At 61.1% G+C, this 55,351-nt stretch carries 52 protein-coding genes, 6 tRNA genes and 1 other RNA gene; 26 read left to right on the plus strand and 33 right to left on the minus strand.

Annotated elements, in window-relative coordinates; translation table 11 throughout:
- The first annotated feature begins 96 nt into the window (after positions 1 to 96).
- A complete protein-coding gene (locus ACSBQS_RS13610) occupies positions 97 to 1,284 on the plus strand; it encodes a NupC/NupG family nucleoside CNT transporter (protein WP_004936373.1) in 1,188 nt (395 codons plus the stop codon).
- A gap of 118 nt (positions 1,285 to 1,402) precedes the next feature.
- Here the strand turns inward: ACSBQS_RS13610 and ACSBQS_RS13615 are convergent.
- Positions 1,403 to 1,478: transfer RNA gene (locus tag ACSBQS_RS13615), tRNA-Ala, on the minus strand.
- Positions 1,479 to 1,538: 60 nt separating this feature from the next.
- Positions 1,539 to 1,614: transfer RNA gene (locus ACSBQS_RS13620), tRNA-Ala, on the minus strand.
- Between the two features lie 308 nt (positions 1,615 to 1,922).
- Here ACSBQS_RS13620 and ACSBQS_RS13625 point away from each other — a divergent pair.
- Positions 1,923 to 2,708 carry a formate/nitrite transporter family protein gene (locus ACSBQS_RS13625; protein ID WP_047025272.1) on the plus strand — a complete coding sequence of 262 codons (786 nt, stop codon included), beginning with the start codon at positions 1,923 to 1,925 and terminating at the stop codon, positions 2,706 to 2,708.
- A 67-nt stretch (positions 2,709 to 2,775) separates the two neighbouring features.
- Here the strand turns inward: ACSBQS_RS13625 and gltX are convergent, their stop codons facing one another.
- A complete protein-coding gene (gltX, locus tag ACSBQS_RS13630; protein ID WP_016926803.1) occupies positions 2,776 to 4,191 on the minus strand; it encodes a glutamate--tRNA ligase in 1,416 nt (471 codons plus the stop codon).
- A 294-nt stretch (positions 4,192 to 4,485) separates the two neighbouring features.
- On the opposite strand from gltX, the gene ACSBQS_RS13635 reads away from it, so the two are divergent.
- From ACSBQS_RS13635 to ACSBQS_RS13655, 5 genes are all read left to right on the plus strand, one after another.
- Positions 4,486 to 4,561, plus strand: a tRNA-Val gene (locus tag ACSBQS_RS13635).
- 28 nt (positions 4,562 to 4,589) lie between these two features.
- Positions 4,590 to 4,665: transfer RNA gene (locus ACSBQS_RS13640), tRNA-Val, on the plus strand.
- A gap of 38 nt (positions 4,666 to 4,703) precedes the next feature.
- Positions 4,704 to 4,779: transfer RNA gene (locus ACSBQS_RS13645), tRNA-Val, on the plus strand.
- A 7-nt stretch (positions 4,780 to 4,786) separates the two neighbouring features.
- Positions 4,787 to 4,862 (plus strand) — tRNA-Lys (locus ACSBQS_RS13650).
- Between the two features lie 74 nt (positions 4,863 to 4,936).
- A non-coding RNA gene (locus ACSBQS_RS13655) (RtT sRNA) lies at positions 4,937 to 5,078 on the plus strand.
- 84 nt (positions 5,079 to 5,162) lie between these two features.
- Here ACSBQS_RS13655 and ACSBQS_RS13660 read toward each other — a convergent pair.
- Positions 5,163 to 5,573 (minus strand): GNAT family N-acetyltransferase, encoded by a 411-nt coding sequence (locus ACSBQS_RS13660; RefSeq protein WP_071883572.1) that lies wholly within the window; start codon positions 5,571 to 5,573, stop codon positions 5,163 to 5,165.
- Between the two features lie 216 nt (positions 5,574 to 5,789).
- Here ACSBQS_RS13660 and fepB point away from each other — a divergent pair, with 216 nt between their 5' ends.
- The 4 genes from fepB (at position 5,790) to ACSBQS_RS13680 (ending at position 9,939) form a co-directional block, all read left to right on the plus strand.
- A complete protein-coding gene (fepB, locus tag ACSBQS_RS13665) occupies positions 5,790 to 6,797 on the plus strand; it encodes a Fe2+-enterobactin ABC transporter substrate-binding protein (protein WP_042785145.1) in 1,008 nt (335 codons plus the stop codon).
- Between the two features lie 221 nt (positions 6,798 to 7,018).
- On the plus strand, positions 7,019 to 8,074 hold the full coding sequence (fepD, locus tag ACSBQS_RS13670) for a Fe(3+)-siderophore ABC transporter permease (protein ID WP_089195036.1): 1,056 nt from the start codon (positions 7,019 to 7,021) through the stop codon (positions 8,072 to 8,074).
- Entirely contained in the window at positions 8,074 to 9,111 is a 1,038-nt protein-coding gene (gene fepG, locus ACSBQS_RS13675; protein ID WP_033652548.1) for an iron-enterobactin ABC transporter permease, read from the plus strand. Before fepD ends, fepG begins: the two co-directional genes overlap by 1 nt.
- A gap of 21 nt (positions 9,112 to 9,132) precedes the next feature.
- Complete coding sequence (locus ACSBQS_RS13680; RefSeq protein ID WP_004936408.1) at positions 9,133 to 9,939, plus strand: ABC transporter ATP-binding protein; 807 nt, start codon at positions 9,133 to 9,135, stop codon at positions 9,937 to 9,939.
- Positions 9,940 to 9,967: 28 nt separating this feature from the next.
- On the opposite strand, the gene ACSBQS_RS13685 is transcribed toward ACSBQS_RS13680, so the two are convergent.
- From ACSBQS_RS13685 to budA, 3 genes are all read right to left on the minus strand, one after another.
- Positions 9,968 to 11,554 carry an ABC transporter substrate-binding protein gene (locus tag ACSBQS_RS13685; protein WP_033644333.1) on the minus strand — a complete coding sequence of 529 codons (1,587 nt, stop codon included), beginning with the start codon at positions 11,552 to 11,554 and terminating at the stop codon, positions 9,968 to 9,970.
- Between the two features lie 143 nt (positions 11,555 to 11,697).
- Positions 11,698 to 13,383 carry an acetolactate synthase AlsS gene (alsS, locus tag ACSBQS_RS13690; protein ID WP_033643950.1) on the minus strand — a complete coding sequence of 562 codons (1,686 nt, stop codon included), beginning with the start codon at positions 13,381 to 13,383 and terminating at the stop codon, positions 11,698 to 11,700.
- A 32-nt stretch (positions 13,384 to 13,415) separates the two neighbouring features.
- Positions 13,416 to 14,195, minus strand: a complete 780-nt coding sequence (gene budA, locus ACSBQS_RS13695) for an acetolactate decarboxylase (RefSeq protein WP_033643951.1) — start codon at positions 14,193 to 14,195, stop codon at positions 13,416 to 13,418.
- 450 nt (positions 14,196 to 14,645) lie between these two features.
- Between budA and ACSBQS_RS13700 the strand changes: the two genes are divergently transcribed.
- A complete protein-coding gene (locus ACSBQS_RS13700; protein WP_197665925.1) occupies positions 14,646 to 15,548 on the plus strand; it encodes a LysR family transcriptional regulator in 903 nt (300 codons plus the stop codon).
- On the opposite strand, the gene eutC is transcribed toward ACSBQS_RS13700, so the two are convergent.
- Positions 15,527 to 16,318, minus strand: a complete 792-nt coding sequence (gene eutC / locus ACSBQS_RS13705; protein WP_047025269.1) for an ethanolamine ammonia-lyase subunit EutC — start codon at positions 16,316 to 16,318, stop codon at positions 15,527 to 15,529. The two genes, ACSBQS_RS13700 and eutC, sit on opposite strands and share 22 nt — an antisense overlap.
- A complete protein-coding gene (locus ACSBQS_RS13710; protein ID WP_042785150.1) occupies positions 16,315 to 17,700 on the minus strand; it encodes an ethanolamine ammonia-lyase subunit EutB in 1,386 nt (461 codons plus the stop codon). Before ACSBQS_RS13710 ends, eutC begins: the two co-directional genes overlap by 4 nt.
- Before the next feature lie 159 nt (positions 17,701 to 17,859).
- Between ACSBQS_RS13710 and ACSBQS_RS13715 the strand changes: the two genes are divergently transcribed.
- Together ACSBQS_RS13715 and ACSBQS_RS13720 are read left to right on the plus strand one after the other, a co-directional pair.
- Positions 17,860 to 18,408 carry a nucleotidyltransferase family protein gene (locus ACSBQS_RS13715; protein WP_033652553.1) on the plus strand — a complete coding sequence of 183 codons (549 nt, stop codon included), beginning with the start codon at positions 17,860 to 17,862 and terminating at the stop codon, positions 18,406 to 18,408.
- Between the two features lie 52 nt (positions 18,409 to 18,460).
- The gene (locus ACSBQS_RS13720; RefSeq protein ID WP_021505617.1) at positions 18,461 to 18,928 is read left to right on the plus strand and encodes a FlxA-like family protein; all 468 of its coding nucleotides are present in this window, start codon (positions 18,461 to 18,463) and stop codon (positions 18,926 to 18,928) included.
- A gap of 1 nt (position 18,929) precedes the next feature.
- Here ACSBQS_RS13720 and ACSBQS_RS13725 read toward each other — a convergent pair whose 3' ends face one another.
- The gene (locus ACSBQS_RS13725; RefSeq protein ID WP_033643957.1) at positions 18,930 to 19,850 is read right to left on the minus strand and encodes a LysR family transcriptional regulator; all 921 of its coding nucleotides are present in this window, start codon (positions 19,848 to 19,850) and stop codon (positions 18,930 to 18,932) included.
- A 97-nt stretch (positions 19,851 to 19,947) separates the two neighbouring features.
- Here ACSBQS_RS13725 and ACSBQS_RS13730 point away from each other — a divergent pair, with 97 nt between their 5' ends.
- On the plus strand, positions 19,948 to 20,940 hold the full coding sequence (locus ACSBQS_RS13730) for a bile acid:sodium symporter family protein (RefSeq protein ID WP_033643958.1): 993 nt from the start codon (positions 19,948 to 19,950) through the stop codon (positions 20,938 to 20,940).
- A 27-nt stretch (positions 20,941 to 20,967) separates the two neighbouring features.
- On the opposite strand, the gene ACSBQS_RS13735 is transcribed toward ACSBQS_RS13730, so the two are convergent.
- The 3 genes from ACSBQS_RS13735 to zipA form a co-directional block, all read right to left on the minus strand.
- Positions 20,968 to 21,183 carry a DUF3820 family protein gene (locus tag ACSBQS_RS13735; RefSeq protein WP_172755763.1) on the minus strand — a complete coding sequence of 72 codons (216 nt, stop codon included), beginning with the start codon at positions 21,181 to 21,183 and terminating at the stop codon, positions 20,968 to 20,970.
- Positions 21,183 to 23,204, minus strand: a complete 2,022-nt coding sequence (ligA, locus tag ACSBQS_RS13740; RefSeq protein ID WP_197665923.1) for an NAD-dependent DNA ligase LigA — start codon at positions 23,202 to 23,204, stop codon at positions 21,183 to 21,185. The genes ACSBQS_RS13735 and ligA overlap by 1 nt, the downstream gene beginning before the upstream one ends.
- 79 nt (positions 23,205 to 23,283) lie before the next feature.
- Positions 23,284 to 24,309, minus strand: a complete 1,026-nt coding sequence (gene zipA / locus ACSBQS_RS13745) for a cell division protein ZipA (RefSeq protein WP_434990808.1) — start codon at positions 24,307 to 24,309, stop codon at positions 23,284 to 23,286.
- Between the two features lie 221 nt (positions 24,310 to 24,530).
- Here zipA and cysZ point away from each other — a divergent pair, with 221 nt between their 5' ends.
- The 5 genes from cysZ to crr all read left to right on the plus strand — a co-directional run bounded on the left by cysZ (position 24,531) and on the right by crr (position 29,433).
- Positions 24,531 to 25,289: a sulfate transporter CysZ gene (gene cysZ, locus ACSBQS_RS13750; protein ID WP_033643961.1), complete on the plus strand. Its 759-nt coding sequence runs from the start codon at positions 24,531 to 24,533 to the stop codon at positions 25,287 to 25,289.
- A gap of 185 nt (positions 25,290 to 25,474) precedes the next feature.
- Positions 25,475 to 26,443, plus strand: a complete 969-nt coding sequence (gene cysK, locus ACSBQS_RS13755) for a cysteine synthase A (protein WP_016926786.1) — start codon at positions 25,475 to 25,477, stop codon at positions 26,441 to 26,443.
- A 399-nt stretch (positions 26,444 to 26,842) separates the two neighbouring features.
- Positions 26,843 to 27,100, plus strand: a complete 258-nt coding sequence (gene ptsH / locus ACSBQS_RS13760; protein WP_004936458.1) for a phosphocarrier protein Hpr — start codon at positions 26,843 to 26,845, stop codon at positions 27,098 to 27,100.
- A 46-nt stretch (positions 27,101 to 27,146) separates the two neighbouring features.
- Entirely contained in the window at positions 27,147 to 28,874 is a 1,728-nt protein-coding gene (gene ptsI, locus ACSBQS_RS13765; RefSeq protein WP_004936461.1) for a phosphoenolpyruvate-protein phosphotransferase PtsI, read from the plus strand.
- A gap of 49 nt (positions 28,875 to 28,923) precedes the next feature.
- Entirely contained in the window at positions 28,924 to 29,433 is a 510-nt protein-coding gene (crr, locus tag ACSBQS_RS13770; protein WP_004936467.1) for a PTS glucose transporter subunit IIA, read from the plus strand.
- 75 nt (positions 29,434 to 29,508) lie between these two features.
- On the opposite strand, the gene ACSBQS_RS13775 is transcribed toward crr, so the two are convergent.
- The 10 genes from ACSBQS_RS13775 to ACSBQS_RS13820 form a co-directional block, all read right to left on the minus strand.
- Complete coding sequence (locus ACSBQS_RS13775) at positions 29,509 to 30,834, minus strand: ATP-binding protein (RefSeq protein ID WP_047025263.1); 1,326 nt, start codon at positions 30,832 to 30,834, stop codon at positions 29,509 to 29,511.
- A 6-nt stretch (positions 30,835 to 30,840) separates the two neighbouring features.
- Positions 30,841 to 31,521, minus strand: coding sequence for a response regulator transcription factor (locus tag ACSBQS_RS13780; protein WP_033652557.1), 681 nt, complete (start codon positions 31,519 to 31,521; stop codon positions 30,841 to 30,843).
- 250 nt (positions 31,522 to 31,771) lie between these two features.
- Complete coding sequence (gene cysM / locus ACSBQS_RS13785; RefSeq protein ID WP_197665921.1) at positions 31,772 to 32,653, minus strand: cysteine synthase CysM; 882 nt, start codon at positions 32,651 to 32,653, stop codon at positions 31,772 to 31,774.
- Positions 32,654 to 32,733: 80 nt separating this feature from the next.
- Positions 32,734 to 33,822: a sulfate/thiosulfate ABC transporter ATP-binding protein CysA gene (cysA, locus tag ACSBQS_RS13790; protein WP_033643965.1), complete on the minus strand. Its 1,089-nt coding sequence runs from the start codon at positions 33,820 to 33,822 to the stop codon at positions 32,734 to 32,736.
- A complete protein-coding gene (gene cysW, locus ACSBQS_RS13795; RefSeq protein WP_342164064.1) occupies positions 33,812 to 34,687 on the minus strand; it encodes a sulfate/thiosulfate ABC transporter permease CysW in 876 nt (291 codons plus the stop codon). Before cysW ends, cysA begins: the two co-directional genes overlap by 11 nt.
- Complete coding sequence (gene cysT / locus ACSBQS_RS13800; RefSeq protein ID WP_164107351.1) at positions 34,687 to 35,526, minus strand: sulfate/thiosulfate ABC transporter permease CysT; 840 nt, start codon at positions 35,524 to 35,526, stop codon at positions 34,687 to 34,689. The genes cysW and cysT overlap by 1 nt, the downstream gene beginning before the upstream one ends.
- Complete coding sequence (locus ACSBQS_RS13805; RefSeq protein ID WP_197665920.1) at positions 35,527 to 36,549, minus strand: sulfate ABC transporter substrate-binding protein; 1,023 nt, start codon at positions 36,547 to 36,549, stop codon at positions 35,527 to 35,529.
- 200 nt (positions 36,550 to 36,749) lie between these two features.
- Positions 36,750 to 37,649: a Dyp-type peroxidase gene (locus ACSBQS_RS13810; RefSeq protein ID WP_089195044.1), complete on the minus strand. Its 900-nt coding sequence runs from the start codon at positions 37,647 to 37,649 to the stop codon at positions 36,750 to 36,752.
- 182 nt (positions 37,650 to 37,831) lie between these two features.
- The gene (locus ACSBQS_RS13815; protein ID WP_004936494.1) at positions 37,832 to 38,419 is read right to left on the minus strand and encodes an RpoE-regulated lipoprotein; all 588 of its coding nucleotides are present in this window, start codon (positions 38,417 to 38,419) and stop codon (positions 37,832 to 37,834) included.
- Between the two features lie 157 nt (positions 38,420 to 38,576).
- Complete coding sequence (locus ACSBQS_RS13820) at positions 38,577 to 39,041, minus strand: DUF2919 domain-containing protein (RefSeq protein WP_033652563.1); 465 nt, start codon at positions 39,039 to 39,041, stop codon at positions 38,577 to 38,579.
- A gap of 174 nt (positions 39,042 to 39,215) precedes the next feature.
- On the opposite strand from ACSBQS_RS13820, the gene ACSBQS_RS13825 reads away from it, so the two are divergent.
- Entirely contained in the window at positions 39,216 to 39,614 is a 399-nt protein-coding gene (locus ACSBQS_RS13825) for a YgiW/YdeI family stress tolerance OB fold protein (RefSeq protein ID WP_016926776.1), read from the plus strand.
- A 42-nt stretch (positions 39,615 to 39,656) separates the two neighbouring features.
- Here the strand turns inward: ACSBQS_RS13825 and ACSBQS_RS13830 are convergent, their stop codons facing one another.
- Entirely contained in the window at positions 39,657 to 40,082 is a 426-nt protein-coding gene (locus ACSBQS_RS13830; protein ID WP_004936504.1) for a GNAT family acetyltransferase, read from the minus strand.
- A gap of 204 nt (positions 40,083 to 40,286) precedes the next feature.
- Between ACSBQS_RS13830 and amiA the strand changes: the two genes are divergently transcribed.
- The 3 genes from amiA (at position 40,287) to ACSBQS_RS13845 (ending at position 42,609) form a co-directional block, all read left to right on the plus strand.
- The gene (gene amiA, locus ACSBQS_RS13835; protein ID WP_033652564.1) at positions 40,287 to 41,168 is read left to right on the plus strand and encodes an N-acetylmuramoyl-L-alanine amidase AmiA; all 882 of its coding nucleotides are present in this window, start codon (positions 40,287 to 40,289) and stop codon (positions 41,166 to 41,168) included.
- A 65-nt stretch (positions 41,169 to 41,233) separates the two neighbouring features.
- Positions 41,234 to 42,154 (plus strand): oxygen-dependent coproporphyrinogen oxidase, encoded by a 921-nt coding sequence (gene hemF, locus ACSBQS_RS13840; protein ID WP_434990821.1) that lies wholly within the window; start codon positions 41,234 to 41,236, stop codon positions 42,152 to 42,154.
- Positions 42,154 to 42,609: a YaiI/YqxD family protein gene (locus tag ACSBQS_RS13845; protein ID WP_004936514.1), complete on the plus strand. Its 456-nt coding sequence runs from the start codon at positions 42,154 to 42,156 to the stop codon at positions 42,607 to 42,609. Before hemF ends, ACSBQS_RS13845 begins: the two co-directional genes overlap by 1 nt.
- A gap of 22 nt (positions 42,610 to 42,631) precedes the next feature.
- Here ACSBQS_RS13845 and ACSBQS_RS13850 read toward each other — a convergent pair whose 3' ends face one another.
- From ACSBQS_RS13850 to ACSBQS_RS13865, 4 genes are all read right to left on the minus strand, one after another.
- Positions 42,632 to 44,872 carry a TonB-dependent receptor domain-containing protein gene (locus ACSBQS_RS13850; protein WP_434990823.1) on the minus strand — a complete coding sequence of 747 codons (2,241 nt, stop codon included), beginning with the start codon at positions 44,870 to 44,872 and terminating at the stop codon, positions 42,632 to 42,634.
- A gap of 122 nt (positions 44,873 to 44,994) precedes the next feature.
- Positions 44,995 to 47,121, minus strand: a complete 2,127-nt coding sequence (locus tag ACSBQS_RS13855; protein WP_084587972.1) for a S9 family peptidase — start codon at positions 47,119 to 47,121, stop codon at positions 44,995 to 44,997.
- Positions 47,122 to 47,175: 54 nt separating this feature from the next.
- Positions 47,176 to 47,973 carry an energy transducer TonB family protein gene (locus ACSBQS_RS13860; protein ID WP_033652568.1) on the minus strand — a complete coding sequence of 266 codons (798 nt, stop codon included), beginning with the start codon at positions 47,971 to 47,973 and terminating at the stop codon, positions 47,176 to 47,178.
- Between the two features lie 102 nt (positions 47,974 to 48,075).
- Positions 48,076 to 48,915 (minus strand): ChaN family lipoprotein, encoded by an 840-nt coding sequence (locus ACSBQS_RS13865; RefSeq protein ID WP_213588111.1) that lies wholly within the window; start codon positions 48,913 to 48,915, stop codon positions 48,076 to 48,078.
- Positions 48,916 to 49,092: 177 nt separating this feature from the next.
- Between ACSBQS_RS13865 and mmuP the strand changes: the two genes are divergently transcribed.
- Positions 49,093 to 50,502 carry an S-methylmethionine permease gene (gene mmuP, locus ACSBQS_RS13870; protein ID WP_033643976.1) on the plus strand — a complete coding sequence of 470 codons (1,410 nt, stop codon included), beginning with the start codon at positions 49,093 to 49,095 and terminating at the stop codon, positions 50,500 to 50,502.
- Positions 50,492 to 51,430, plus strand: a complete 939-nt coding sequence (gene mmuM, locus ACSBQS_RS13875; RefSeq protein ID WP_434990826.1) for a homocysteine S-methyltransferase — start codon at positions 50,492 to 50,494, stop codon at positions 51,428 to 51,430. Before mmuP ends, mmuM begins: the two co-directional genes overlap by 11 nt.
- 49 nt (positions 51,431 to 51,479) lie before the next feature.
- Here the strand turns inward: mmuM and maeB are convergent, their stop codons facing one another.
- The 5 genes from maeB to ACSBQS_RS13900 all read right to left on the minus strand — a co-directional run bounded on the left by maeB (position 51,480) and on the right by ACSBQS_RS13900 (position 55,223).
- The gene (gene maeB / locus ACSBQS_RS13880) at positions 51,480 to 53,759 is read right to left on the minus strand and encodes an NADP-dependent oxaloacetate-decarboxylating malate dehydrogenase (RefSeq protein WP_016926766.1); all 2,280 of its coding nucleotides are present in this window, start codon (positions 53,757 to 53,759) and stop codon (positions 51,480 to 51,482) included.
- A 215-nt stretch (positions 53,760 to 53,974) separates the two neighbouring features.
- The gene (gene lysC, locus ACSBQS_RS13885; protein ID WP_434990829.1) at positions 53,975 to 54,148 is read right to left on the minus strand and encodes an Rz1-like lysis system protein LysC; all 174 of its coding nucleotides are present in this window, start codon (positions 54,146 to 54,148) and stop codon (positions 53,975 to 53,977) included.
- On the minus strand, positions 54,129 to 54,509 hold the full coding sequence (locus ACSBQS_RS13890) for a DUF2570 family protein (protein WP_197778117.1): 381 nt from the start codon (positions 54,507 to 54,509) through the stop codon (positions 54,129 to 54,131). Before ACSBQS_RS13890 ends, lysC begins: the two co-directional genes overlap by 20 nt.
- Positions 54,506 to 54,907 (minus strand): M15 family metallopeptidase, encoded by a 402-nt coding sequence (locus ACSBQS_RS13895; RefSeq protein WP_033643981.1) that lies wholly within the window; start codon positions 54,905 to 54,907, stop codon positions 54,506 to 54,508. Before ACSBQS_RS13895 ends, ACSBQS_RS13890 begins: the two co-directional genes overlap by 4 nt.
- The gene (locus tag ACSBQS_RS13900; protein ID WP_434990833.1) at positions 54,897 to 55,223 is read right to left on the minus strand and encodes a phage holin, lambda family; all 327 of its coding nucleotides are present in this window, start codon (positions 55,221 to 55,223) and stop codon (positions 54,897 to 54,899) included. Before ACSBQS_RS13900 ends, ACSBQS_RS13895 begins: the two co-directional genes overlap by 11 nt.
- Positions 55,224 to 55,351 lie beyond the last annotated feature (128 nt).

Below are 55,351 nucleotides of genomic sequence, written 5' to 3' on the forward strand. Positions count from 1 at the left end.
ATGATTTTCCATATTTGCAATAGAAGTCTCGTTTTTAAACGTAGCGTTACATAAAATGACAGCCGAAATTCAGCCTGCCTCAAATTTGGAGCAAACATGTCCCATATTGCGCACTTTGCGTTGGCGATAGTGGTGGTGGCGATCCTGGCCCTGTTGGTGTGCCGCGATCGCAAAAGCATCCGCATTCGCTATGTTATTCAATTATTGGTTATCGAAGTACTGCTGGCCTACTTTTTCCTGCATTCGGAAGCGGGTTTGGGCTTCGTAAAAGGATTCGCCGCGCTGTTTGACAAACTGCTCGGGTTTGCGGGACAAGGGACTGATTTCGTGTTCGGCGGCATGGGCGACAAAGGCCTGGCGTTCTTCTTCCTGAAGGTGCTGTGCCCGATCGTCTTCATTTCGGCGCTGATCGGTATTCTGCAGTACATCAAAGTGCTGCCTTTCATCATCCGCATTATCGGTACCGTGCTGTCGAAAGTGAACGGCATGGGCAAGCTGGAGTCGTTCAACGCCGTCAGCTCGCTGATCCTGGGCCAATCCGAAAACTTCATCGCCTACAAGGATATCCTGGGCAAGATGTCGGAAAAGCGCATGTACACCATGGCGGCGACCGCGATGTCTACGGTGTCCATGTCCATCGTCGGCGCCTACATGACCATGCTGGACGCCAAGTTCGTGGTGGCGGCGCTGGTACTGAACATGTTCAGCACCTTTATCGTGCTGTCGTTGGTCAACCCGTACGACACCAATAAAGAAGAAGAGCTGCACCTCGGCAACCTGCACGAAGGCCAGAGCTTCTTTGAAATGCTGGGCGAATACATCCTGGCCGGCTTCAAAGTAGCGATAATCGTCGCCGCGATGCTGATTGGTTTCATCGCCCTGATCGCCGCGCTTAACGGCGTGTTCAGCGCCATCTTCGGCCTGAGCTTCCAGGAAATCCTCGGCTATTTCTTCTATCCGTTCGCCTGGATCATGGGTATTCCTAAGCACGAAGCCCTGCAGGTCGGCAGCATCATGGCCACCAAGCTGGTTTCCAACGAATTCGTGGCAATGATGGAACTGCAGAAAGTCTCTGCCGAGCTGTCGCCGCGCAGCCTGGGGATCCTGTCGGTGTTCCTGGTGTCCTTCGCCAACTTCTCTTCCATCGGCATCGTGGCCGGTGCGATCAAGGGCCTGAACGAACACCAGGGCAACGTAGTGTCCCGCTTCGGTCTGAAGCTGGTCTACGGCTCTACGCTGGTCAGCATCCTGTCCGCTTCCATCGCGGGTCTGGTGCTGGGCTAAGCCTGAAATTTACAGCAATGATAAGGCGCCTGCGGGCGCCTTTTTTATTGGCTGGCCTTCGGCGAAGGTGAAATAACGCAAAGCAAAAAGCCGACCCTAAGGTCGGCTTTTCAAATGGTGGTGGAGCTAGACGGGATCGAACCGTCGACCTCTTGCATGCCATGCAAGCGCTCTCCCAGCTGAGCTATAGCCCCACAAAAGTGGTACGCGTTGACCGGCGTTACGGTATTCCCCAACCTCTCTGAGAAGAAGGTTGGTGGAGCTAGACGGGATCGAACCGTCGACCTCTTGCATGCCATGCAAGCGCTCTCCCAGCTGAGCTATAGCCCCGTTCCACAATCACTTTGTGCTGTGAACGGGGCGCATAATATGAAACCCGCTCAAAGCTGTCAACGGCTAAATTGAATTACTGAATCAAGCGTTGAAAAAGCCGCCAAATCAGCATCTTTGGCGCCAAAAAATCATCACTTTGCGCAGAGTTCATCCATTTTGCGCGCTACTTCTCAAAATGGCAAAAGACCCTGCATATCACGTTGATTTTTAATTAACGGAATGTTAGCGAAATGCGCTTGAGTCGGGCTCCCGAGCGGCATAGACTGCCCGCGCCATAAACTTTATTACTATAAACCGAGTCCGTCATGTCTTTGCATTCACCAAAAGAAATCGCCGCCCTCGCCGTTCAGGCCGGGGTAAACAAAAGCCGCGCCCCTCTCGCTAATCTGCTGATTCTGGGCTTTCTCGCCGGCGCCTTTATCGCCACCGGCTTCCTGCTGGATATTCACGTCATCGGCACCCTGCCGGCCGAATGGGGCTCTTTCGGCGCGCTGTTGGGCGCCGCGGTCTTCCCTATCGGTTTGATCCTGACCCTTCTGGCCGGCGGCGAACTGCTGACCGGCAACATGATGACCTTGCCAATGGCCTGGTTCGCCCGTGAAATTCCCGCCATCGCCGTGCTGCGCAACTGGTTTTGGGTCACCCTGGCCAACTTCGCCGGCAGCGTGGCCGTCGCCTACTTCTTCGGCCACCTGCTGGGCCTGACCGAAGGCGCGTTTTTACATAAGACGCTGGCGATCGCGCAGGCCAAAGTGGATGCGGACTTCCTGCACGCCTTCATTTCCGGCGTCGGCTGCAACTGGCTGGTATGCCTGGCGGTGTGGTTAGCCTTCGCCAGCAAAGATGTGCCGGGCAAAGTGATCGGCATGTGGTTCCCGGTCATGGCTTTTGTCGCCATCGGCTTCCAGCACGTGGTGGCGAATATGTTCATCATCCCGGCGGCCATCTTTGCCGGCGGCATGGGCTGGGAGCAGTATCTGCCTAATTTCGTCGCGGTATTTCTCGGCAATGCGCTGGGCGGCGCCGGCTTTGTCGGGTTGATGTATTTCCTCGCCTACCGTCCGGGTTTGCCGGCTAGCGAACAAGCCTGACAAAGCGCAATAAAAAAGCCCCGGGATCGCTCCACGGGGCTTTTTCATTTATGGCGTATCAGCCTAATCAGGCTTGCGCTTCGCGCTCGGCGATGTAAGCCAGCGCCATATCGATACGCTGCAGCGAACGCTTCTGGCCGATCGCATGCACGGTCACGTCCATGCCCGGTGACTGGCCGGCGCCGGTCACCGCGACGCGCAGCGGCATGCCGACTTTACCCATGCCGACACCCAGCTCATCCGCCGTGCCCTGAATGGCGTCGTGCACATTTTCCGGCGTCCAGACGGTGATGGCGGCCAGCTTGGCCCGCACCGCTTCCAGCGGCTGACGCGCGACCGGGCGCAGGTGCTTCTTGGCGGCGTCGGCGTCGAACTCGCTGAAATCTGCGTAGAAGTAACGGCAAGACTCCGCCATCTCTTTCAGCGTCTTGCAACGCTCGCCCAGCAGCTTGACGATGTCTTTCAGTTCCGGGCCGTTGCGGGTTTCAATGCCCAGTTGCTCAACGTGCCATGCCAGATGCACCGCCACTTCTTCCGCCGGCATATGGTTGATGTAGTGGTGGTTCAGCCACTGCAGCTTCTCGGTGTTGAACGCGCTGGCGGATTTGTTGATCGCTTCCAGCGTGAAGAACTCTTTCATCTCATCGATGGAGAAGATCTCCTGATCGCCGTGGGACCAGCCCAGACGCACCAGGTAGTTCAGCAGCGCCTGCGGCAGATAGCCGTCGTCGCGGTACTGCATGACACCCACGGCGCCGTGGCGTTTGGACAGCTTTTTACCGTCGTCGCCGAGGATCATCGACACGTGCGCGTATTCCGGCACCGGCGCGCCCAGCGCTTTGAGAATGTTGATCTGGCGCGGGGTGTTGTTGATGTGGTCTTCGCCGCGGATCACGTGGGTGATTTCCATGTCCCAGTCATCGACGACGACGCAGAAGTTATAGGTTGGCGAACCGTCGGTGCGGCGGATGATCAGATCGTCCAGCTCCTGGTTGCTGAATTCGATCGGGCCGCGAATTTTGTCGTCGAAGATCACCGAGCCTTCCTGCGGGTTACGGAAGCGCACCACGTGCGGCTCGTCGTCGGTGTGGCTGCACTGGCTGTCGCGGCAGTGGCCGTCGTAACGCGGCTTCTCGCCGTTTTCCATCTGCTTCTCGCGCAGCGCTTCCAGGCGTTCCTTGGAGCAATAGCATTTATAGGCCGTGCCCTGCTCCAGCATTTCGTCGATGACCGCGTTGTAGCGATCGAAACGCTTGGTCTGGAAGTACGGGCCTTCATCCCAATCCAGATTCAACCAGTTCATGCCATCCATAATTGCGTCGATCGCGTCCTGGGTAGAGCGTTCCAGATCGGTATCTTCGATACGCAGAACGAACTCACCGCCCGCATGGCGGCTGAACAACCAGGAATAAAGTGCGGTACGCGCGCCGCCGACGTGAAGATAGCCGGTCGGGCTCGGTGCAAAACGGGTTTTGATTTTCATTGGGTTCACTGCCTTATTACGCAACGCGTGTCGGCGATGGCCGACGATTGCTCGGAATTGAAAAAAGAGTGGACGACATTGTATCACCACGCGCTAATTCCTCAACGCCGACACGATATTGCGCCGGTCGATTTCGCGCGTTTTGCGGCGAGTTTCGCATAGCGTTGCGCAAAGAATCGGCGCCGTTGGCGATAATTATCGCGCCCTGCCTAAATTTGCGGCGAACGATTGAAATCATTTTAAAAACCGTTGACTCACTTTGAACTATCCCTATAATGCGACTCCAACAAGACGGGGCGATTAGCTCAGTTGGTAGAGCATCTCCTTTACACGGAGGGGGTCGGCGGTTCGAGCCCGTCATCGCCCACCATCTTGTTGAGAAAAATGAGAACGAATGAGGGTGATTAGCTCAGTTGGTAGAGCATCTCCTTTACACGGAGGGGGTCGGCGGTTCGAGCCCGTCATCACCCACCATCATTCTCTCGTTTAGCAGTGCCTGGAAGTCCTGAAGTGGGTGATTAGCTCAGTTGGTAGAGCATCTCCTTTACACGGAGGGGGTCGGCGGTTCGAGCCCGTCATCACCCACCACTTCTGCGGGTCGTTAGCTCAGTTGGTAGAGCAGTTGACTTTTAATCAATTGGTCGCAGGTTCGAATCCTGCACGACCCACCAATTTAGAGAAAAGCGCCTTTTGGCGCTTTTTTCGTTTCTGCACCATCCGACTCTGACTTCATCTCTCGCCGACAGAGTTCACCGGGTCGTGTAGGATGAAGAACCGTAGAGGTTCGAGCATCGCGCAGCGATACGACAACGCGCAGCGATACGACAACGCGCAGCGTTGCCCGCAGGGTGAGGCCACAGGCCGAATCAATCCTGCACGACCCACCAATTCAGAGAAAAGCGCCTTTTGGCGCTTTTTTCGTTTCTAAAGACCGTATTATACAGCCCTCTTTATCTCTCGTCAGTGAACGCTCATCCGCCATGGCCCTTTGTCAGATCAATTAAACCTGCAGCGGTAGGGCGAAAACCGCACCCGCAATAAAAACCGGTCAGATGGGGTTCGTAATCGACGTGCAGCCAGCTTGCTCCACGCATTTTTGCGATCGCTATCGCCGCTTGAACCAGCCCGGTCGCCACCCCCTGCCGTTGATAATGACGATGGACGCAGGTATCTAAAATAAACGCGTGCTTGCCACCGTCCCAAGCCACATTCACAAATCCAATCATCACATCTTCTGCGTAAGCGCCGATATGGGCCAAACTGCGGGATAATATCGCCGGCATGTCAGCCGGTAGCGGTTCTCCCCAAGCGGATAACCATAGCTCGTTCAACACAGGAAAAGCCGGATGAGGATCCGTTCGAAACTCAACATCCCGAACCATACGCCCCCTCTTAATCGATTAAGTCGAAACAGGAAACTTCTATCATCTCTCTATTATGGACAGGCCTCGTTAAAGCTGCCTGCGGTTGCCTGGGAAACACGAGATACGAATGGTTATCATTTTGACGGCTTGAATGGTAAATTAGCGGGCAAACACTCCCCAGCGATCCGCACGCGGATTGATACGCCTTTGTGCAAGGAAAGAAAGAGCCCGCTCATGACCCTATCCTTACGTCAGCTGTTTATTGCATTCATCGCCACTTCCAGCCTGTTGCTCAGCGGCTGCGGCCCGGACGACAAGAGCGACGGGCAGAAACCGTCCGCCCCCGCTGCCGACAGCAGTTGGCCGCGCACCATCGATAGCGCCAAAGGGAAGTTCACGCTGGAAAAACCGCCGCAGCGCATCGTATCCACCAGCGTCACCATCACCGGCACGTTACTGGCTATCGACGCCCCGGTGGTCGCCAGCGCCGCCACCAGTCCAAATCCCCTGGTGGCCGATCAACAAGGCTTCTTTACCCAATGGAGCGAAGTGGCCAAACAGCGCCACGTCGAACGGCTGTATCAGGTGGAACCCAATGCCGAAGCCGTCGCCGCCGCCGCCCCGGATTTGATCGTCGTCGCCGCGACCGGCGGTGATTCGGCGCTGAAACTGTACGATCAGCTGTCCGCCATTGCGCCGACGCTGGTGCTCGATTACGGCGACAAAAGCTGGCAACAGCTGGCCAGTGAGCTCGGTGAGATCACCGGTCACGAAGCCGGCGCCAAACAGGCGGAAGATCGTTTCGAGCAGCGCGTGGAACAAGTGAAGCAGGCGATTACCCTGCCGCCGCAGCCGACCACGCCGCTGGTGTATGCCGACAACGGCCGCGAAGCCATGCTGTGGACGCCGGGCTCCGCCCAAGGCAAGCTGCTGACCCAGCTCGGCTTCCAGCTGGCTACCCCGCCGGAAAGCGCCAAAGGCAACGCCAGCATGGGTAAACGCCATGACATCATCCAGATCTCCGGCGAAAAAATGGCCGAAGGCCTGAACGGCAAAACCCTGATCCTGTTCGCCACCAATGAGCGCAAAGTGCAAGAGGTGCTGGCCAACCCGTTCCTCAAACATCTGGAGCCGGTGGAACAGCGGCACGTCTACGCCGTCGGCAACGATACCTTCCGCCTCGATTACTACAGCGCCACCAACATGCTGAACCAAATCGAACGGTTGTTCAAAAAGCCCTGAATCACGCCGTCGGCAGGCCAGTCCCAGTCCCCTGCCGACGCTTTTGGCAAACGGGGCAACCATTCACATTCAATCAATTGAAATATCAATAGTTATTAACATCGTCCACGCGCCTTCGCCACCAACCGGCGGGTGCATGCGGGCGTAAACTCGTGTTACTATTGGCGCCCTTCACGAACGCAAATAACAATGAGAATAAAAATCATAAAGGAGTTACCGGTGTGAACGTACCCACTCCGACTGAGCGGACGCTTTCGTCCGCACCGCACGCAGCTTACGCCAGTGGCTTCAAACGCATCGCCGGGTTCGGTATCGGCTTGGCGTTGTTGTTGCTGTGCATCATTGCCAGCCTGATGCTGGGTTCCAAAGCCATCCCCTTCCATACCGTCTGGCTCAGCCTACAGGGCGCCGCGAGCGGCTCCGACAGCACCATCATTCTCAACGCCCGGGTGCCCCGTACGCTGGCGGGCATTTTGGCCGGCATGGCGCTCGGCGCCGCCGGCGCGCTGATTCAGGCGCTGACGCGCAATCCGCTGGCCGATCCCGGCGTGCTCGGCATCAACGCCGGCGCTAGCTTCGCCGTGGTCATCGGCATCATGTTTTTCGGCGCCGCCACCACCGAAAGCTATATGGCCTACGCCTTTGTCGGCGCCGCCGTCACCACCCTGCTGGTCTACGTGATCGGCACACTGGCAGGTGGGCGCATCAACCCGGTGCGGCTGACGCTGGCCGGCGTGGCGATCGGCGCGGTGTTGCTCGGCATCACCACCGGGCTGTCGCTGATCGATCCGCAAACCTTCGACCAACTGCGCTTCTGGCAGGCCGGCACGCTGGATATCCGCACGCTGGCCACCCTGCCGGTGACCGCCCCCGCCATTTTGCTCGGCTGCCTGCTGACGCTGCTCATCGCCCGGCCGCTGAATACCATCGGCATGGGGGAAGATCTGGCTATCGCGCTCGGCGCGCGCGTAGTGCTGACTCAGGCGATCGCAGTGCTCGCCATTACGCTGCTGTGCGGCGCGGCGACCGCCACCGTCGGCCCGATCAGTTTCATCGGCCTGATGGTGCCGCATATCGCCCGCTGGTGGGTCGGCCCCGACCAACGCTGGATCCTGCCCTACTCCATGCTGCTGGCGCCGATTTTACTGCTGTGCGCCGACGTGGTCGGCCGCTTGCTTGCGGCCGGTGAGCTGCGGGTTTCCATCGTGGCGGCCTTCATCGGCGCGCCGGTGCTGATCTGGCTGGTGCGCCGCAAGAAAACGCTGGGGGGTCTGTGATGAGTCTGCCGCACACGCTGCATATCGGCCGCCCGGACGGCGTCATCAACGGGCGCCTGCCGCTGCGCCTGCTGCTGGTCAACCTTTCACTGTTGGCGCTGTGTCTGGCGATGGCCGTCGCCGCCCTGTGCTACGGCACGCTGCAACTTTCGCTGGAGCAGGTTTTTGCCGCGCTGACCGGCGAGGCGCCGAAAAACCTGGTCACCGTGGTCACCCAATGGCGCTTGCCGCGCATCGCCATGGCGCTGCTGTTAGGCGCCGCGCTCGGCATGAGCGGCGCCATCTTCCAGTCGATTATCCGCAACCCGCTCGGCAGCCCGGACGTGATTGGCTTTAACATGGGGGCTTACACCGGCGCGCTGATCGCCATCACCCTGTTCAACGGCGGCTATTACTACATCGCCGGCGGCGCGCTGGCCGGCGGCATTCTCGCCGCGCTGGCCATCTACCTGCTGGCCTGGCGGCAAGGCATCGCCGGCTTCCGGCTGATCATCGTCGGCATCGCCATCAGCGCAGTGCTGGTCTCCACCAATACCTGGCTGATCATCACCGCCTCGCTCGAGCGCGCCATGGACGCCGCCATGTGGCAGGCCGGCTCGCTCAACGGCATGACCTGGCAGAAAGCCCAGCCCGCCACGGCGTTCATCCTGCTGGCGGCCGCGGCCGCGCTGTTGATGGGCAAACGGCTGCAGCTGCTGGAAATGGGCGACGACACGGCGCGCGCGCTGGGCGTGAACGCCGAAGGCAGCCGGCTGTGGCTGATGCTGTTCGGCGTCACCCTCACCGCCGCCGTCACCGCCACCGCCGGGCCGATTTCCTTTATCGCGCTGGCGGCGCCGCAAATCGCCCGCCGCTTGGCCGGGCAATCCTCGGTCACCCTGACGTCCTCGGCGCTGATGGGCGCGGCGCTGCTGCTCGGCGCCGACGTGGTGTCCCAACATCTTTTCGCGCCGATCCAACTGCCGGTCGGGATCGTGACCGTCTGCATCGGCGGCCTGTACCTGATTTGGCTGCTCATCCGTGAGGCCCGCAGATAGATAATGAAGAGTGATAATGCCATGAGCCACCGCCTGCACGCCTCGCACCTGAAGCTGGGCTACGACAATAAAATCATCGCTGACGATCTGAGCGTGGCGATCCCCGACGGCGCCTTTACGGTGATCGTAGGGCCGAACGCCTGCGGCAAATCGACGCTGTTGCGCGCCCTGTGCCGCCTGCTGAAACCCAGCGCCGGCGAGGTGATGCTGGACGGCAAGAACATCAGCAGTTTCGCCACCAAGGCGCTGGCGCGCGAGCTTGGCCTGCTGCCGCAAACCTCGATCGCACCGGACAGCATCACCGTGGCGGACCTGGTGTCGCGCGGCCGCTATCCGCACCAGAGCCTGCTGAAACAGTGGACACAGGCCGACAAACAGGCGGTGGAAGCCGCCATGGCGGCCACCAACGTCAGCCAACTGGCGGATCGCAGCGTCGACGAGCTGTCCGGCGGGCAGCGTCAGCGCGTCTGGGTAGCGATGGCGTTGGCGCAGCAAACGCCGCTGCTGCTGCTGGATGAACCGACGACGTATCTGGACATCGCGCACCAGATCGAGCTGCTGGATCTGTTCCGCCAGCTCAACCGCGAGCGCGGTCAAACCCTGATCGCGGTGCTGCACGATCTCAACCACGCCTGCCGCTATGCCGATCACATCATCGCCATGCGCGACGGCAAGATCGTGGCGGAAGGGAAACCGGCGGAGATCATTACCGCCGAACTGGTGGAGCGGGTGTTCGGCATGCCGTGCATGATCATCGACGATCCGCTGTCCCACACGCCGCTGGTGATCCCGCGCGGCCGCTACCACTGCGACGCGCCGCAGGCATGAAAAAGGCCGGGTTATCCCGGCCTTGTCGTTACTTCTCCAGCGACACCTGTTTGAAGATGTGTTTGCCGAACGGGTCTATCTCGTAGCCTTTCACTTCCTTGCGCACCGGTTCGAAGATGGTCGAGTGCGCAATCATCAACGCCGGCATCTGATCGTGCATCATCACCTGCGCCTGCTGATACATCGCCACCCGTTTGGCGTGATCGTTCTCTTCGCGCGCCTGCAGGATCAGCTGGTCGAACGGTTTATAGCACCATTTCGCCGAGTTCGAACCGCCGAGCGAAGCGCAGGTGAACAGCGGGCCGAAGAAGTTGTCCGGATCGCCGTTGGCGGTGGTCCAGCCCATCAGCGCGGTCTGGTGTTCGCCGTTTTTAATCCGCTGTAAATACTCGCCCCACTCGAAGGTGACGATTTTGGCGCGCACGCCGATTTTAGCCCAATCGGCCTGGATCATCTCCGCCATCCGCTTGGCGTTGGGGTTATAGGGCCGCTGCACCGGCATCGCCCACAGATCGATGTCGAAGCCCTGCCCCAGCCCGGCCTCCTGCAACAGCTGCTTCGCCCGCTCCGGCGAATACGGGTAGTCTTCAAGCTGCGCGTTGCTGCCCCATTGAGCCGGCGGCAGCAGGTTCTTGGCCGGCTGACCGGCGCCGTGGAACACCGCGTCGATGATCGCCGGCTTGTTGACCGCCAGCGCCAACGCCTGGCGCACCTTAACGTTATCCAACGGTTTCTTCTGGGTGTTGAACGCCAGGAAACCGATATTCAAGCCGGATTTTTCCATTACCTGAATGTTGCCGTCCTGCCGCATGCGTGCCAGATCCGCCGGATTGGGGAACGGCATCACCTGGCATTCGTTCTTTTGCAGCTTGGCGTAACGCACCGCCGCATCCGGCGTGATCGAGAACACCAGCCGATCAAGCTTCGGCTTGCCTTCCCAGTAGCGGTCGAACGCCTTGTAGAGGATTTTCGCGTCCTTCTGGTACTGCACCAGCTGGAACGGCCCGGTGCCGATCGGATCGTTGTCCACCCGCTGCGGCGTGCCGGCCTTCAGCATCGCGTCGGCATATTCCGCCGATAAAATGGTGGCGAAATACATGCCCAGATCGGCGACGAACGGCGCCTCGGCGCGGGAGAGCTCAAAGCGCACGGTGTGCTCATCCACCTTGACGATCCGGTCGATCAGCGTGCCGAACTCCATCGACTCGAAGTTGGTGTAGGCGCCGTTGGAGACCTTGTGATACGGGTTGTTGGCGTCCTTCTGGCGCATAAACGAGAAGATGACGTCATCGGCGTTGAAATCGCGGGTGGGCGTGAAATATTTATTGCTCTGGAATGCCACGCCCTTGCGCAGATGGAAGGTATAGCGCTTGCCGTCTTCGCTCACCTCCCAGCTTTCCGCCAGGCTGGGTTGCAGCTCGACGGTGCCGGGTTTGAAATCCACCAGCCGGTTGTAGATCGCCGCCGAACTGGCGTCTACCGTGGTGCCGGAGGTGAACAGCTGCGGGTTGAAGCCTTCCGGCGAGCCTTCGGAACAGTAGACCAGCGTATTGGCCCGCGCGCCGCCGGCAATCGCCAACGCCAGCAGCCCGATCGTTATTGCTTTTCTTTTCATTGCGCTATCCCCAGTGGTGAAAAAACAGCCGAACGGATAGCAATAAATCATGCAGTTAGCGATGTAAAGGACAAATTCCGCGCATAAAAACGGGCAGGCGCGCAAGCGGCCTGCCCCGGTGAAACGGCGCGAGGATGATGAAATTAAATCATCTGGCTGAAGTTCATCTGCGCCATCAGCTTATAGTTATCGGCGTAGTCGACCGGAATGGCCACCACCACCGGCCCCTGGATCTCCATCGCCTTGCGCAGCATCGGCCGCAGATCTTCCACCGACTGCACGGCGAAACCGACCGCGCCGCAGGATTCCGCGTAGGCCTTGAAGTCGATCGGCCCGAACTCTACGCCGGATTTGCGCTGGTATTTGTTCACTTCCTGCATTTCCACCATGTTGTAAGCGTTATCGACCCAGATCACGTGCACGATGTTGTTTTTCAGCCGCACCGCGGTCTCCAGCTCCATGCTCGACTGCATGAAGCCGCCGTCGCCGGAGATTGACACCACCTTATCGCCGGGGCGCACCAGCGCCGCGCCAATGGCCCACGGCAGCGCTACCCCCATGGTTTGCTGGCCGTTGGAGATCAACAGCTGTCGAGCGCGGAAGCTGTAAAGATAGCGGGCTATCCAGATGTGGAAACTGCCCATGTCCACGCACAGCGTCACGTCGTCGCTGACGATGTCCTGCAGCTCCTTGACGATGCGCAACGGATGGATCGGCATGCCGCCGCGGCGCGCGGCGCGTTCCGCCAATTCGGCGCGCTGGCGGCCGAGATCGGTCAGGATCAGTTCCACCTCCGCCGGAACGCAGACCGCCTCATTGAACGCTTCGGTCATCATGTTCAGCGTGGCGCTGATGTTGCCCACCAGCTCGACGTCCGGCCGATAGCAGGTATCGATGTCCGCCGGCAGCACGTCGATATGCACCAGCTTCAGCCGCCCGTGGCTGTTCCACATGCACGGATCGTATTCGATCGGATCGTAGCCGACGCTGACCACCAGATCGGCCTTTTGCAACAGCTGATCGGCCGGCTGGTTGTTGAACAGGCCGACGCGGCCGGCGAAGCGGGCAAAGTGATTGACGTCAATCACCCCCGCCGCCTGATAGGTGCCGACCACCGGCATATGGGTGCGGTACAGCAGATGGCGCACCGCCTCGCTGTTCTCCGGCCGGCTGGCCTGCAAGCCCAGCAACAGCACCGGGCATTTGGCCTGGCGGATCAGTTTCACCGCCGCCTGAATGTCGTCCGCCGCCGCGGCCCCCATGCGCGGCAAGCGGCAGCCCGCCAGCACCGGCGCCGTGACCGGCTCATTGACGATATCCATCGGCAGGCTGACGAACGACGCCCCCGGCCGGCCGAACTCGGCGCGGCGGAAGGCGTTGGCGATCACCTCGGAAATCGCCGAACCGGCATGCACTTCGGCGCAGTACTTGGTCACCGGCCGGAACATGCTGACGGTATCCATGCTCTGGTGCGTCTGCTTCAGGCTGTCGGCGCGCTTCACCGCGCCGCCGAAGGCCACCACCGCATCCCCTTCCGAGGTGGCGGTTGCCAGCCCGGTGATCAGGTTGGAGCTGCCCGGCCCGGAGGTGACCAGCGCCACCCCCGCCTTGCCGGTCAGGCGGCCGACCGCCGCCGCCATAAAGGCCGCGTTGGCCTCATGGCGCACCACCACCGTTTCGATCGACGGCGCATCTTCCAACGAATCGAACACCCGGTCGATCTTGGCGCCCGGAATGCCGAAAACGTGTTTGACGCCCTGCGCTTCCAGGTTTTTCACCACCAAGTCGGCGCCGCATTGCCAGTCATTGCCTGTTTTTTCCTGTGCCATGGTTCCACCTCCTAAGAAAACGATCGCCGGGATTAGCCCTCGGCGGAACGAATTGCGCGATCCAAATCCTCTGGACAGAGGTTGGCGCGCAAGAAATCCGCATCATGCGGCAACTGAAGATTGAGACGGGTGATGACGCCGAACTGCAGGCGGCCATGATCGAGCTGGTAATCCAGCACGTGGCCGCCGCCGCTGCGGTCGTCGGTAACGAAGTGTTCGTGATAGCCGGCCACGCCGATGCCCTGCATGTAATCGGGCGAGCGGAAGCCGACCAGCGTGCCGCGCCGCTGATGGAACGAGAAGGTCGGCTGCTCTTCTATCGCTTCCAGCATTGGGCGGTAAGGCCGTTCCTGACGCGGCACGGTGCGGGTTTCGACATGGCTGAACTCACCGTCGACCCGCACCGCGCAGAACAGGTTCGGCGAGGCGACCTGTTCATCGATGCATTGGTGCAGTTGCGCCTTGGTGATCGGCCGATCGAATTGCTGGCTGACGCTGGGCTGGAAAAAGGTGACGACGGCGAAAGGGGTTTTCTGTTGCAAACCGGCCGGGCGGGCGCTGCCGTCGGCGCGCAGCTGGTGTATTTCCTGATCGAACGCGATCAGTTCGCCATCCAGATGATTGAAGGTGCCGAGGCCGAAATCGCCGTGTTTCAGCAATTCGGCGATGGTGGTCTCCCCTTCATAAACCCCGTCGATGAGCGCGCTCATCAGCGAGATTTGATAGATTTCGCCCTCCCCGGCGTTGATCGACTGCCTGGCGAAACCCTGCGCCAAATGGCGCGCACAGGAACACCCGTGTTTTTCGTTCATGCTGACTCCTCCACCAGCGCGGAACTGCGGTTCCACGCGTTCAAAAGACCCGCCGACGGCGGGCCAAGATGCCCCTCAGGCGCGTTCATCAGTTGGAACGATTCAGCCTGAGGCGACAAAAAAAACCGGCACGGCTGGCCGGCCGATATCCAGAAACAACAGGAAGATAAGTGAAAGTAAAGACTCACTAATCATTGAGGTTGAGTCGGATATCAAATTGAACGGTTAATCTGGTGTTGGAGCGACAATCAACGCCACAGGCGGCTGAGGCAGCCTGGGAAAAACATCTGTTATTTGGTGCTAAACGCCGCGAGGCTTATGCGTTTTCTCTCTATACGGCCGGGATGCGGCGACGCTGAAGCCCGTCGTCAACCCGCAATCAGAGTAGCCGCAGCATCGCCAACAGAGAAGCGGGTATTCATAAGAAACGCTTTTGCATATAATGCAAAAATGAATGACGCCCGCTATGTAGAACATCTGCCAATCTTTCTCGACGTGGCTCGCCTGGGCAGCTTTTCCGCCGCCGCACGCCAGCTGGGTATGGTGCCTTCTTCGCTGGTGCGCCATATCGATGCGCTGGAAAGCGCGCTCGGCGCGACGCTGTTCGTGCGCTCCACCCGCGGCCTGTTGCTGACCGACGCCGGCGAGCTGCTGCTGGCACGCGCCGCCGCGCTGATGACGGACATTACCGGCATTCGCGCCGAGCTGAACGCGCTGAACGAAACGCCGCAGGGCACGCTACGCATCAGCTGCCTGCCGACCTTCGGCAAAACCTATGTGCTGCCGCTGCTGCCGACGCTGGCGGAACGTTACCCTCAGCTGTGGGTCGATCTCGATCTGACCGAACGCCAGACCGATCCGACCCAGGAACGGCTGGACGCCGCCATCCGCATCGGCGAACAGAAGGACAGCGCGCTGTACGCCAGCCGCATCGCCACCCAACGCTGGGTGATGTGCGCCAGCCCCGACTACGTCGCCCGCTATGGCCTGCCGAGCGATCTGGAAGCGCTGCCGCAGCACCGGCTGATCGCCCGCTACCACAAACAACAGCCGGCCTGCTGGGCGCAGATCCTCGACGCGGCGTTGATGAACCGCTGCACCATGGCGCTGCGTTGCGATGACTTCACCGCGCAGCGTCAGGCGGCGTTGCTCGGCCTCGGCATCGCCTTTCTGCCCAACTGGGTGGTGGGGCCGGACGTGCAGCATGGGCGGCTGGTGCAGATGCTGGAAGATCCGCGCCATGAACAGCAAGGCATCTATCTGCTGCGGCCGGTGGCGAAAGTGTCCGCCCGCCTGGCGGCCTTCACCGCCCTGCTGCAGCAAACCATCGGTCAACCGCCCAACTGGGCGTAAAGCGGGGTGACGCGGCCGCGCAGCGCCGGGTTGTCGCTCTCGTCTTTCAGTTCGACGCCGGTCAGCCCTCGCCGGCACGCCTGTTCCAGCAACCAGGCCAATTTGAACGCCGCCTGCGGATAATCCAGCCCCTCCGGCCGCACATTGGAGATGCAGTTGCGCTCTGAGTCCCTTCTGCGCGCGTTCGGCTCCCAGGTCAGATAAATCCCCAGGCTGTCCGGCGACGACAGCCCCGGCCGTTCGCCGATCAGCACCGCCACCGCCCGGGCCTGCAGGCACTCGCCGATCTCATCCCCCAGCGCCACTCGCGCCTGATGCGCCAACACCACCGGCGCGATCGCCAGCCCCAATGTATCGAGATAGGGCCGCAGCGCCTGCAGCAGCGGCAATGCCTGGCGGTGCACCGCCTTGGAGGAGAGGCCATCCGCCACCACCAGCAGCAGATCGGTCCGGCGCGGCGGCACGCCGAGCAGCAGGCGGCGGCTGTCCAGCGCCAATCGCCGCCCCAGATCCGGACGGCGCAGATAGGCGGCGCGGTCAACGGCCTGGCTGTGCACCGCCAGCGTGGGCCAACCGGCATCGTGCAGATCCGCCGCCAGCCGTTCGCTCTCGAATGGCTGATGCACCGCGTCGCGCGCCTGGGCATGGGCCAGGCCGAAGCGCAGCAGCTCGTCGGTCGGCAGACTGGCGCCGGTGCGCCCCAGCGCGATGCGCGCATCGGTAAAGGCGCGCAGCGCGTCCCAACTGTTGACGTGAACCGGTTTGCTCATGTCCGTTCTCCCTGTAGCGCCAGCAACAGCGGGTGATTGGCGGCGGCGTCGCGCAGCCGTCCGCGTTCATCGGTGATGTTCATCGCCGCCAGCCAGGCGGCGAACTCCGGCGCGTGCTTCAGCCCCAGCAGTTCACGGATATAGAGCGCGTCGTGGAACGAGGTGCTTTGGTAATTGAGCATGATGTCGTCCGCGCCCGGCACGCCGATCAGGAACGTCAGCCCGGCGGCGGCCAACAGCGTCAGCAGCGTGTCCATATCATCCTGATCGGCCTCGGCATGGTTGGTGTAACAGACATCGCAGCCCAGCGGCAGGCCGAGCAGCTTGCCGCAGAAGTGATCCTCCAGCCCGGCGCGGATAATTTGTTTGCCGTCATACAGGTATTCAGGGCCGATAAACCCCACCACGGTGTTGATCAGCAGCGGTGAGAAATGCCGCGCCACCGCATAGGCGCGCGCCTCGCAGGTCTGCTGATCGACGCCGTGATGCGCGTTAGCCGACAGGCAACTGCCCTGCCCGGTTTCGAAGTACATCACGTTATCGCCCAACGTGCCGCGCTTGAGGCTCAGCGCCGCCTGCTGCGCTTCCGCCAGCAGCGCCAGACTGATGCCGAAACCGCGATTGGCCGCTTCGGTACCGGCGATCGACTGAAACACCAGATCCACCGGCGCGCCGCGCTCCATCAGCCGCAGCGTGTTGGTCACGTGGGTCAGCACGCAGGATTGGGTGGGTATGGCGAAGCGCTGGATCACGTCGTCCAGCATGTAGTTGAGTTTTTCCAGCAGCGGCAGGCTGTCGCTGGCCGGATTGATGCCGACCACCGCGTCGCCGCTGCCGTACAGCAAACCGTCCAGCATGCTGGCGGCGATGCCTTGCAGGCTGTCGGTCGGGTGATTGGGCTGCAGCCGCACGCTGAGGTGGCCCGGCAGGCCAATCGTATTGCGAAAGCGCGTCACCACCCGGCATTTCTTCGCCACCAGGATCAGATCCTGATTGCGCATGATCTTGCTTACCGCCGCCGCCATCTCCGGCGTAATGCCGGCGGCCACCTGCGCCAGCATGGCGCTGTCCGCCTGCTCGCTCAGCAACCAGTCGCGAAAATCGCCGATCGTGAGGTGCGAGATGGGCTCAAAGGCGGCGGCGTCGTGGCTATCGATGATCAGGCGCGTCACCTCGTCCTGCTCGTACGGCACCAGCGGCTGCTGCAGGAAAGTCTTGAGCGGCACATCCGCCAGCGCGATGCGCGCCGCCATGCGCTCTTCGGCGCTTTCCGCCGCCACCTCCGCCAGATAATCGCCGGAACGCGCCGGCGAAGCTTTCGCCATCAGCTGGCGCAGGCCGCCGAAGCGATAGCCGCGTTGGCCCAACGTTGCCTGATACATAGCCCCCTCCCTTGCCCTGAGTGACGAGATAAAAGCCCTGCACCAAGTGTAGTCAGTGAAGCAAGAAAATTAATTTGCCTGCTATCGCCGCCATCGCGCATCCCCCCATTTCACCCGCCGCCGCTTCGGGTTACAGTAGCCGCGAAAACAGGAGGGGTGATGGATCCGCAACGGCAAATTATCGACTGGCTGCAACAAGATAGCGCGCGCATGGCCGCCCTGCGCACCGTGCGCCGGCTCGGCCTGAATGACTGGTGCCTCGGCGCCGGCTTTGTGCGCAACCTGGTGTGGGATCGGCGCCACGGCTATGCGGAGCCCACGCCGCTCAACGATATCGACGTGATCCACTTCGATGCGGAGCGGGCGGACGCCGAACGCGATCGCATGCTGGAGGCGCGGCTGCAGCAGTGGCTGCCGCAGCCGTGGTCGGTCAAGAACCAGGCGCGCATGCACCTGCGCAGCGGCCGCGCGCCCTACCGCAACAGCGAAGAGGCCATCAGCTTCTGGACCGAAGTGGAAACGGCGATCGGCGCACGCCTGAACGCCGACGACAGCATCACGCTGGTCGCCCCTTTCGGGCTCGCGGCGCTGTTCAACGACACCATTACCTTCAACGTGAAAAATGGCGATCGCACGGCCTATGCCCAGCGCGTGGTCGACAAAGGCTGGCTGCTGCGCTGGCCGCGTCTGCAGCAGGTAAAGATTTAGCCGCCGCTGCCGATACCCTGAACAGCGAGATCCAGACTCAGGGAGAGCAACCATGTCGACCACCATCACCATGATCGTACCGATCAAGAATACCGTCCCCGGCGTCAGCAACGTCTTCAGCGCGCCGGGCCATCAGGGCGAATTGCTGATGGCCAAACCGGTCAACAACCAGCCGCAAGGCGGCAAGATGGAGAAAAACGAACGCGCCAACGGCAATGACGAACCGGTTAACCTCAATGAAAGCCGCGCTTCGGCGCGCATCAAGGCGCTGAACCGGCAGATTCAGGCGCTGCAGCAAAAGCTGGTGGAACTGAAGGATTCCGACGCCGATCCCAAAGAGATCGAAAAGCAGAAACAGCTGATCGAAGCGCAGATCAAGATGTTGCAGGCCGAGATCGCGCGCATCCAGAAAGAAGAAATGGAAAAGCAGCAGCAGGAGCAAATGGAAAAAGCCGCGGCGAAATCCGGCGACGGCGTAAACCGCCCAACGCCGCTCAACGCGGTGGACGTCTATATCTGAGTCAATATGCCGCGTTTTCCCGCCGGCGCTGTTGCAGCAGCGCCGCCTGCTGACGCGCCACCTGCCAGATGGCCTCCGCCGCCGGCGTCAGTGAGCGGTTCTTGCGCCGCACCAGCATCAGCGCGCGGTTAATTTCCGGCACCAGCCGCCGCACCCGGAGCCGCCCCCCTTCCGGCAACGGCAGCGCCAACGCCGGGAAAATGCTGATGCCAATCCCCTCCGCCACCATCGGGAACAGCGTGGCCGGATGGCCGATTTCCTGCACCACCTGCGCCTCCACGCCCTGCTGTCTCAGCGCACTGTCGATCAGCGGCCGGCTGCCCGACGCATAATCCTGCAACACCAGGCGGCAACCGTTCAACGCCGACCAACGCACCGCCTGCTGCGCAGCGAACGGATGATCGTCGCGGCACAGCAACAGGAAAGGTTCATGCAGCACCGCTTCGCACTCCAGATCCACCGCCTGTACCGGATCGACCACGATGCCGAAATCCACCTCGGCGTTGCGCACGCTGTGCAGCACCTGCTGCTGCGCCTGATCGCGCAGCATGATGCGGATCTCCGGGTATTCACGCTCGCCGGCGGCGATGCACTGCGGCATCAGATGGGCGGAAATGGTTTGGCTCGTCGCCACCCGCACCGTGCCGCTGCGCTGTACGCCAAAGCTGCGCGCATCCAGCAAAGCGGCCTGCAGTTCGTCCAGCAGCCGCTCGACCCGGTTGGCCAACCGCAGACCGGCGTCGGTCAACACCACTTCACGCGTGGTGCGATCCAGCAGCCGCACGCCGACCTCCGCTTCCAGCTCTTTCACGCTGTGGCTGACCGCCGATTGCGTCAGGCCGATCGCCTCACCGGCGCGGCTGAAGCTGCCGTGGCGGGCGATGGCGACGAACACCCGCAGCTGTTTGAGTGAGTAATTCATGTGTTTTATTCATATATGAATTAAATAAATCAATTTAATTATTATATGTCCGCGCGGGAGAATAGCCCTATCGATTTTCGACCCTGAGCGCACCGCCATGAGATTTCTGCCCGATCGTTTTACCCTGACGCTGATCGCTACCGTGCTGCTGGCGTCGTTCCTGCCGGCGCGCGGCGAGTTCGTCGGCTGGCTCAACGCCCTGACCATCGCCGCCATCGCCCTGCTGTTCTTCATGCACGGCGCCAAGCTGTCGCGCGAGGCCATCCTGGCCGGCAGCAACAACTGGCGGCTGCATCTGTGGGTGATGTGCAGCACCTTCATCATTTTTCCGGCGCTGGGCGTGCTGTTTGCCTGGTGGGCGCCGATCGACGTCAGCCCCGAGCTGTACGCCGGTTTCATCTACCTGTGCATCCTGCCGGCCACCGTGCAATCGGCCATCGCCTTCACCTCGCTGGCGGGCGGCAACGTCGCGGCGGCGGTATGCAGCGCTTCCGCCTCCAGCCTGCTCGGGATCTTCGTGTCGCCGCTGTTGGTCGGCTTGTTGATGAATGTGCACGGCGATACCGGCGGCCTGCGGCAGGTCGGTTCGATCGTGCTGCAGCTGCTGGTGCCGTTCGTCGCCGGTCACCTGCTGCGGCCGCTGATCGGCGGCTGGATCGAACACCATCGGCCGCTTATCGGTAAAACCGATCAGACTTCAATTCTGCTGGTGGTGTACGCCGCCTTCAGCGAGGCGGTGACGCACGGCATCTGGCATCAGGTAGGGATGGGCTCACTGGCGTTTATCGTCGGCGGCAGCATCGTGCTGCTGGCGATCGTGCTGGTGGTGAACACTTACATGGCGCGCTGGCTGGGGTTCAGCAAAGCGGACGAGATCACCATCGTATTCTGCGGTTCGAAGAAGAGCCTGGCGAACGGCATTCCGATGGCCAATATCCTGTTCCCGGCGGCGACGGTGGGGATCATGGTGCTGCCGCTGATGGTGTTCCATCAGGTGCAGCTGATGACCTGTGCGGTATTGGCGAAAAGGTATCAGCGCAAGCAGCGGGCGCAACAGGCGGTGCCCAACGCGCAGGCGTCGCGCGGGTAAAAAAAAGACGGGCCAAGGCCCGTCAGTTCAGCTTTTCTTCAGCGGCTTGACCAGGTGGTCAAGCCCTTCGATTTTAATCGCCAGCGTCATCTCCATCAGCATGCCGAGCTTGCCTTTGGGGAATTCGCCCTTACGGGCGAACCACAGCAGGTACTCTTCGGGCAGGTCGATCAGCACCCGCCCCTGGTACTTGCCGAACGGTATCACGGTGTTGGCGATCTCCAGCAGGTTTTCCTTTTCCATCAGTCACCCAGCAGGCGGATCATTTCCGCTTCGTCGATCACGGCGATACCCAGCTCCTGCGCCTTCGCCAGCTTGGAGCCGGCCGCCTCGCCGGCGATCACCAGATCGGTTTTCTTCGACACGCTGCCGCTGACCTTGGCGCCCAGCGCCGTCAGGCGATCTTTGGCTTCGTCGCGCGACAGCTGGCTCAGCGAGCCGGTCAGCACCACGGTTTTGCCGGCGAACGGGCTGTCTATCTCTTCCGCCGCCACCACCACCGGCGCCGGCCAGTGGATGCCGATCTCGGCGCCCACCAACTCGTTGATCACCTGCTGATTGAGCGCTTCATCGAGGAAGTTGCGCGTATGTTTGGCCACCACTTCGCCGACGTCCGGCACCTCTTTCAGCGCCTCGATGTCGGCGGCGAACAGCTTCTCGAGCGATCCGAAATGCGCCGCCAGGTTGGCGGCGGTCGCTTCGCCGACCTCGCGAATGCCGAGCGCATACAGGAAGCGAGCGAAGGTGGTCTGCTTGGATTTCTCCAGCGCGTTGACCAGATTCTGCGCCGATTTCGGCCCCATGCGATCCAGGCCGGTCAGAATGCCGGCGGACAGCCGGAACAGATCGGCCGGGTTCTTCACGTACTCCTTGTCCACCAGCTGCTCGATGATCTTGTCGCCCATGCCTTCAACGTCCAGCGCGCGGCGGGAAACGAAATGCTTCAACGCCTCTTTGCGCTGCGCGCCGCAGATAAGACCGCCGGTGCAACGCGCCACGGCCTCGCCTTCCACGCGCTCAACGTCGGAACCGCACACCGGGCAGTGCAGCGGGAACACCACTTCGCGCGCATCCTGCGGCCGACGGTCTTCCAGCACGCCCACCACCTGCGGGATCACGTCGCCGGCGCGGCGCACGATCACCGTATCGCCGATGCGCAGCCCCAACCGCTCAATTTCATCGGCGTTGTGCAAGGTGGCGTTGCTGACGGTCACCCCGGCCACCAGCACCGGCTCAAGGCGCGCTACCGGCGTAATCGCGCCGGTGCGGCCAACCTGAAACTCCACTTCGCGCACCACGGTGATCTGCTCCTGCGCCGGGAATTTGAACGCCGTCGCCCAGCGCGGCGCACGCGCCACGAAGCCCAGCGTTTCCTGCAGATCGATGTCGTCAATCTTGATCACCACGCCGTCAATATCGAAACCGAGCTGTGCGCGGTCCCGCTCGACCTGGCGATAGAACGCCAGCACTTCCTCGCTGCCGGTGCGGCGCTGGGCGCGATCGCTGACCGGCAGGCCCCAGGCCTTGAACTGCATCAGGCGTTCAAAGTGGCTGCGCGGCAGCTCGCCGCCTTCCAGCAGCCCGACGCCATAGCAAAAGAAGGTCAGCGGACGTTTGGCGGTAATGCGCGGATCGAGCTGGCGCAGCGAACCGGCGGCGGCGTTGCGCGGATTGGCGAACACCTTGCCGTCTTTGCGCCGCGCCTCTTCGTTCATCTGTTCAAACCCTGCCTGCGGCATGAACACTTCGCCGCGCACTTCCAGCCGGCGCGGGATGTTGTCGCCGGTCAGGCGCAGCGGGATGGCGCGAATGGTGCGCACGTTGGAGGTGATGTTCTCGCCGGTGGTGCCGTCGCCGCGCGTCGCCGCACGCACCAGCTCACCGTCTTCGTACAGCAGGCTGACCGCCAGGCCGTCCAGCTTCAGCTCGCAGCAGAAGGTCAGCGGATCGCTGCTCTTGAGCCTGTCCTGCACGCGCTTGTAAAACGCCAGGAAGCTCTCTTCGTCGAACACGTTGTCCAGCGACAGCATCGGCACTTCGTGACGCACCTGGTCAAACGCCGCCAGCGGCGCCGCGCCCACGCGCTGGGTCGGCGAATCGGCGGTGATCAGCTCCGGATGCGCGCTCTCGAGCTCGCGCAGCTCGCGCATCAGGCGGTCATATTCCGCATCCGGCACTTCGGGCGCATCCAGCACATGATACTGGTATTCATGATGGCGCAATGTGGCTCGTAGTTGATTGATTTGTTGGATTATCGATTCCATGGCTCACCATCAAAGATAAAAAACCCCCGGCTAGCGGGGGCTTTGTTGTTACGGATGTTCAGTGCGCGCGGCAACCCGGTCAGGCGTTGTTTTCCAACACTTCACGGATACGCGCTTTGTAGGTTTCCAGCTTCTGCGGCGTCATCATGCGGCGCTCGTCGTCCAGCACCACACCGCCCACGTCGTCGGCGATGCGCTGCGCCGACTGCAGCATCAGCTTGAAGTTCTGATTGGCGTCGCCGTAAGACGGCACCATCATGAACATCGACACGCCCGGCGTGGAGAAATCGGACATCATGTCAGGATCGAACGACCCCGGCTTGACCATGTTCGCCAGGCTGAACAGCACCGGGCCGCTGCCGGCCGGGCTGATATGGCGGTGGAAGATGCCCATCTCGCCAAACTGGAAGCCCGCCTGCAACACGCTCTGCAGCAGCACTTCGCCGCCGATCACGCCGCCCTGATGGGCCGCGACGTGCAGCACCAGCACGGTCTCTTTCAGTTTAGCCTGTACTGGCGCAGCGGCCGGCTGTTGCGGCTGCGGTGCAGGTTCCGACGCAGGCTTCACTTCCGGCGCTTGCTGCACCGGGGCGGATTCGGCGTGGAATGCCGGTTCCGCCCCCAGCGGCGCCTCATGTTCATGCGGCAGATCGTCAACGCGCGGCTCGCGGCGCGCGGCCGGTTGCGGTTGCTGCGGCTCGGCCGGTTCTTCGTCCGGCGCGTAGTTGTTCAGCAGGATGTCATCGTACTCCGGCCGCTGAGACAGCGGAGGCGGCGTCTGATGAGCAGCCGGCTGAACGGCGCGGGGCGCAGGCGCAGCCGCCGGAGCGGGCTTCGGCGCGGCCACGGGTTCTTCGCGTGCGGCATCGAAATGGCCGAATGACGGCTCGTCTTGCGGGTGAGCGGCGCGTACGCGCACCTCACCGACGCCTTCTTCGAGATCGTCGATCGGAGTTTGTTCACGTTCCTTTTGGGAACGTTTGGCTGGGCGATCGCGGAAGAGCGCTGACCGTTCTTTGCGACTGGTCCACAGACCGTGCAATAACAGCGCTATTATGGCGATCGCGCCAACAACGATTAATATCAGACGCAAATCCTGCATCATTGCTATCTCTGTTGTTCCAATACATTGCCACCGCGGCAAACATTCACTCTTTAACTCTATTTGCCCGCGCACACAAGTGCAAGTCCGTGCTGAACTTTATGCCAATAAAGATGATTATACTGCCTTTTTCTGCTGGTTTTTCAGCCAACCCTACCCTAGCCAGTGGAAAATCATCCCTATATGATAATGATGCCTGTTCAGACAACGAGATAACTTAAGATATGTCCTATACGCAGCCCCCTTCCCGTTCCACCAGCGGCATTCATTATTTCGCCGAAGGCTGGCGCCTGATTTCGCGCCCGGGGATTAAACGCTATGTGGTCCTGCCGTTGCTGGTCAACGTGCTGCTGATGGGCTCCGCTTTCTGGTGGCTGTTCAGCCGCCTCGGCGACTGGATCCCGGCGATGATGAGCCACGTTCCCGATTGGCTGCAATGGTTGAGCTACCTGCTGTGGCCGCTGGCGGTCATTTCGGTGCTGCTGGTGTTCAGCTATCTGTTCAGCACCCTCACCAACCTGATCGCCGCCCCGTTCTGCGGCCTCCTGGCCGAACAGCTCGAAGGCAGCCTGACCGGCAAACCGCTGCCGGACACCGGCCTGCTCGGCATCGCCAAAGACCTGCCGCGCATCATGGCGCGCGAATGGCGCAAGCTGATGTATTACCTGCCGCGCGCGCTGCTGCTGCTGGCGCTGTACTTCGTGCCCGGCATCGGCCAGACGGTGGCGCCGGTGCTGTGGTTCCTGTTCAGCGCCTGGATGCTGGCGATCCAGTATTGCGACTATCCGTTCGACAACCACAAGGTGAGCTTTGCCGATATGCGCCGCGCACTGCGCCAGCACAAAACCGACAATCTGCAGTTCGGCGCGCTGGTCAGCCTCTTCACCATGATCCCCATCCTCAACCTGGTGATCCTGCCGGTCGCCGTCTGCGGCGCCACCGCGATGTGGGTCGATCGCTACCGCTCGCAATTCGTCCGATAATCGCCGTTTTTTACCGCCGACAGCGCGGGAATTTTCGACAGGGCGCGCATTTCGCGCCCTTATCATTGTGCTTAAAACTTATTTCCTAATAACATATAGATATACCAATTCTTTACTTCCCTGCCGGTACTGTTAGCGTATGCTTTCGATGTTCCCCACATTTTCATAGAGTTAAAGGACGGGCTATGAGCAAGATATATGAAGACAACTCATTAACAATCGGCCATACGCCGCTGGTTCGTCTGAACCGTATCGGCAACGGACGCATTCTGGCCAAGGTTGAATCACGCAACCCGAGCTTCAGCGTCAAATGCCGCATCGGTGCCAATATGATTTGGGATGCGGAACAACGCGGCGTGCTGACCGCCGGCAAGGAACTGGTGGAGCCGACCAGCGGCAACACCGGCATCGCGCTGGCCTTCGTGGCCGCCGCGCGCGGCTACAAGCTGACGCTGACCATGCCGGAAACCATGAGCATTGAGCGCCGCAAGCTGCTCAAGGCGCTGGGCGCCAATCTGGTGCTGACCGAAGGGGCGAAAGGCATGAAAGGCGCCATCGCCAAAGCGGAAGAGATCGTCGCTACCGATCCGAACCGCTACCTGATCCTGCAGCAGTTCAGCAACCCGGCCAACCCGGCCATCCATGAAAAAACCACCGGTCCGGAAATCTGGGAAGACACTGACGGGGAAGTCGACGTGTTCATCTCCGGCGTCGGCACCGGCGGCACGCTGACCGGCGTCAGCCGCTACATCAAGAACACCAAAGGCAAAGCCATCACCACCGTGGCGGTCGAGCCGACCGACTCGCCGGTCATCAGCCAGGCGCTGGCCGGTGAAGAGCTGAAGCCGGGCCCGCACAAAATTCAGGGCATCGGCGCCGGCTTCATTCCAGGCAACCTCGATCTGGACCTGGTGGATCGCGTCGAAAAAATCTCCAACGACGAAGCCATCAGCATGGCGCGCCGTCTGATGGACGAAGAAGGCATCCTGGCGGGCATCTCCTCCGGCGCAGCGGTCGCGGCGGCGGTAAAACTGGCCGAAGAACCGGCGTTCGCCGACAAGACCATTGTGGTTATCCTGCCCTCTTCCGGCGAACGTTATCTCAGCACTGCGCTGTTTGCCGATCTGTTCACCGAGCAGGAATTGCAGCAGTAATTCCGGCACTGCACAAATCGCTAAAAAAGCACCCCACGGGGTGCTTTTTTGTGGACTGGATCAAACTTTATAGCAGTCCAAGATTGCTTTTGCCCGTCGCCTTTAGTATTTAACGGTGCATTATTTCGATGCGCAAAATTAATCACTCTCCGAGCCCGGTCAAGGCTGAATCGATTTACTCATCTGTCGCCGACGCGGCGAATCGGGCATAATGGGGAGCGGATTGGAACGACGTCAAAAGCCGAGTTTTTTGATCTGAAGTGCCTAACGCGTCGTTTTCTGTTGCATCAACGTTCGCCCCTGTCCATAGTCAGGCGCTATAACCAGACAAGCTAAAGTCAGGCCACTGGGCTAAACTTTAGCTCCACAACATTAATCCAATAAGTTGGGGAAACATCAATGTTCCAGCAAGAAGTTACTATTACCGCTCCGAATGGTCTGCATACTCGCCCTGCCGCTCAGTTCGTTAAAGAAGCAAAAGGCTTCACGTCTGACATCACCGTAACCTCCAACGGCAAAAGCGCCAGCGCCAAAAGCCTGTTCAAACTGCAAACTCTGGGGCTGACTCAAGGGACCGTAGTGACCATCTCCGCTGAAGGTGAAGACGAGCAGAAAGCCGTTGAGCACTTGGTAAAACTGATGGCAGAGCTTGAGTAATCGGCCCGTCTTTTTAGTTAACACCAGTCAAGAGTAAGGTAGGGTTATGATTTCAGGCATTTTAGTATCACCGGGCATCGCTTTTGGTAAGGCTCTCTTGCTGAAAGAAGACGACATTGTCATCAACCGGAAGAAAATCTCTGCTGATCAAGTAGAGCAGGAAGTCTCGCGTTTTCTGGCCGGCCGCGCGAAAGCGTCCGAACAGCTGGAAGCGATCAAGACCAAAGCTGGCGAAACCTTCGGCGAAGAGAAGGAAGCTATCTTCGAAGGCCACATCATGTTGCTGGAAGACGAAGAGCTTGAGCAGGAAATCATAGCCCTAATCAAAGACGATCTGGCCTCCGCAGACGCCGCCGCCTACACCGTGATCGAAGGCCAGGCGAAAGCGTTGGAAGAGCTGGACGACGAATACCTGAAAGAACGCGCCGCCGACGTGCGCGACATCGGCAAACGCCTGCTGCAGAACATTCTGGGCATGCCTATCGTCGATCTGGGCTCCATTCAGGACGAAGTGATCCTGGTGGCCACCGATCTGACCCCGTCCGAGACCGCGCAGCTGAACCTGGACAAAGTGCTGGGCTTCATTACCGATCTCGGCGGCCGCACCTCCCACACCTCTATCATGGCGCGCTCCCTGGAGCTGCCGGCGATCGTCGGCACCAGCGACGTGACCAAGCAGGTGAAGAACGACGACTATCTGATTCTGGACGCGGTTAACAACCAGATTTACGTTAACCCGACCGCTGACGTTATCGATCAGCTGAAAGCCGCCCAGAACCAATACATCACTGAGAAAAACGATCTGGCCAAGCTGAAGGACCTGCCGGCGATTACGCTGGACGGCCATCAGGTTGAAGTCTGCGCCAACATCGGCACCGTGCGCGACGTCGCGGGTGCAGAGCGCAACGGCGCGGAAGGCGTCGGCCTGTATCGTACCGAATTCCTGTTCATGGACCGCGACTCGCTGCCAACCGAAGACGAGCAGTTCCAGGCTTATAAAGCCGTGGCGGAAGCCATGGGCTCGCAGGCCGTGATCGTCCGCACCATGGACATCGGCGGCGACAAAGACCTGCCGTACATGAACCTGCCGAAGGAAGAGAACCCGTTCCTCGGCTGGCGCGCCATCCGCATCGCGATGGACCGCCGTGAAATCCTGCACGCCCAGCTGCGCGCCATCCTGCGCGCCTCGGCGTTCGGCAAACTGCGCATCATGTTCCCGATGATCATCTCCGTGGAAGAAGTGCGCGATCTGAAAGGCGAAATCGAGACGCTGAAGGCGCAGCTGCGCGAAGAAGGCAAGGCGTTTGACGAGAGCATCGAAGTGGGCGTGATGGTGGAAACACCGGCTGCGGCGGTCATCGCTCACCACCTGGCGAAAGAAGTCGACTTCTTTAGTATTGGGACAAACGATCTAACCCAGTATACTCTGGCGGTAGATCGCGGCAACGAGCTGATTTCTCATCTCTATAACCCGATGTCCCCATCAGTGCTTGGCCTGATCAAACAGGTTATTGATGCATCTCACGCGGAAGGCAAGTGGACCGGCATGTGCGGCGAACTGGCTGGCGATGAGCGTGCTACACTGTTGTTATTGGGCATGGGGCTGGATGAGTTCAGCATGAGTGCGATTTCAATCCCGCGCATCAAGAAAATTATTCGCAACACGAATTTCGAAGATGTGAAGGCGTTGGCAGCGCAAGCCTTGGCACAGCCAACGGCACAAGACCTGATGAATTGCGTCAATAAATTCATCGAAGAAAAAACGCTCTGCTAAACTTCCACGACACTGGAACGCCGCCCAATTTAATGCTTAGGAGAAGATCATGGGTTTGTTCGATAAACTGAAATCTCTGGTTTCTGATGACAAGAAAGACACGGGCACTATCGAGATCGTCGCTCCCCTTTCTGGCGAAATCGTCAATATCGAAGATGTGCCGGACGTAGTGTTCGCTGAAAAAATCGTTGGCGACGGTATCGCCATCAAACCGGCCGGCAACAAAATGGTTGCTCCGGTTGACGGCACCATCGGTAAGATTTTCGAAACCAACCATGCATTCTCTATCGAATCCGACAGCGGCATTGAGCTGTTCGTCCACTTCGGCATCGATACCGTAGAACTGAAAGGCGAAGGCTTCAAACGCATCGCCGAAGAAGGTCAGCGCGTCAAGAAAGGTGACGTCGTTATCGAGTTCAACCTGCCACTGCTGGAAGAGAAAGCCAAGTCTACCCTGACGCCGGTCGTTATCTCCAACATGGACGAGATCAAAGAGCTGATCAAACTGTCCGGCAGCGTGACCGTTGGCGAAACCCCGATCATCCGCATCAAAAAGTAATCGCGAATGAGCAAGATAAACGGCGCCCTCGGCGCCGTTTTTTTATCCCCTTCGTCGTATCCCAATCTCGCTACGTTATGACGACCAGCGTGGGATACGCAGGGTAATGACCAGCCCCCCTTTATCGCCGTTGCGCGCCTCAACCTGGCCGCCGTGCGCCAATACCACCTTGCGGGTAATCGCCAGCCCCAGGCCGTAGCCCTTGCCCGACTGCGCCGACTTCACGCGCACGAACGGATCGAAGATGCTCGACAGTTTCGACTCCTCCACGCCCGGCCCCTGATCGCTGACGGCGAGCTGGAACTGGTTGTCGATGCGCGACAGCGCCACCGTCACCCGCTGGCCCTGGCTGGAGAAGCGCAGCGCATTGCGCACGATGTTGTCCACCGCGCGCCGCATCAGCTCCGCATTGCCCTTGACGGTATACTCCACGTCCGACTCGGCCTGCAGCACGATCTCCACGCCGGGCACCTGCGCCTCGTAGCGCGCATCGCTCACCACCGCATCCACCAGGCCGTACAGATCGAAGTACTCCTCGTCCGGCAGGCTGCTGTGTTCGGTGCGCGACAGCGCCAGCAGCTCGCCGATCATTTTATCCAGCCGCCCCGACTCATGTTCGATGCGCTTGAGCGAGGTTTCGACGTTGCCGGCGTTTTGCCGCGCCAGCCCGATCGCCAACTGCAGGCGAGCCAGCGGCGAACGCAGCTCGTGCGAGACATCGTGCAACAGCTGCTCGCGGGCGCTGACCAGCAGTTCCAGCCGCTCGGCCATGGTGTCAAAATCGCGCGCCACGTCGGACAGCTCGTCATGACGGCGCCGCATTTTCGGGAACAGCCGCACCGACAGATCGCCCTGCGCCACCCGATCCAGGCCGCCGCGCAGCTGACGCATCGGCCGGGTCAGGTTCCAGGCCAGTACGGCGCTGAACAGCAAACCGCCCAGCCCGCCGACCCACAACATCGGCGCAGGAATGTTGAAGAAATGGGAACGCCGCTCCGGCCGATACTCTTCCCGCAGCCCGCGCACGTTATAACTCAGCCAGTATCCCTGCCCTTCCCCGGTCTGCACCCAGGCGGAAATCGCTTTCGGCATCCGCCGCCCTTCAAACAGTGGTTCTTCCGGCGCGGGCGGCGGCGGTTGGGTCATCGGCGTTACCGACAGCAGACGCCTGTCGTCCTCGGGCCAGTCGCGTATCAGCGCTTCCAGCGCCGGCATGCCGCCGCTGCGCAATTGGGTGGCGGCGGAGGTCAGCTGCAGGCCGATCGCCCGCCGCGCCATGGCGTTCTCCGGCGGCACATAGCGATCGCCATAAAGAGAAAACGCCACCCACAGGGCCTGCGTCATGATGAGAAAGGTCAGCCAAAAGCCGAGCAAAATTTTCCAGAACAGTCTTCCGCGCATGTCAGGTTACCGGATGCGATAGCCGATGCTGCGCACCGTTTCGATGCTCAGCGTATTGCCGGCCAACGCGCTCAGCTTCTGGCGGATATTGCTGATATGCACATCCACGCTGCGGTCATAGGCTTCACGCGGGCGCCCCAGCCCCTTCTCGGACAATTCGTCCTTCGACACCACGCGGTCCGGCGCGCGCAGCAACAGCTCCAACAGATTGAATTCCGAAGCGGTCAGATCGAACGCCTTGCCGCGCCATTCGCTGCTGCGGGTTGAAGGGTTCAACGTCAGCTCGCCAACGCTGATGGCGGCCTCGTCGTCCGCTTCTTGCGGCCGTTCTTCGAAACGGCGCAGCACCGCGCGCAAACGCGCCACCAATTCACGCGGATAGCAGGGTTTGGGCATGTAATCGTCGGCGCCCATCTCCAGACCAATCACCCGATCGATGTTGTCACCTTTGGCGGTCAGCATGATGATCGGCAGCCGGCTCTTTTTGCGCACGTCGCGCAGCACGTCGATGCCGCTCATATCCGGCAGCATGATGTCGAGGATCATCGCGGTATAGTCGCCCGACAGCGCGCCCTCTACCCCCGCCTTGCCGGTCAGCACCAGCGTGGCGTCGAAACCTTCGCCCGTCAGGTATTCGCTCAGCATGGTGCCAAGCTCCAGGTCATCGTCGACCAGTAAAATTTTCATGCCTTGCTCCTTCACCGATTTTCGTTATTTTCCCGCCAATTTCGCCGGTCCGCAGCCGGTTTTACTCAATCCTTACACATCGCTCTTGGCGTCTCGTCACCGTTATTGTGGCCGCTGTCGCGCGATTTCTCTACTTCAGTCATGGCATTGGCGCACGGGCAAGCGGCAGCCGCCGCAAGCGGGGCTGCCGTCTGTCGAAAGGAAAGGAGGAAAGGTGTTCCCGACGGAACACACCGCCGGGAGGGCGCGCTCAGCCGAACACGCCGGTTGAAAGGTAGCGATCGCCGCGGTCGCAGACAATCGCCACCACCACGCTGCCGGGGTGAGCCGCGGCGACGCGCAAGGCGCCGACCACCGCGCCGCCGGAGCTGACGCCGCAGAAGATGCCTTCACGCTGCGCCAGCTGGCGCATGGTCTGCTCGGCATCGCCCTGTTCAATATCCAGCACCTGATCCACCAGCTCCGGGCGGAAAATACCCGGCAGGTAAGCGGGCGCCCAGCGGCGAATGCCGGGGATGCTGCTGCCCTCCGCCGGCTGCAGGCCGATGATCTGCACCTGCGGATTCTGGCTTTTCAGGTAACCGCCCACGCCGGTAATGGTGCCGGTGGTGCCCATGCTGGAAACGAAATGCGTGATGCGCCCTTCGGTTTGGCGCCAAATCTCCGGGCCGGTGGTGGTGAAATGGGCGTAGGGATTGTCCAGGTTGTTGAACTGATCCAGTACCTTGCCCTGCCCCTGACGCTGCATCTCCAGCGCCAGATCGCGCGCCCCTTCCATGCCCTGCTCACGGCTGACCAGGATCAGCTCGGCGCCGTAGGCGCGCATCGCCGCCTGCCGCTCCAGGCTCATGTTCTCCGGCATCAGCAGCTTCAGCGAATAGCCTTTCAATGCAGCGATCATCGCCAGCGCAATGCCGGTGTTGCCGCTGGTGGCCTCAATCAGCACGTCGCCGGGCCCGATCTCACCGCGCAGCTCCGCCTGCTGGATCATCGCCAACGCAGCGCGATCCTTCACCGATCCCGCCGGGTTGTTGCCTTCCAGTTTGACCCATACCTCGCTGCCCGCCTGGGCGGCCAGCCGTTGCAGTTTTACCAGCGGGGTATTCCCGATGCATTGTTCGAGCGTTGTCACGATCTTTGCCTGTGTGTTGGTGTGCGTAAAGTAAAAAGGCAACCCTGGGGTTGCCTTGAATAAAGGGCTGCTAAAACCTATCAGGCGCTTTTGGCTAACGCAACAGGTTGCAGCAGTTGATCGCCGGCATACAGCCGCGCATTGAGGCTGCCGACGTAATAACGGCCGCCGCGCACCGGCGTGGCGTTGCCTTCCGGCAGCACCACGCTGATCGGTTCCTGGTGCCAGCCGATCGGCTGCACCGTCAGCTGCCAGAAATGGCCGCGCGGACTGACTTCCAGCACCTGAACCGGCAGCGGGCAACGTTCGCTGCTTTCGGTCGCCACTTCCATTTCCCACGGGCGCAGGAACAGGTCGACGCTGCCCTGGTGCATCGGCTGGAACGACAACGGCCACTGATGCGCACCGACGAACAGCTGGGAGCCGCGAATTTCGCCGTTCAGGCGGTTCACTTCCCCCATGAATTCCAGCACAAAGCGGCTCGCCGGTTCGCGCATGATGTCGACCGGCGACCCGACCTGTTCGATATTGCCCTGGCTCATCACCACGATGCGGTCGGCCACTTCCATCGCCTCTTCCTGATCGTGGGTGACGAACACGCTGGTGAATTTCAGCTCTTCATGCAGCTGACGCAGCCAGCGGCGCAGCTCTTTGCGCACCTGCGCATCCAGCGCGCCGAACGGTTCATCCAGCAGCAGAATCTGCGGTTCCACCGCCAGGGCGCGCGCCAGCGCCACGCGCTGTTTCTGGCCGCCGGACAGCTGCGACGGATAGCGAGTAGCCAGGTGGCCCAGCTGCACCATTTCCAGCAACTGAGTGACTTTCTGTTTGATCGCCGCGGCGTTCGGGCGCTCACGGCGCGGCAGCACGGTCAGGCCGAAGGCGATGTTATCGAACACCGTCATGTGGCGGAACAGCGCATAGTGCTGAAATACGAAGCCCACGCGCCTGTCGCGCGCGTGCATGTGGCTGACGTCGGTGCCGTGGAAGCCCAGCTTGCCGCCGCTCTGGCTTTCCAGCCCGGCGATGATGCGCAGCAGCGTGGTCTTGCCGGAACCGGACGGCCCGAGCAGCGCCACCATTTCGCCGGAAGCAATATCGAGCGAGATATCGTTCAATACCTTGGTGCGACCGAAGGACTTGTTGATGCCGTTAATCTCAATGCTCATGATTTTCCTCCCGCTCGAGACGCGCGTTTTGACGTTCCAGACGCCACTGCAGCGCGCTCTTCAAAAATAGGGTAACGATCGCCATCAGGGTCAACAGGGCGGCGGCGGTAAAGGCCCCGACGGTGTTGTAATCCTGCTGCAACAGCTCGACCTGCAGCGGCAGGCTGTAGGTTTCGCCGCGAATCGAACCGGACACCACCGACACCGCGCCGAACTCGCCGATGGCGCGCGCGTTGGTCAGCACCACGCCGTACAGCAGCGCCCAGCGAATGTTGGGCAGCGTCACGCGGCGGAACATTTGCCAGCCGGACGCTCCCAGCAGAATGGCGGCCTCATCTTCCTGGCTGCCCTGGCTGAGCATCATCGGCACCAGCTCACGCACCACGAAGGGACAGGTGACGAAAATGGTCACCAGCACCATGCCCGGCCAGGAGAACATCACCTGAATGTTATGCGCATCCAGCCAGCCGCCCAACAGGCCGTTGCTGCCGTAAAACAGCAGATAAATCAGCCCCGCCACCACCGGTGAAACGGCGAACGGGATATCGATCAGCGTCAGCAGCAGCTGGCGGCCGGGGAAGGTAAAACGCGTCACCAGCCACGCCAGCAACGTGCCGAACACCAGGTTGAACGGCACGGTGATCAGCGCGATCAGGACCGTCAGCCAAATGGCGTGCAGCATGTCCGGATCGAGCAAATTGCTCCACATCGCGCCGAATCCTTTGGAGAAGGCCTCGGCGAAAATCGATATCATCGGCACCACCAGCAGCAGCGCCGAAAACAGCGCGCCGATGGCGATCAGCGTCCACTTGCCCCAGTTGACGCGCGGGCGCTCGGCGCCGTTGAAGGCGGAAATATCAGCCATCAGTGCCCTCCTCCCAAACGTCTGCCGAAGCGGCTTTGCAATACGTTAATGCTGAACAGCAGCAGCAGCGACGCCGCCAGGATCACCGAGGCGATGGCGCTGGCCGCCGGGTAATCGAACTCCTGCAAACGCACAAAAATCATCAGCGAGGTCACTTCCGTCTTCCAGGCGATGTTGCCGGCGATGAAAATCACCGCCCCGAACTCGCCCAGACTGCGGGTAAAGGAAATGGCGGTGCCGGCCAGCAGCGCCGGCGCCACTTCAGGCAGCACGACGCGACGAAAACTCTGCCAGCGCGTGGCGCCCAGCGTCTCGGCCGCCTCTTCGTACTCCGGTCCTAACTCTTCCAGCACCGGCTGCACGGTACGCACCACAAACGGCAGGCTGGTGAACGCCATCGCCACCGCGATCCCAAGCCAGGTGAAGGTGACCTTGATGTCGAAGTGCGCCAGCCACTGCCCGTACCAGCCCGTGGTGGAAAACAGACCGGCCAGCGTCAGGCCGGCTACCGCCGTCGGCAGCGCGAACGGCAGGTCGATCAGGCCATCCAGCAGCGCACGGCCGGGAAAGCGGTAGCGCGTCAGGATCCAGGCCATCAGCATGCCGAACACCGCATTGAACAGGCTGGCGACAGCGGCCGCCAGCAGCGTCACTTTATACGCCGCCACCACCTGCGGGTTGGAAATCACTTCCCAATATTGCGCCAGGCTCATCTGCGCCAGCTGCATCACCAGCGCACTGAGCGGCAGCAGCAGAATCAAACAGGTATAAAACAGGCTGCTGCCGAGGCTGAGGCCAAATCCTGGCAGCACCCGCTTACTGGACGACAACGCCAACATTTACTTGCGCCCTGCCGCTAACAGCTGATCCAGCTCGCCGCCGGTGGCGAAGTGGGTTTTCATCACCTGCGGCCAGCCGCCGAATTGATCTTCCACGCGGAACAGTTGGGTGTCCGGGAATTGCCCCTTGGCCGCCGCCATCGCTTTCTGGTCATACACGCGGTAGTAGAAACTGGTGATCACCTGCTGCGCCGCCGGGCTGTAGAGATAGTTCAGATAGGCTTTGGCCGCCTGTTCGGTGCCGTTGCGCGCGACGTTTTTGTCGACCCAGGCCACCGGGAACTCCGCCAGAATATCGACCGGCGGCACGATCACTTCGTACTTGTCTTCACCGTATTGCTTGCGGATGTTGTTCACTTCGGACTCGAAGCTGATCAGCACGTCGCCCAAACCGCGCTCGACGAAGGTGGTGGTCGCGCCGCGGCCGCCGGTATCGAACACCAACACGTTTTTCAGGAAACGGGTCATGAAGGCGCGGGTCTTGTCCGCATCGTTGCCGTCGGCCTGGCTGGCGGCGCCCCAGGCGGCCAGATAGGTGTAACGGCCGTTGCCGGAGGTTTTCGGGTTCGGGAACACCAGCTTCACGTCGTCACGCACCAGATCGTTCCAGGTGTGGATGCCCTTCGGGTTGTCCTTGCGCACCAGAAACGCCATGGTGGAATAGAACGGCGAGCTGTTGTTCGGCAGACGCGACTGCCAGTCCGCCGGGATCAGCTGCCCGCGATCGTGCAGGATCTGCACGTCGGTGACCTGGTTGTAGGTCACCACGTCGGCGCGCAGGCCCTGCAGGATCGCCAACGCCTGCTTCGACGAGCCGGCGTGCGATTGTTTGATGGTCAGCTTGTCATTCGGATGCTGCTGATTCCATTGCTGTTCAAAGCCGGGATTCAGCGCGACGAACAATTCACGGGAAACGTCATAAGAGCTGTTCAGCAATTCTGCCGCCGACGTGGCGCCGCTCGCCAACAGCGCAGCCGCCAGCCAACCTTTCAGCACGAGATTTTTAACCCGGTTTTGTTTCATTCTGCACCTTATCACTGAGTCATTCCTTCAGGCTTTCGCCTTATTGACGACCAGTGTATTTATAACTCGGTGCGGAGCTGTAACGCTTTTATATACCGTTTAGTGATTTACAAGCATCAAACGCTATAAGGCAGGAAATGCGAGGCGTTCTGGGGCGGGAAAACAGACCGAAGCCGGACGCGCCGGCTTCGGCAACGGCGTCAAAGTGACAGCAGGCGCGTCAGCGATGGCGCAAAATAGTAGCTGCCGGTGACCGCACGGCTGAAACGCAGCATCGCGTCGCGTTTGCCGTCCAGATCGCCGAACATGCTCAGCAGTTGCTGCTCGATATTGTGCAGGCGCGCGCAATAGGCGATGAAGAACAGGCCGTGCTTGCCGCTGGCGGTGCCGTAAGGCAGGCTCTGGCGCAGAATTTTCAGGCCTTTGCCGTTCTCTTTCAGATCGACGCGGCTGACGTGCGAGGTATCCGGGCGCCGATCCGCCGGCAGCTCTTCGCTGTCGTGCTTGGTGCGGCCGATGATCTGCTCCTGTTGCTCGGTGGTAAAGCGCTGCCACTGGCGCAGGTTGTGCTCGTAGCGTTGCACCAGCACGTAGCTGCCGCCGGCGTCCTCTTCACCTTCGGCGATCGTCGCCACTGCCGGGCGTTGGTCGCCCTGCGGGTTTTCGGTGCCGTCGATGAAGCCGCTCAGATCGCGCTCTTCCACCCAGCGGAAACCGTGGGTTTCTTCCTCAATCTTGATGACGTTGCCGAACGCCGCCAGCGCGGCCTGCGCCAGCGTGAAGTTGACGTCGTGGCGCAGCGACTGGATGTGGATCAGCATATCGCGCTGGGTGGCCGGCGCCAGCCCTTTGCCGAGCGGCGTGAACGGCTTCAGCTCTTGCGCGCCCTGGCCGCTGGAGAGATCGTGCCAGACGTCGTAGCCGAAAGCGATCACCGCGCCGAGGCGCGCATCGGGGAACTGCTGCTGCAGCTCGCTCAGCGTCTGACAAAACTGTTTGCAGCCCTGGCGCAAATCGGCGAATTCGCCCTGTACGCTGGCTTCCATAAAAATGGCGAAACGGCAGTGCTCCAGCAGAATGCCGCTCTGAACCTGTGTCATGTTGTTATCCTCAATACCAGAATCCGGCAACAGGTAAGGTATGGCGGTTGACGCGCGGGGTCCCTGTTACAAACGCGCGCTATCATACCGCAAGCACAGGCGATTGCCTTGCAGCAGCGCAAAGAAAATAGGGGTAATGATTTGGACAAGCAGGCGCCGGGAACCGGCGCCCGTTGAACGCGTTACTGCTGCGGCTTGGCGTGCCAAATGATTTTGCTGACCGTCCAGCTTTTCAGGGTGTCGTCCGGCGGGATGATATCCTGCGCGCCGGCCCACTTGCCACTGAAGATGTAGGTGACGTATTTGCTCTGCTCCGCCACGCACTCCACTTTACCGGCGTCTTCGCCGCTGCCCGGCTTACAGGAGCCGAACGCCTTGCTGTACATGTCGCCGAACGGCGTGCCGAGCTTGTTGCCCCACTCCGTCGCCACTTTCGGATCCAGCACGTCCACCCGCTGCAGGCGCCCTTTCGGTTCGCCGGTGATCACCAGCTTCACCTCGTCGCCGGACAGCGCCTGATAATAAGAGACGATCTGGCCGTTGTTGGTCGCCATGCCGCCGCGCAGGCGGTAGTTGCCGTCCAGCCCGTCGTTGATGGCGCTTTCCGACATCGGCGTGCCGGCGTTGAGCTTGCCGACGCCCTTGGCGCCGACTTCCAGGCTGCTGCCGAACCAGTTGAACGGCGACAGGCTGGACCAGGAGAAATTGGACATGCTCGAACAGCCGGTCAGTAACAGCGGAAGCCCTAACAACAGGGGGCGAATATTCATCTCTAGCTCCTTAGACATCAATGGCACGGGGCGGGTCACCCGCTCCTGCCGCATTCGGCGTTTTGCTGCGTGCCAGCCTCTCACAACGGCCCGCACTACGCCAACGGTTGCCAGCTTGGAGTGCGGAAAATGCGAAAAGTGCCGCACTTCTCGGCAATTAGTCGGCGCGCTCCGCCGGCGCGAAACAGGCTTTCAGACGCGCGTTCAGCAGCAGATAGCTCAGCGCCAGCGCGTCGAGCAGCGCCAACGTCAGCTCCAGCCCCGGCGCATCGCCGTCCTGGCGCCACAGGCTGAACAGCGAGCCGCCGAACGACGCCAGCAGCGAGACAGCCAGCCCCCAGCGCCAACCGCGCCACAGCCGCGGCCATTGGTGGCGACGGCCGCTCAGCAAAAACGCCAGCGCCGCCGGCAGACCGAGCAGCATGCCGTACCAAAAGCGTTGGGTATCCGGATAAAACAACGCCAACAAGCTTTCGCCCTGCTCGCGCGAAGCGCCGGCCATCACGAACAACAGCCAGGTGCGCGCCTGCAAAATCAGCACGGCCCAAAATCCCAGCGGCAGCCGCAGCGCGCCGTGCTGATCGTAATCGTCCGGGGAAAACCGGGGTGAGAATGGCTTCAACGCTCGTTCCTTGCCAACAGAATAAAGACTATGGCTACAGATGGGCGCCGGCGATGGGAATTTCAATGCGTCGGCTTAAGAAGCTCTTAAGATCGGTGTGTTTTAATCTTTATCACTTAGCAAGCCCCCGATATCAGCGGGATGTGATTTTCGATAACGATAAGGAAGCGCAACATGAAAAAACTGACTCTGGCCGCTCTGATCGCGCTGTGCAGCGCACCGGTACTGGCGCAACAAGGCGGGTTCCTCGATCCGGCCGCGCCGCAGGCTCAAACGCAAACCACCGCACAAGGTGGTTTCTCCGGCCCCAGCGCGGCGCTGACCACCGTGGACAAGGTGAAATCGCTGAGCGACGACACCTGGGTGATGCTGCAAGGCAACATCGAGCAGCGCATCGGCGACGATACCTACACCTTCCGCGACGCCACCGGCACGCTGACGGTCGAGATCGATCGCAAGCGCTGGAACGGCCAAACCGTCACGCCGAAAGACAAAGTGCAGCTGGAAGGCAAAGTGGATAAAGACTGGAGCAGCGTCGAAGTGGACGTGAAAACCGTCAAAAAGCTGCCGTAATGCGTTGCGGCGGGCGGGGCAACGCCGCCGCCCGCCGCTCGATCAATATTCCTGATCTTCGATCAGCCGCTTGCCCAGGCTGGTGATGCCCTGGATCTCGTAGCCGAGCTTCTCGTACATCTCGACCACCGTGTCGTTGTCTTCGCGCACCATAATCTGGATCTTCGGGCAGCCGCGGGCGATCAGCTTCTTCTCCAGACGATTGATCAACGCATTGGCGATGCCGCGCCCGCGATAGTCGGGATGCACCCCGAGGTAATACGCCGAGCCGCGGTGGCCGTCATAGCCGCCCATCACCGAACCGACCACTTCGCCGCCGACTTCCGCCACCAGGAACAGCTCAGGATCGTGGTTCAGCTTGCGCTCGATGTCCATTTCCGGATCGTTCCAGGGCCGCAGCAGATCACAGCGCTCCCACAGGGTAATGACTTCTTCAAAGTCGTCTTGTCGAAATACGCGAATTTCCATCGATGTTGGCCGCTGTTAATTAAGGTGTTTATCTGATTATCGCGTGATTATTCACTTACGCAATATCAAACTGCGATTTACCGCGCTATTTGCCCCGAAATCGCCGGTAACAGGCGTAATAAATGGAAATAGTTATCGGGTCGATTAATGATTATCAATACGATATAACGTCGCGAAATAGAATCGTCGATGGAGCGTTGCGTAATGAAAAAGCAGGGTAAACAATTCCTCAATTTTAAGCCGCTTGCCGTTTCCCCGACGCGACGCCAACTGTTGCTTTCCGGCCTGGCGGTAGCGCTGTTCGGCGTGAAAAACCCAAGCGCCAAGGCGGAAGGCATGCTGCGCAATCAGCACAGCAAACCGGCGGCGAAACCGGCCGGCGGCAAAAAGCGGGTGATGATCGATCCCGGCCACGGCGGCATCGACTCCGGCGCAGTCGGCCACGAAGGTTCGCAGGAAAAACACATCGTGCTGGAAATCGCCAACCACGTGCGCCGTTTCCTGCATGAGCACGATCACATCGAGGCGCGCCTGACGCGCGAAGAAGACGAATTCATTCCGCTGTTCCAGCGGGTGGAGATCGCCCACCAGCACCAGGCCGATCTGTTCATTTCCATTCACGCCGACGGTTTTACCAGCCCGTCGGCCTCCGGCGCTTCGGTATTCGCCCTCTCCAACCGCGGCGCCAGCAGCGCCATGGCGCGCTACCTGTCCAACCGTGAAAACGCCGCCGACGACGTAGCGGGCGGCAAATACAAGGATCAGGACAACTACCTGCAGCAGGTGCTGTTCGATCTGGTGCAAACCGACACTATCAACAACAGCCTGACGCTCGGCCGCCACGTGCTCGGCCAAATTCGTCCGGTACACCATCTGCACAGCGACAGCACCGAACAGGCGGCGTTCGCGGTGCTGAAATCCCCGTCCATCCCCTCGGTGCTGGTGGAAACCTCGTTCATCACCAACCCGAACGAAGAACGGCTGCTGGGCACCACCGCGTTTCGCGAGAAAATCGCCCGCGCCATCGCGGACGGCATCGTCAACTTCTTCGACTACTTCGACGCACACCAACGCAAACCCCGCTGATGCCGCGGGCGGCGAATAAGAGTATACTCAGCGCCTTGTTCAGCCAGACGCTATAAAGACCCCGCATGAGTTTACCTAACATCGCTGAAGTAAAATCCTTCCTGCTGGCGCTGCAGGATCATATCTGCGCGCAGCTCGCCCAGGCCGATGGCGGCGCCGTGTTCACCGAAGACCAATGGACGCGTGAAGAAGGCGGCGGTGGCCGCAGCCGCGTGCTGACCAACGGCGCGGTGTTCGAACAGGCGGGGGTCAACTTCTCGCACGTCTCCGGCGCCACCCTGCCGGCCTCGGCGACCGCGCACCGTCCGGAACTGGCCGGGCGCAGCTTCCAGGCGATGGGCGTCTCCCTGGTTATCCATCCGCTCAGCCCCTATGTGCCCACCAGCCACGCCAACGTACGCTTTTTCATCGCTGAAAAGCCGGGCGAAGCGCCGGTGTGGTGGTTCGGCGGCGGTTTTGACCTGACGCCGTTCTACGGTTTCGCAGAGGATGCCGTGCACTGGCACCGCACCGCGGCCGAGCTGTGCGCGCCGTTCGGCGACGAGGTCTACCCCAAATATAAACAGTGGTGCGACGATTACTTTTTCATCAAGCATCGCAACGAAGCGCGCGGCATCGGCGGCCTGTTCTACGACGATCTGAACACCCCGGATTTCGACCATTGTTTCGCCTTCACCCGCGCGGTGGGCCAGGGCTTCCTCGACGCCTACCTGCCGATCGTCGAAAAACGCAAGGCCTTGACCTGGGGCGAGCGCGAGCGCCAGTTCCAGCTGTATCGCCGCGGCCGCTATGTGGAGTTCAACCTGGTGTGGGATCGCGGCACGCTGTTCGGACTGCAAACTGGCGGGCGCACCGAGTCCATCCTGATGTCGATGCCGCCGTTGGTGCGTTGGGAATATAACTACCAGCCGGAGGCCGACAGCCCGGAAGCGGCGCTGGCGCGCGATTTCCTGCCGGTGCGCGACTGGCTGCGGGAGAAGAAATGATGCAGATTTGGGTCGATGCGGACGCCTGTCCGAACGTGATCAAGGAAGTGCTGTTCCGCGCCGCCGATCGCACCGCCATCACCGTGACGCTGGTGGCGAACCAACCGCTGCGCACGCCGCCGTCGAAGTACATCCGTTCGCTGCAGGTGGCGGCCGGCTTCGACGTGGCCGATAACGAGATCGTGCGCCGCTGCGAAGCGGGCGATCTGGTGATCACCGCCGACATTCCGCTGGCGGCGGAGGTGATTGAGAAAGGCGCGGTGGCGCTGAACCCGCGCGGCGAACGCTATACGCCGGACACCATTCGCGAGCGCCTCAACATGCGCGATTTTATGGATACCCTGCGCGCCAGCGGCATTCAGACCGGCGGCCCGAACGCCCTGAACCAGCGCGACCGCCAGCAGTTCGCCAACGAGCTGGACAAATGGCTGCTGCAGGCGAAACGGGCGCAGTGACTGCGCCCTGCTCTGCTGCGGTTTAGAAGCGCACCTCCCCGCCGAAGATATAAGTCCGCCCACGGGCGGTGTTGGTCGGCGTCTCATACTGCGACTGCGACGGCAGCGAGTTCATCTTGTTCAGCGCGTCCGAATAGTCTCTGTCCATCAGGTTTTGCACGCTGAGCTTCAGCAGCAGATTGCGATTCACCTGATAGGTGCCGTACAGATCGATAATGGTCGGAATATGCGGCGCCGGCTCCTTCAGCAACTGCTCATTCTCATCGTAATCAGAGTCCGGCGACAGACGCACCGACTTGCCGGTGTATTTCACCACCCCGCCCAGCGTCAGTTTTTCGTCCAGCAGGCGCACCCCGCTGTCCAGCGTGAAGTAGAGTTCCGGCAGCTCGCTGATATCGCCCGCGCCGAATACGTTGCTGGCCTGGTTGGTCGGCTGGGAGGTATGCTCCTTGCTTAACGACAGTTTGGTGAAGGCGAAACCGGCGTCGTACAGCGCTTCAAGCTCCACCCCGCGCGTTTTGACCGGATCGGGAGCATTGCTGTACATGGTCATGCTGACGTTAATGTCCGCGTTATCCCACTCTTCCTGCGTCGCCTGCGAACGGTTGCACTTCTGACGGTTTTTACACACCAGGTAGGTTTGGCTGGATATGTAGTTTCTGATCTTGGTTTCGAAATAGACCGCTTTCAGTTGGAAGCTGTCCTGCTTGAACAACAGATCGTGGGCATTGGCGTTGAACCCGCCCTGCCAGGTCTCCGCTTTTTCACCCTTCAGGAACGGGTTCATCGACTGGCCGCCGCTGTTGGCGAAGAACACTTCCTGGATATTCGGCCCGCGCATCGACTTGCTGTAGCTGACGAACGGCTGCAGCCACGGCGTCACCTGCGCCGACAGCATGACCGACGGGTTGAAGCCGTGTTCATTGCGGTTGATAGTGCCGGCGCCCTGAGGGAAGCACTCTACGCGCTCATCACAGGCCGGCTTGTAGCCGGAGAGGCGATAAGCGGTGTAGTTCAGGTCGAAATTTCCCTGCCAGATGCCGTAGTTGGCCTGCAACCCACTGTACAGGCTGGAGATATCTTGTTTGCCGGCAATGCCCACCGGCATGCTTTCCGCCTGATCCTGATCCGTCACCAACCCGGATGCCTTTTTCTTATACTCGTTGCGCACCAGCTTGCCGCCGTAGCTGAAGGCGAAATCAATATCCCGCAGGCTGAAACGGCTGGTGTTGTTGATATCCAGCGCATCGGAAATGTTTTTCGCCGTGCTGTCGCTGAACCCCGCCATGTTGTTGGACATGAACTTCTGCTCACCGCGGCTGGTGCTGGCGGTCAATTTGAAATCGATCAGTTCCGAGAACGGCGCGTAGTGGTATTTGAGGTAAAAATCGTCGCTGTCGATGTGGCGGCGGGTGATTTTATTCTGGTAGCTGCGCGCCGACAGTTCGATGCTGTTGAAGGCATCCGGCTTGATGTCCACTTTGAACAGCTGGGATTTTGGGTTCTGGCGGTAGGTTTTATCGACGTTGAACATCTCGCTGTCGAAACCGGCGCCGTTTTTGTAGTTAGAGGTGATGGAGCTGCCGCTGATCGCCGCCATCGCCCCCAGGCTGCCGCCGTCGGCAAAGGCGGCAGTTTTGGCACCCACGGCGATCATGCCGCTGCGGCCGATGCCGTTATTGCCCACCGAGAACTTGGTGCGTACGCCGAACGGGTTATCGGAAAACACCACGTCGTCCACGCCGATGGTGCGGAAATTGGCGCTGCCCGCCAAGGCATTCACCCCGTCGGAACCGGTGGCGTTGCCGCGCGCCACATCGACGCCGACGATAAAGTTAGGATCGATCAGCGCCCCGAACTGGCTGGTGGGCATGCCGCCGTGCGCTGCATCGCTCGGGGAGTTGCCGTAGTAGTTTTGCGTGATGCCGTCGACCATGGTGTTGACCCGGCCGAAGCCGCTCAGGCCGCGAATATTGACGCTGACCGATCCCTGGCCGGGGTCGATCTGGGTATAGGTGCCCGGCATGCTGCGCAGAATGCTGTCCACCGACTCCAGATTTTGGTTCTCGTCGCGCGAGCTGAACGCGCCCGGCCTCGCCAACGCGTCTTTTTCGCTGCTTTTGCCGCCGTCGGCGGCCGAGACGTTGAGCGGGCTGAACGCCACGCTGCCTTTATTGTTTTCCGCCTGTTCCTGCGCGGCCACAGCCTGCCCGTGCAGCACCAGTCCCGCGCCGATCAGGCTCGCTATCATTTTAATTTTCATATATCCCCAGAAATAGCCAATAAGGTTTGATGGCCGACAATGCCCAGCAAAAGCCCGCCGAAAGCGCGGTATAAAAGGTTGTTATTGTTTTATTGCGCCGCAGCGTGCCGCGGCGCTGAAGGTTATTTCTGCGCCTGCCGATCCGCTGCCAAAATAAAGGCGTACTCCAGCGCGCCGTTTTCCAGCCGCGCCAGGCGGCCCGATTTGCCACCGTGGCCGGCGGTCATGTCGGTGGAGAGCAGCAGCAGCGAATCGCCCTGTTTGAAAAGCCGCAGCTTCGCCACCCATTTGGCCGGCTCCCAATACTGCACCTGCGAATCGTATAAACCGCTGGTGACCAGCAGGTTCGGGTAACGCTGTTTGCGCACATTGTCATACGGGCTGTAGGACTTCATCAGCGCATAGGCGGCCGGCTGGTGCGGGTTGCCCCACTCCTCGTATTCGCCGGTAGTGAGCGGAATGCTGTCGTCCAGCATGGTGGTCACCACGTCGACGAACGGCACCTGCGCCACCACCGCGTTGTACAGCTGCGGCGCCTGATTGATCACCGCCCCCATCAGCAAACCGCCGGCGCTGCCGCCCATGGCGTAGATGCGCCCCGGCTGGCCGTAGCCGCCGTTGATCAGCGCCTGGGTGGCGTCGATGAAATCGTTGAAGCTGTTCGGTTTGTGCGTCAGCTTGCCCTGTTTGTACCAGTTCTGCCCCAGTTCGCCGCCGCCGCGCACGTGGATCAGCGCATAGACGAAGCCGCGGTCCAGCAGGCTGATGCGGTTGGCGCTGAACGCCGGATCCATGCTCATGCCGTAAGCGCCGTAGCCGTACACCAACAGCGGGTTATGCCCGTTTTTGAACAGCGACTTGCGATACACCAGCGAGACCGGCACCTTCACGCCGTCGCGCGCCGTGACCCAAATGCGCTCGCTGTGATACAGGCTGGGATCGACGCCTTTCACTTCCTGCTGCTTGAGCAGAGTGCGCTCGCCCTTGTTCAGGTCCCATTCATAGGTGCGGGTCGGCGTGGTCATCGCCGAATAGCCGTAACGCAAACGATCGCTGTCCGGCTCCGGGTTATAGCCCAGCCAGGCCATGTAGCTGGCGTCGTCGAACGGGATGGCGCGCTCGGTTTTGCCGTCCCAGCTGATTTGCCGCAGCTGCACCAGCCCGTTGGCGCGTTCCTGCACCACCAGCCAATCGCGGAACAGGCTGAAGCTTTCCACCTCGTGCTGCGCCTGCGGCGCAATCAGCGTCTGCCAGGGGTTGCCCGCCGCCGCCGTGCGGTACAGGCCGAAGTTCGGATCCTGATGGTTGGAACGCAGATAGAACTCGCCGCGGTAGTGATCGAGATAATACTCGCGGCCGTTTTGCCGGGCGGCGAACAGCTGAGGCTCGCGCTGCGGCTGGTTGGCGTCGATCAGGCGCACTTCGGACGTGGTGTTGCCGCTGATGGTCAGAATCAGGTAATCGCGCGAAGAAGAACGGCTGAGGCTGAGGTAGAACGCCGGATCGTTTTCCTGATACACCAGTTTATCTTCCGCCGGCGGCGTACCGTACTGATGGCGGTAGACCTGGTACGGCAGCAGCGTTTGCGGGTGGTTGCGCACGTAGAACAGGGTTTGGCTGTCGTTGGCCCACACCATGTTGCCGGAGGTGTTTTCCAGCGTTTCCGGCGACCAGCGTTCGCTGTCTATCTCGCGCAGGGAGATGCGGTATTGGCGGCGGCCCTGCAGATCTTCGGCCACCGCCAGGCGGCGGTTGTCCAGGCTCACGTCCAGCGCCCCCAGGCGATAATAGGCATGGCCGGCCGCGCGCTGATTGGCGTCCAGTAAGGTTTGCCACGGCGCGTCGGCGGTGAGCGCCTGGCGCTGATACCGCGCGAAATCTTTACCGGCGGCGTAGCTTTCCTGATAGCGATAGCCGTTGAGCTGATACGGCACCGAACGATCGTCAGGGTTCATGCGGCCCAGCATCTCCTGATACAGCGTGGCGCGCAACTTCTGGTACGGCGCCATCATCTGCTCGGTGTAGCGGTTCTCCGCCTTCAGGTAGTCCAGCACCTTCTGATCTTTTCGGCTGTCGTCGCGCAGCCAGTAGTAATCGTCGGTACGCGTCTCGCCGTGGGCCGTCAGCGCTTTCGGCGCCCGTTCCGCCAACGGCGGCTGCGGTTGCGCCAGCGCGGCGCCGGCGATGCCTAAAGAAAGCCAGAGCGCGGCCGCGATGCGACGGCGCGGGGTAAATAACAGCGGATTCATAATCCCTCACGAAGTTTGAAGAGCCGGACGGCGGCGCTGCCGCGTCTGCGGGCATTAACGGCGGGCATTCAGCTCCGCCAGATTGAAATCGATCGGCATCCTTACCCTGACGGCCCCCTTCTGGAGCATCTCCGGCGGCGGCGGCGGCAACGGCTGCGCGCGCGACACCACCGCCACCGCTTCCCGATCCAGCGACGCGGTGCCGGAACGGATCTGCAGGGTCACGTTCGACACCCGCCCCTGCGCATCGACGCTAAAACTGACCTGCGGCATGCCGCTGCGCCGGCGGTTGCGGGCATCCAGGGGATACTCTTTGATGCGGTTCAGTTTGCCCTTCACCAGGCTCTCCCACGACAGCTTGGCCTGCGCGTTGCTGTTGGCGTCGCTGTTGATCGGGGCGGCGGTGTGGTGAGAGAGCGTCTGCGCCTGCGGCGCGGCGGCGCTGGACGCGGCGGCGTTGCGCGTCTCTTTCGCCTGTTCCTGCGGCTTCGGCTGCGCTTTTTGCGGGGGACGGTGCTCGGCGCGCTTCTTGTCCGCCGTCACGATCTTCGCTTTATCGGCGCGCGCCAGCTTGGGCAGATCCGGCTGTTGCTGCTGCTCCGCCGGCTGCGCCGCAGCGGATTCCGCCTGCTGCACGCCCAGCGGCAACGGTTTGCTTTCCGGCGCTTCAATCTGCGCCGCCCAGCTCATCATCACCGCCGGCGGCGGCAGCTCGACCGGCTCGAGCGCCCTCTGCGGCCAATAAAACAGCAGAACCAACGCCGCGTGCGCCGCCAGGGCGAGCAGCAAGCCGCGCGCCCAGCGCGGCTGCGGCAGCGCAAAGGCCGGAGGGGGATAAGACTGACTTAACATAGGGGCATTAGCTTACTTAATTGCGAATGATTGCAGATCACATTTACTAATGATAATCATTTGCAACTATAATTAACACCCCTTTTCACTGCCTTAACGTATTCATTTCACTGATGGTGTGATCCACAGGTAGTCCGCCGTGTGCGCGTCAACCTGTACGCCCGGCTCCGCCAGCATCAGCACCGTCGGCGCCGCCGCCGGTTGCAGATCCCGCACGTGCAGCGGCACGCCCACCGATTTGGCGGCGTGATAACCGCCGGCGATCAATAGCGCGGGCGTCGGCGCCGCCAGCAGGCGCTCCGCCATGCGCCTATCGCGCTGCTGCTGGATCGCCAGCATCGCATGCAGCTGCGCGGCCTCAATCTGGCCGCCGTGCGAAGTGCGGATAGTCTCTTCCAGCGCCTTGCGCACCGCCGGCTGCGACGAGAGCTGCCCCGCCGGGAACTGCGGCTGCTGATAGAACGCCGCGATCTCGCTGCGATCCAGGTTGGCCGACCACAGCGGGTAAGGCGCGCGCATCGCCGCCATCGTCACCCCGCCATACAGCGCCCATTTCCAGCCCGGCTGCCAGGCGATCAGCTCCGCCACGCGGCCGTCACGCACCGTGGGATCGCTCTGCAGCCACTGCTTGACTTTGTCGACCTGCGCCTGCTGGTTCGGGTTGATCATCTCCATCAGCACGCTGCCCTGCGGCCGCCATTGCGGCAGCTGCTGCACCAGCCATTGCTCAATCTGATGGTGGTAAGGATTGTCATGCTTTTCCCCGACGATCACCCGCGGCTGCTGCGCCAACCGCGTCAACAGCTGCTCGGGCGTCAGGGTCGCGCCGCTGTGCAGATCGGTGATATTCCCCAGGCTCGCGACGTCGCTGGCCGGCGTCTTCACCGGCGTTTGGCTGCAGGCGCCGAGCGCCAACGCCGCCAATAAAATCAGATATCTCATCATGTTGCCCCATTAGCGAAAATGGCGACATTATAGATAATAATTATCATTTGCATATAGATCTGGCCTGACGATTTTTTTACGCGGCGATCGCCGGTGACGCATTGCGTTGAAACGGCATTGCGGGTATAACCAATAGCCATTCAGATATTTAGACGTCTATATGGATAGATTATTATGCACTCATCGGCGCCCGCCGCAGGGCAGTTCAAACGCAGCATGAAGGCCCGGCATCTGGTGATGCTGTCGCTGGGCGGCGTGATCGGCACCGGGCTGTTTTTCAATACCGGCTACATCATCTCCACCACCGGGGCGCTCGGCACGCTGCTGGCCTACCTGATCGGTGCGCTGGTGGTGTATCTGGTGATGCTGTGCCTGGGCGAGCTGTCGGTGGCGATGCCGGAAACCGGCGCCTTTCACGTCTATGCTTCGCGCTATCTGGGGCCGGCCACCGGCTATGCCGTCGCCTGGCTGTATTGGCTCACCTGGACGGTGGCGCTGGGCTCCAGCCTGACCGCGGCCGGATTCTGCATGCAGTACTGGTTCCCGCAGTCGCCGGTGTGGCTGTGGTGCCTGATCTTCTGCGCGGCCATTTTCCTGCTCAACGTCGTGACCACCCGTTTTTTCGCCGAAAGCGAATTCTGGTTTTCGCTGATCAAAGTGGTGACCATTCTGGCGTTCATCATTCTGGGCGGCGCCGCCATGTTCGGCCTGCTGCCGATGAAAGACGGCACCCCGGCGCCGTTCCTGCACAACCTGACCGCTTCCGGCTGGCTGCCGCACGGCACGCTGCCGATCCTGATGACCATGGTGGCGGTGAACTTCGCTTTCTCCGGCACGGAGCTGATCGGTATCGCCGCCGGTGAAACCGAGAACCCGGAGAAAGTCGTGCCGCTGGCGATCCGCACCACGGTGATCCGCCTGATGCTGTTCTTTATCGGCACGGTGTTTGTGCTGGCGGCGTTGATCCCGATGGATCAGGCGGGGATCGTCAAAAGCCCGTTCGTGCTGGTGTTTGAACGCATCGGCGTGCCTTACGCCGCCGATATCTTCAACTTCGTGATCCTGACCGCCATCCTGTCGGCGGCCAACTCCGGCCTGTACGCCTCGGGGCGCATGCTGTGGTCGCTGGCCCACCAGCGCACCCTGCCGGCCTACTTTGCGCGCGTCAATGCGCGCGGCATTCCGATCAACGCCCTGACCTTCAGCATGCTCGGCGGCGTGCTGGCGCTGCTGACCAGCGTGATCGCGCCGGATACGGTGTTTGTCGCCCTGTCGGCGATCTCCGGCTTTGCGGTGGTGGCGGTGTGGCTGAGCATCTGCGCCGCCCACTATGCTTTCCGCCGCGCCTATCTGCGCAGCGGCCAGCCGATAAACGGCCTGAAATACCGCGCGCCCGGCTATCCATTGACGCCGATCCTCGGCTTTGCGCTGTGCCTGCTGGCCTGCATCGGGCTGGCGTTCGATCCGGAGCAGCGCATCGCGCTCTACTGCGGCCTGCCGTTCGTCGCCCTGTGCTACCTCACCTATTTCCTGACCCGGCGCGCCGGGCAAAAAAACGCTTTGGGAGAACAACATGTCGGTTAACAACCCCGTCGCTCGTTTGCTGGCCGAACGGCCGACGCTGATCCTGGACGGCGCGCTGGCCACCGAGCTGGAAGCGCGCGGCTGCGATCTGACCGATCCGCTGTGGTCGGCCAAGGTGCTGATTGAAAATCCCGAGCTTATCTATCAGGTCCACCTCGATTATTTCAACGCCGGCGCCCAGTGCGCTATCACCGCCAGCTATCAGGCCACGCCGCAGGGCTTCTCGCGCCGCGGCCTGGATCAGGCTCAGTCGCTGGCGTTGATCGCCAAAAGCGTGCAGCTGGCGCAGCGCGCGCGCCGCGATTATCTGGCCGCGCACCCGCAGGCGGCGCCGCTGTTGATCGCCGGTTCGGTGGGCCCGTACGGCGCCTATCTGGCCGACGGCTCGGAATACCGCGGCGACTACCGGCTGGCGCAGGATGACTTCATTGCCTTCCACCGCCCGCGCATCGCCGCGCTGGCCGCCGCCGGCGTCGATCTGCTGGCCTGCGAAACGCTGCCGTCGTTTGCTGAACTGCAGGCGCTGCTGACGCTGCTGCAGGAGTTCCCGACGCTCGGCGCCTGGTTCGCCTTCACCCTGCGCGACAGCCAACACCTCAGCGACGGCACGTCGCTGACTGAGGTCCTGTCCGCGCTGCGCGGTAACCCGCAGGTGCTGGCCATCGGCATCAACTGCATCGCGCTGGACAAGGTCGCCCCGGCGCTGCGTCAGCTGAGCGCGCTGGCCGACAAACCGCTGCTGGTCTACCCGAACTCCGGCGAGCACTACGATGCGGTGAGCAAAACCTGGCGCGCCTGCGGCGGCGAGCACGGCAGCCTGGCCGATCAGGCGACAGAGTGGCGCACGCTCGGCGCACAATTGATTGGCGGCTGTTGTCGCACTACGCCGCAGGATATTCGCGCCATCGCTGCACGCTACAAGGCATAAAAAAGCCCCCGGCGCCAACGGCACAGGGGGCCAGTCATTCAACCCGGGCTTACAGCGGTTCGGTCTGGGCTTCCACCACCGCCAGCGCCACCATGTTGACGATGCGGCGCACCGAGGCGATCGGCGTCAGGATGTGCACCGGTTTGGCCACCCCCATCAGCACCGGCCCGACGGTCACCCCTTCCGAGCAAGAGACGCGCAGCAGGTTGTAGCTGATGCGCGCCGCTTCCATGTTCGGCATGATCAGCAGGTTGGCCGAGCCTTTCAGCGGGCTGTCCGGCATCAGATCGTGACGGATGCTTTCCACCAGCGCGGCGTCGCCGTGCATTTCACCGTCGATCTCCAGCTCCGGCGCCAGCTCGTTCACCAGCTCCAGCGTTTTACGCATCTTGCGCGCCGCCGGGCAATCAGACGAGCCGAAGCTGGAGTGAGACAGCAGCGCCACCTTCGGCTCGATGCCGAAACGGCGCACGGTTTCCGCCGCCATCAGGGTGATCTCCGCCAGCTGTTCCGGCGTCGGATCGTCGTTGACGTAGGTGTCGGCGATGAAGGTGTTGCCGCTCGGCAGCAGCAGCGCGTTCATCGCGCCGGCGACGTGCGCGCCTTCACGGAAGCCGAACACGTTCTTCACCACGTCGTAATGCTCGTGGTAGCTGCCGATGGTGCCGCAGATCATCGCGTCCGCTTCGCCGCGGTGCAGCATGATGGCGGCGATCAGCGTCGGGTTGCCAATCACCGCGCGGCGCGCCTGCTCTTGCGAAACGCCGCGGCGTTTCATGATCTGGTAGTACTCGCCCCAGTATTCGTTGAAGCGCGGATCCGACTCGTTGTTCACCACTTCGAAATCTTTGCCCGGCGTCAATTGCAGGCCCAGCTTTTTCAGGCGCATCTCGATCACGCTCGGACGGCCGACCAGGATCGGGAAAGCCAGCCCCTGCGACACCAGCTCTTGCGTGGCGTGCAGCACGCGCTCTTCCTCACCTTCCGCCAGCACCACCCGCTTCACCTCTTTGCGCGCCTGCGAGAAGATCGGTTTCATGAACAGATTGGTTTTGTAGACGAACTCCGCCAGCTTCTCCACGTAGGCGTCGAAGTCTTCGATCGGGCGCGTCGCCACGCCGGAGTCCATCGCCGCCTTGGCCACCGCCGGCGCGATCTTGACGATCAGACGCGGATCGAACGGTTTCGGAATGATGTATTCCGGCCCGAAGGAGAGATCCTGATCGTCATACGCGGAGGCCACCACGTCGCTCTGTTCCGCCAGCGCCAGATCGGCGATGGCATGCACGCAGGCCAGCTTCATCTCTTCGTTGATGGTGGTGGCGCCCACGTCCAGCGCGCCGCGGAAAATGAACGGGAAGCACAGGACGTTGTTCACCTGGTTCGGGTAGTCGGAACGGCCGGTACAGATGATGGCGTCCGGGCGCACCGCTTTGGCCAGCGGCGGCAGAATTTCCGGTTCCGGGTTGGCCAGCGCCATGATCAGCGGATCGCGCGCCATGGTTTTCACCATATCCTGCGTCAGCACGCCCGGGCCGGAGCAGCCGAGGAAGATGTCGGCGTTCGGGATGGCGTCGCCCAGCGTGCGCTGGCCGTTATCCTCGATGGCGTAGGCGGCTTTGGTCTGTTCCATATTGGCGTCGCGGCCTTTATAGATGACGCCCTTGGAGTCGCAGACGGTGATGTTCTGTTGACGCAGCCCCAGCGCCACCAGCAAGTTCAGGCAGGCGATGGACGCCGCGCCGGCGCCGGACACCACCAGCCGCACGTCGGAGATGTTCTTCTTCACCACGCGCAGGCCGTTGAGCACCGCAGCGGTGGTAATGATCGCCGTGCCGTGCTGGTCGTCGTGGAACACCGGGATCTTCATGCGCTCACGCAGTTTCTGTTCGATGTAGAAACACTCTGGCGCCTTGATGTCTTCCAGGTTGATGCCGCCGAAGGTCGGTTCCAGCGCGGCGATAATGTCGATTAATTTGTCAGGGTTATGCTCATCCACTTCGATATCAAATACATCGATACCGGAAAACTTCTTGAACAAAACGCCCTTGCCTTCCATCACCGGCTTACCGGCCAACGCGCCGATATTGCCCAGACCCAGTACCGCCGTGCCGTTGGAAATCACCGCCACCAGGTTGCCGCGCGCGGTGTATTTGTAGGCCGCCAGCGGATCTTCGGCGATCTCGAGGCAAGGCGCGGCGACGCCCGGCGAATAGGCCAGCGCCAGATCGCGCTGGGTCGCCAACGGTTTGGTAGGGGAAACCTGGATCTTCCCTGGGACAGGAAACTGATGGAAATCAAGGGCACTCTGTTTGAGCTGTTCGTCCATTATGGATTCCTTTGTTTTTTGCTTTTATGTTGAGGTAAGGCTTTGAGGCTGCGCCCTGCCGTGGGCCATGGCGCCCAATTACAATGACAGGGCACAGCCTTGAAGTATAGTGAGAGAAACATCACAAACTTTGAAGCGCGCCATAACCTTGGTCGAAAGAGCGTTTTAAAAGTAAAAAAAGAAGGCCTGCGGGACAAGTCAGACAAGCGCCGCCGTCAGCGCGGCGGCAGCGTGGCGCGCCAGGCGTTGAGCGTCTCCGCCTGGCCGGCGCAAATGTGTAACGAGGTTTGTAATGCCAGGACATAGCTCACCGCATCGCCCCAAGTCTCCCCCTGCAACTGCGGCTGCTCACAGGGAGCAAATACCGACTCAGGGGGCAACAGCGGCACGGCCTGCGGCGCCGGCGGCCGGGCGCAGGAGCTCAAGCACAGCGCCAGGCAGAGGCCGAGCGGCGCAGGGATCGTTTTTAATCGCTTCACGGTATTTCCTCTGATAAGCCTCGTGTTGCTGGCGCAGCTGCTGTTCCTGCCGCTGCTGCGCCGCCATCAGCGCGCGGTTTTGCGCGTCCTGTGTCTGCAGGGTGGCGATCAGCCCCGCCTGCTGCGCCAGGCTTTTTTGCAGTTCCGCCGCCTGTTGTCGCGCGGACGCCAACTGGTGCGACAACAGCGAGCTGTAGCCGCCGAGGCAGATAGCCGCCAGCAACAGCAGCAGCAAGCCGCCCTGCATCAGTTTTTGCAGCCAGCCGCTCATGCCGGATAGTCCCGAAACGGCAGCTGGAAGTGCGGGCCGTCCTTGAGGGTCTTCCATTCGCCGCCCCATTCGACGTTGATGCCGCATTCACGCGCCGCGCGCCGCACCGCCACCGCAATTTGCGCGTAGTAATCCCACTCCCAGGAGACCACGCCCGCCGGCATCGCCACCACGTCCACCGCGTGTCCGGTCAGATGGCGGCTGCGCAGCGTTTGGCTGTTGCCGGCGCGCACCATTTCCCGCTGGCGCGCCATGCTGCGCAGCCCCTCGCTGACGGAAAACGGCACCAGGGAATAGCGCAGCGCCAGACGAATAACGCGCACCAGATCCGGATGCACGCCGCGCAGGTTCTCTTCGCTGCGGGCGGTAAAGCGAATCTCTTCGATGTCATTTAACATTTTTAAACCCCGTTTTTTTGCCGATGAATTTTTTAATTAAGGCGTTGATGTAATCCGCCCCCATAAAGCCAATCAATACGCTGGCCAAATTCGCCCAGTTTAATTCCAGGCCCATCAACGCCAGCGCATCGCGCACCGTCCAGGCCAATAACGCGCACATCGCCGCATTCAATAAACGTCGCCGAATATCCACGTTGCGATAGGCGCCGTGTAATAGCGCCATCACGCCGGCCAGAATGGCGTTCAATACCGGCTGAAGATATTCACATACTCGCTGGACTATTAAGCCAACAGCGTCAGGCTCTATGCTGGACATAGCTCATCTCCTTTTTTATTTTTAATTAAATGCCAATCACGGCCGGTGGGACATCGGATACTCAGAATCTAGTTAAGGATGCTATTACAAAGCAAATGAATAAATACAGGCCCTATGGTCGAATTCAT

Origin of the sequence: Serratia sp. H402Y (assembly GCF_051172415.1) — a bacterium.
Taxonomy (GTDB): Bacteria; Pseudomonadota; Gammaproteobacteria; order Enterobacterales; family Enterobacteriaceae; genus Serratia; species Serratia ureilytica.

Coding starts and splice junctions, on each gene's coding strand:
- fepB (WP_042785145.1), top strand. CDS start 5,790: ATGACCCTATCCTTACGTCAGCTGTTTATTGCATTCATCGCCACTTCC.
- amiA (WP_033652564.1), top strand. CDS start 40,287: ATGAAAAAGCAGGGTAAACAATTCCTCAATTTTAAGCCGCTTGCCGTT.
- ACSBQS_RS13890 (WP_197778117.1), bottom strand. CDS start 54,509: ATGAGCGGCTGGCTGCAAAAACTGATGCAGGGCGGCTTGCTGCTGCTG.
- ACSBQS_RS13660 (WP_071883572.1), bottom strand. CDS start 5,573: ATGGTTCGGGATGTTGAGTTTCGAACGGATCCTCATCCGGCTTTTCCT.
- ACSBQS_RS13810 (WP_089195044.1), bottom strand. CDS start 37,649: ATGACACAGGTTCAGAGCGGCATTCTGCTGGAGCACTGCCGTTTCGCC.
- fepG (WP_033652548.1), top strand. CDS start 8,074: ATGAGTCTGCCGCACACGCTGCATATCGGCCGCCCGGACGGCGTCATC.
- ptsH (WP_004936458.1), top strand. CDS start 26,843: ATGTTCCAGCAAGAAGTTACTATTACCGCTCCGAATGGTCTGCATACT.
- mmuP (WP_033643976.1), top strand. CDS start 49,093: ATGCACTCATCGGCGCCCGCCGCAGGGCAGTTCAAACGCAGCATGAAG.
- ACSBQS_RS13780 (WP_033652557.1), bottom strand. CDS start 31,521: ATGAAAATTTTACTGGTCGACGATGACCTGGAGCTTGGCACCATGCTG.
- ACSBQS_RS13625 (WP_047025272.1), top strand. CDS start 1,923: ATGTCTTTGCATTCACCAAAAGAAATCGCCGCCCTCGCCGTTCAGGCC.
- ACSBQS_RS13730 (WP_033643958.1), top strand. CDS start 19,948: ATGAGATTTCTGCCCGATCGTTTTACCCTGACGCTGATCGCTACCGTG.
- ACSBQS_RS13830 (WP_004936504.1), bottom strand. CDS start 40,082: ATGGAAATTCGCGTATTTCGACAAGACGACTTTGAAGAAGTCATTACC.
- cysK (WP_016926786.1), top strand. CDS start 25,475: ATGAGCAAGATATATGAAGACAACTCATTAACAATCGGCCATACGCCG.
- budA (WP_033643951.1), bottom strand. CDS start 14,195: ATGAACGAAAAACACGGGTGTTCCTGTGCGCGCCATTTGGCGCAGGGT.
- crr (WP_004936467.1), top strand. CDS start 28,924: ATGGGTTTGTTCGATAAACTGAAATCTCTGGTTTCTGATGACAAGAAA.
- cysA (WP_033643965.1), bottom strand. CDS start 33,822: ATGAGCATTGAGATTAACGGCATCAACAAGTCCTTCGGTCGCACCAAG.
- hemF (WP_434990821.1), top strand. CDS start 41,234: ATGAGTTTACCTAACATCGCTGAAGTAAAATCCTTCCTGCTGGCGCTG.
- ACSBQS_RS13865 (WP_213588111.1), bottom strand. CDS start 48,915: ATGAGATATCTGATTTTATTGGCGGCGTTGGCGCTCGGCGCCTGCAGC.
- ACSBQS_RS13860 (WP_033652568.1), bottom strand. CDS start 47,973: ATGTTAAGTCAGTCTTATCCCCCTCCGGCCTTTGCGCTGCCGCAGCCG.
- ligA (WP_197665923.1), bottom strand. CDS start 23,204: ATGGAATCGATAATCCAACAAATCAATCAACTACGAGCCACATTGCGC.
- ACSBQS_RS13610 (WP_004936373.1), top strand. CDS start 97: ATGTCCCATATTGCGCACTTTGCGTTGGCGATAGTGGTGGTGGCGATC.
- ACSBQS_RS13725 (WP_033643957.1), bottom strand. CDS start 19,850: ATGAATTACTCACTCAAACAGCTGCGGGTGTTCGTCGCCATCGCCCGC.
- ACSBQS_RS13850 (WP_434990823.1), bottom strand. CDS start 44,872: ATGAAAATTAAAATGATAGCGAGCCTGATCGGCGCGGGACTGGTGCTG.
- ACSBQS_RS13685 (WP_033644333.1), bottom strand. CDS start 11,554: ATGAAAAGAAAAGCAATAACGATCGGGCTGCTGGCGTTGGCGATTGCC.
- ACSBQS_RS13710 (WP_042785150.1), bottom strand. CDS start 17,700: ATGTATCAGGCAACGTTGGGCCAACGCGGCTATCGCTTCGGCGGCCTG.
- ACSBQS_RS13895 (WP_033643981.1), bottom strand. CDS start 54,907: ATGTTAAATGACATCGAAGAGATTCGCTTTACCGCCCGCAGCGAAGAG.
- zipA (WP_434990808.1), bottom strand. CDS start 24,309: ATGATGCAGGATTTGCGTCTGATATTAATCGTTGTTGGCGCGATCGCC.
- ACSBQS_RS13845 (WP_004936514.1), top strand. CDS start 42,154: ATGCAGATTTGGGTCGATGCGGACGCCTGTCCGAACGTGATCAAGGAA.
- cysZ (WP_033643961.1), top strand. CDS start 24,531: ATGTCCTATACGCAGCCCCCTTCCCGTTCCACCAGCGGCATTCATTAT.
- ACSBQS_RS13680 (WP_004936408.1), top strand. CDS start 9,133: ATGAGCCACCGCCTGCACGCCTCGCACCTGAAGCTGGGCTACGACAAT.
- ACSBQS_RS13775 (WP_047025263.1), bottom strand. CDS start 30,834: ATGCGCGGAAGACTGTTCTGGAAAATTTTGCTCGGCTTTTGGCTGACC.
- ACSBQS_RS13855 (WP_084587972.1), bottom strand. CDS start 47,121: ATGAATCCGCTGTTATTTACCCCGCGCCGTCGCATCGCGGCCGCGCTC.
- cysW (WP_342164064.1), bottom strand. CDS start 34,687: ATGGCTGATATTTCCGCCTTCAACGGCGCCGAGCGCCCGCGCGTCAAC.
- ACSBQS_RS13900 (WP_434990833.1), bottom strand. CDS start 55,223: ATGTCCAGCATAGAGCCTGACGCTGTTGGCTTAATAGTCCAGCGAGTA.
- ACSBQS_RS13825 (WP_016926776.1), top strand. CDS start 39,216: ATGAAAAAACTGACTCTGGCCGCTCTGATCGCGCTGTGCAGCGCACCG.
- ACSBQS_RS13815 (WP_004936494.1), bottom strand. CDS start 38,419: ATGAATATTCGCCCCCTGTTGTTAGGGCTTCCGCTGTTACTGACCGGC.
- ACSBQS_RS13735 (WP_172755763.1), bottom strand. CDS start 21,183: ATGGAAAAGGAAAACCTGCTGGAGATCGCCAACACCGTGATACCGTTC.
- alsS (WP_033643950.1), bottom strand. CDS start 13,383: ATGGCACAGGAAAAAACAGGCAATGACTGGCAATGCGGCGCCGACTTG.
- ACSBQS_RS13720 (WP_021505617.1), top strand. CDS start 18,461: ATGTCGACCACCATCACCATGATCGTACCGATCAAGAATACCGTCCCC.
- cysT (WP_164107351.1), bottom strand. CDS start 35,526: ATGTTGGCGTTGTCGTCCAGTAAGCGGGTGCTGCCAGGATTTGGCCTC.
- ptsI (WP_004936461.1), top strand. CDS start 27,147: ATGATTTCAGGCATTTTAGTATCACCGGGCATCGCTTTTGGTAAGGCT.
- mmuM (WP_434990826.1), top strand. CDS start 50,492: ATGTCGGTTAACAACCCCGTCGCTCGTTTGCTGGCCGAACGGCCGACG.
- ACSBQS_RS13715 (WP_033652553.1), top strand. CDS start 17,860: ATGGATCCGCAACGGCAAATTATCGACTGGCTGCAACAAGATAGCGCG.
- eutC (WP_047025269.1), bottom strand. CDS start 16,318: ATGAGCAAACCGGTTCACGTCAACAGTTGGGACGCGCTGCGCGCCTTT.
- ACSBQS_RS13700 (WP_197665925.1), top strand. CDS start 14,646: ATGAATGACGCCCGCTATGTAGAACATCTGCCAATCTTTCTCGACGTG.
- ACSBQS_RS13805 (WP_197665920.1), bottom strand. CDS start 36,549: ATGAAACAAAACCGGGTTAAAAATCTCGTGCTGAAAGGTTGGCTGGCG.
- gltX (WP_016926803.1), bottom strand. CDS start 4,191: ATGAAAATCAAAACCCGTTTTGCACCGAGCCCGACCGGCTATCTTCAC.
- maeB (WP_016926766.1), bottom strand. CDS start 53,759: ATGGACGAACAGCTCAAACAGAGTGCCCTTGATTTCCATCAGTTTCCT.